Origin of the sequence: Microvirga aerilata, assembly GCF_016743775.1 — a bacterium.
Classification (GTDB): Bacteria; Pseudomonadota; Alphaproteobacteria; order Rhizobiales; family Beijerinckiaceae; genus Microvirga; species Microvirga aerilata.
Window position 1 is genome coordinate 112,043 of record NZ_JAEQMY010000008.1, and the last position, 48,135, is coordinate 160,177.

The following is a 48,135-nucleotide window of genomic DNA, read 5'->3' on the forward strand; positions in this document are numbered from 1 at the left end:
ATTGGGACCGTGGGCGCGACCGGCAGGAGCGCGAATGGCGCAGTGAGGAGCGCGACTGGCGCGACGAGGATCGTGACTGGGATCGCGGCTCCCGCAGGCGCGACCGCGACCGGGTCTGGCGTGAGCGGGATCGCGACTGCTATTACGTCCGCCGCGAGGCCAGGGACCGTTTCGGCGACATCGTCATTCGGCGCTACCGCGTCTGCGAGGAATAACGGCCTGAGCAGTAAGGCCTGACCTCACTGCTCCAGTCTCCATGAATTCTGTTTACTGAGGCGGCGGAGAAGCGGGTGCCGGCGCTCCCGGTCGGGCGGCCCCGCCAGACTGCGCCTGCAAGCGGTCGAACATGCGCAAGGCAGCATCGACACAGGCCTGCGTCGATTCCCGGTCGCCGCAAACCGCGCGAAGCTGCGTGTCGCCGCTGCGCAGGAAGAAGCGGGCGCCGCGTCCGGAGCGATCATCGTCGTCGTCGCGGTCGTCGTCGTCGCGCATTCTGGAGCCGCGCCTTCCGTCTCCGTCGCGGTCTCGATCCCGGTCCCACTCGTCGCGGCTTTCGCGCCAGCCTCCGCGATCGAAATCATCACGATCTCGCGATGAACCCTGGCTCCATGCCGATGTCGACAGGAGGGCAAGCCCGGCAGCCAAGAGAAGAGCTTTTCGCATGTGAATCTCCGCTCGGAGTTGTAAGGGGGAACAGCGCATGGCCTTCCCCGCAGATATCCCGATGCTGTGGGACGGAAGCTACCGTGGTGAACAGGTGGCCGGGCTCTTGGTTCCGTAGAGACGCCACAAAGCCCCGAGCCCAAGAAAACCCGTCGACGCCGCTGCCACTACGACTATCGTCGTAGCATCCGCATGATGCTCGAAAGTAAAAGCGGTGTTGGACGATAGGATATACGCGCTTCCATTTGGGGCCACTTGCACCCCCTACCAAAATGACGCACCATCGATGGAGGAATAACGCGTCCGAACGAAGAAGACGCGATCCTCCACAATAATCAGGGGGTCAGGGAGGAAGCTATGAAGAAGGATAACAGTCCGGATGCGAAGACCTCGGAGAGGTCCAAGCATTCGCGCCGCCGTTTTCTGCAAGTGGCCGGCCTTGGCGCTGCCGCAACGGTTGCAGCGCCTCAGGTATCGAGAGCCCAAACGGCGACCTGGAAGTTCCAGTCCACCTGGCCGAACCGGGACATCTTCCACGAGTTCTGCAACGACTTCGCCAAACGCGTGAACGACATGTCGGGCGGGCGTCTGAAGATCGACGTGCTTGCCTCCGGCGCAGTGGTGCCCGCCTTCCAGCTGCAGGATGCGGTGCATGCCGGCATCCTCGACGGCGGCCACGGCGTCGCGGCCTATTGGTACGGCAAGAACAAGGCCTTCGCGCTTTTCGGCACGGGTCCGTCCTTCGGCTGGAACGCCAACTCGTTCCTCGGCTGGATGAACTACGGCGGAGGCTACGATCTCTACAACGAGCTGCAGCAGCAGATCCTGAAGCTCAACATCGTCGGCTTCCTGTCCGGCCCTATGCCGGCACAGCCGCTCGGCTGGTTCAAGAGCGAGGTCACGTCGGCGGATGCCTTCAAGGGCCTGAAGTATCGCACCGTCGGGCTTGCGGCGGACCTGAACCGTCAGCTCGGCGCGGCGGTGACCATCCTGGCGGGCGGCGAGATCGTGCCTGCTCTCGAGCGCGGCGTCATCGACGGCGCGGAGTTCAACAACCCGTCGTCGGACCTCGTGCTCGGCTTCCCCGACGTGTCGAAGAACCTCATGCTCCAGAGCTACCATCAGTCGGGCGAAACCTTCGAGCTCATCTTCAACAAGGCGAAGTACGATGGTTTGCCGGCCGAGCTGAAGGCGATCATCAAGTATGCCGCCGAGGCTGAATCGGCCGACATGTCCTGGAAGGCTCTCGATCGCTACTCGAAGGATCTCGAGGCCATCAAGGGCCGCGGCGTCACCGTGAGGAAGACGCCCGATTCCGTGCTGAAAGCGCAGCTCGACGCCTGGAACAAGGTCATCGAGGAGTTCTCGAAGGATCCCTTCTTCAAGAAGGTGATCGACAGCCAGAAGGCCTGGGTTCAGCGCACCTATGCCTACGAGCGCCTCAACGAGCCTTCCCGCGACATGGCCTACGACCACTTCTTCAAAACCGCCTGAGGAATGGCGCGCAGGCCCATCTCAACCTGAGAAGCTTCTTCGAACGGAGGGCGGCACTCTTGTGCCGCCCTCATCCCACGTCCCGAGCGCTCCTGCGAAAAGGCATCGTGCATGCGTTTCGTCTATCTCATAGACCGGATCAACACCTTCATCGGCAAGACGGTGAGCTGGGCCATTCTCGCTCTGACTTTTGCGGTCTGCTACGAGGTGTTTTCACGCTATGTGCTGCGGGCGCCGACCGAATGGGCGTTCGACGCAAGCTACATGCTCTACGGCTTGCTCTTCATGGTGGCAGGCCCCTATGCGCTGGCCCGCAACAGCCATGTGCGGGGCGACTTTCTCTACCGCACCTGGCGGCCCCGCAGGCAGGCGGGACTGGATCTTCTTCTCTACTTCCTCTTCTTCTTTCCCGGCATCCTCGCCCTCGTCTATGCGGGCATCCCGTTCTCCCAGATGTCCTATCTGATGAACGAGCATTCCATGAACTCGCCGAACGGTCCGCCGATCTACCCGTTCAAGGCGCTCATTCCGGCCGTGGGAATCCTGATGGCGATCCAAGGTGTCGCGGAGGTCATCCGCTGCATCCACTGCCTGCGCACGGGCGAGTGGCCGCAACGGCTTCATGACGTGGAAGAAACCGAAAAGCTCATCCTCGAACAAGCCGAACAACAAGGCCTTACGAAAGGGGTTATCTGATGCTGGCATCATGGGGGTTGGGGAACCCTGAGCTGGGCGTGGTAATGCTCGGCCTGTTCGTCGTGTTCATCATGTTCGGATTTCCGATCGCCTTCACGCTGATGGCCTTAGGGTTCGGCTTCGGCTACTTCGCCATGGGCGACATCGTGTTCGCGCTCGTCGTGCAGCGCGCCTACTCGGTGATGACCAACGACACGCTCGTCGCCATCCCGCTCTTCGTCTTCATGGGCTACATCATCGAGCGGGCGAACATTCTCGACCGGCTGTTCTACTCGATCCAGATCGCCATCGGCGGCCTGCCTGGTTCGCTTGCCGTCGCGACGCTCCTGACCTGCGCTCTGTTCGCCACGGCCACGGGCATCGTCGGCGCCGTGGTGACGCTCATGGGTCTGCTGGCCTTCCCGGCCATGCTGAAGGCCGGATACGACGTGCGCCTCTCGGCGGGCGTGGTCTGCGCCGGCGGCTGCCTGGGCATTCTCATCCCGCCGAGCGTCATGCTCATCCTCTACGGCGCAACCGCGGGCGTGTCCGTGCCGAAGCTTTATGCCGGCGCCCTCTTCCCGGGGCTGATGCTGGCGGGACTTTACATGTCCTACGTCATCATTCGCTGCGCGATCAATCCGAGCTTGGCGCCCAGGCTGCCGGAGGAGGAGCGCAAGGTTCCGGTCTCCAAGATCTTCCTGTCGCTGGCCACCTCGTTCTTCCCGCTGGCGCTTCTCATCCTTTCCGTGCTCGGCGCGATCTTTTTCGGCATCGCGACGCCCACCGAGGCTGCGGCGGTCGGTGCGCTCGGCAGCATCCTGCTTGCGCTGGCCTACCGGTCGCTCTCGTTCGGAAAGCTGCGGGAGTCGGTGATCCTCACCGCGCGCACATCGGCCATGGTGTGCTGGCTGTTCGTGGGCTCCTTCATCTTCTCGTCGATCTTCGCCTTCCTCGGCGGTCACCAGCCGATCGAGAACTTCGTCACTGCCCTCAACCTGTCGCCGTTCTGGTTCCTGATCCTGACGCAGGTGATCATCTTCGTGCTCGGCTGGCCGTTGGAATGGACCGAGATCGTCGTGATCTTCGTGCCGATCTTCCTGCCGCTCCTCGACAACTTCGGCATCGATCCGATCTTCTTCGGCATCCTGATCGCGCTCAACATCCAGACGTCGTTCCTGTCGCCGCCGGTGGCCATGGCGCCCTTCTACCTGAAGGGCATCGCGCCGCCGCATGTGAGCATCAACGACATCTTCGCCGGCGTGATGCCGTTCCTGTTCCTGGTGGTCGTCGCCATGGTCATGTTCTACATCTTCCCGGGGATCGGGCTTTGGCTGCCGCGCTATCTCTACGGCTGAGATTGAAGCGCGAAGCCCGGCCATAAGCTGCGCCGTCGAGATGCGGCCCGGCGCCGGAACCGCACCCTGTCCTTCACGTTGGCCTCCTGTTCACGCCGAACAGGAGGCTGCCATGAAATGCCAGTTCTGCCACCAGGATGTCGACAATCCTTGCCATAACGCCGAGGAGATGCAGCAGCGGGCCGCAAGCCATGTGGATCGCTGCGAGCATGCGCTCAAGGATCATCAGGGCGTGAGAGCCGGCGCGCACCGCAGCGACATTCAGAGCGGCGGATGATCCCATGGCCGGCAAAGGCGACGAGCGCCCCGAAGGCTTGGCCGAGCAGAGCCTGAACACCAGCATCGTGCATCCGGCTGAGGGCAACGCGGTTCACCGCAACCCTTCGTCCGGCGACAGGACCCTGACCGGAAACGATCAGCGCAAAGGTCTTGAACGAACCGAACCCGCCGATCCGCAATCGGACGACGGCACCAAACCATAGGAGTGTGGCGATGGCCCGCAAAGCCCGCATGAGACCGTCTTGGAAGAAAGCCAACCGTCGCAAGCAGAAGGCCTCAGGGTCTCGCAAGGAGCGCGTGACGCAGCGCAGCTGAGCCTGCAAACCCCTCGCCGACGGCCCGCATTCGCGGGCCGTTTTGCTTTTGCACGGAACTTGAGATTTTGCATCCACGTTGGCCCTGCAGACGAAACCCGAACCGGAGACCAATCTGATGATCTGCGCATTCTGCCAACAGGACGTGACCGAGCCCTGCCATTCCATCCAGGAAATGCAGCAGCGGGCAGAGACCCACATCGATCGCTGCGAGGATGCTTTCGAAAGGCAGGGCGGCGGAAACCGCCCGCAGCGTGCGCCCTCGACCGACATTCAAAGCGGCGGTCGCAAGAACTAGGCTCGAGCGGAGCCCGATGCTCCCTCCGACCGAGGCCTGCCGCAACGGCCGGCGCAGGGCCTCGTGAGCAACCAGACCACCTGACCTCAACGGCAAAGAGCGGGCAAGGCCCGCTCTTCATGCATGCAAACAAGGCTGCGATTTCACGCGAAGCAAAACAACGTGCAAGCAACGTCAAGTCAATAGACGGTATAGTTATAACGTTTAAAAGGAGAATACCTTCAAATAGCGATTGTGCTTCGGCGCACATCGGTCATTCTGCGACCGGCTAAAACAAAACCGTAAAGCCAACCGCGAATGCATTCTGGAGGACCTTTTCATGACAGCATCTTCACTGAGTTTCCGACTTGCTGTTCTATTCGTCATCGCCGGAATGGCGATGGGGATCGGCATGGCCGCATCCCAGAACCACGCCATCATGCCGGCCCACGCGCACCTGAACCTGCTCGGCTGGGTGTCGCTGTTCCTTTTCGGCATCTACTACGAGCGCCGCCCGAGCCTCGATCAGAGCAGGCTCGCGGTCGCCCAGGTGGTTCTGTGGTCCGTTGGAACCGTGGTTCTGACGATCGCCGTTGCGGCCATTCATCTGGGCTACACGGCAGCCGATCCGATCGCGGCGCTGTCATCGTTTGTCATTCTGGCCGCCATGCTGATGTTCGCATATTTCGTCTTCCGCCCGGCCCGCTACATCGCTCCGGCTCCGGCCGTTCACATGACGCCGGCCGAGTAAACAGCATGCTTCGGGACGCCATCGGCCGTCCCGAAGCGCATCGTCTGGGCATCAAAGCGCAGAACAGCCTCCAGATGAAGGCAGGAGCGCATCAACAAACAGCAGGCTCATCGGCAGATTTCCTTCACAGCCCTGGAAAATAGTCTTCTTCTCCGACGATCTTTTCGCCGAAACTCAAAGGCGATTTCTTAACTCAGCTGCGGCAAGATCTTTGCTTGTGGAGACAACAGGCAAACCGCAAGCACACGCCAAAGGCTTGCTTCACCTTCTGTGGTCTCGGCTGGGGAATTGATCATGAAGGCAAGTCAAACGGAGGTTGTTCGCAGCCTCTCAATCGTCGGCCATGACGATAACGGTCCTGCCAGGACCGGAGAGCGGTGGGTGCCCTCGCCAAAGGCACGGCGACCGGCTGCGCCGTCGAAAGCCGCAAGCCTGAAAGCCGACGGCTTCGGGTTGAAGGCCGCGTGCGGCCTTGGGGATCCGGGAGGCCAGGTCATCCCCTTGGGCAAGCCGGCGATGCTGCAGAATGGCCCGCAGGCTGTTCCGTGCTCCTTCGATGACGTTCGTCTCGGCTTTGCGGCTCCCGACGATCGGCTGACCTCGCTGAACATTCCGGCGGAGGCGGCGTTCGGGCAAAAGGACCTCTCCCTGTCCTTCGACATCGAGTTCGACCCCGAGCAGCCCGACAGAATGACCATCAGCCTCCTGGAAGCCGACGAGGACCGCTTCATTCACACCGTCCGGCAATCCATTCCCTTTCCCGCAAGGCTCCTTGCCGAGCTCCTCGGCAGGCGCACGGCGACGGCCGAGGAAGCAAGCGCATGGCGGGCCCTGGACGGCGAGGAACAGGATCGCTGAACCGGCAGCCGACGCGGCGCTTCTCCACCGGCGATCCCTTGCTCAGCTCGGCTTGTCGGGCTGGTCCGTGGGAAGGGCCAGGTGTTCGCTCAAGATGCGGACGATCTTCGCCACGTCGCTTCGCGGAAGCGCAAAGGCCGTCGGCCCGAAAGCCGGATGATCGAACGCAAGGGTCGATCCGTCGATATGCGCAACCTGGATGTGCCACATCGGGTCGACGATGGTCTCGACGCTCTTCCCTTCGAGCGGTTCGGCCGGCGTGCCTGCGATCATGCGGCGCCGTGCCTGTCCGAGCAGAGCGATGACCTTGGTGAGCTGATCAAGGTTCAAGGCCACGGGAGACGATGGCTCTCCCACGGGGCCGATCTCGACGGTCACGCTCTTCCGGTCATCGGCAACCCGAACGCCGACACGTGCTTCAGCCATGGCATACGCCTCCTTGTTCGCGGCTCTTGCGGCCCAACGGCTTTGGCTCAACGTACCAACGTCCGGACCCCCCTGCCCGTGCTAAAAAGGGGCACTTGAACCCTCACGATTGGACCCCAGCGCCCGAAGCCGCCACGATCCTTCGCGGTGATGCGCCAGTGCCGGGCATGACGATGCAGCCCGCCATGAACAACGCGCATCGTTGATGCCTCTTTGGGATTACTGACGAATGGCATCGCCCCCGGCCCGCTTCGACGGGGGGATCTTGTTGCTCACCGGCAGGGCGAAGAGATATATTTTCCCTTCATAGACGTCACCATGATCCGGGGGGACCATGCCGATCAGCAAAGCAATGTCCGACGAGGATCGCAAAAGCCGCCCGCGTCGCGAGGGGATGATCAGCGAGGACGATCTGAAGATCCTGTGGGTCGCGCGCACGCTCACCAACATCGAGTTTCGATACTGCGAGGATATGCTCGAACTGGAGCGCAGCCCCATCGAGATCGAGCAGAAGAATTACATAAAAGGGCAGATGCAGTCCAAATATCGCGAACGGCGCCAGCCCTATCTGGAGCTTCTGAAAAAGCTCAAGCACCAATAGCCCTGCGGGCGTGCCAACCCTTGAAAGTCACGCGGCCCTTTTTTGGCGAGGCGCGCATCGGGGCCGCTGCATTTTAATGGAAAGTTAGGACGGAGACCAGAATACTGGCTCCATAGGCCAGGAACAGAAGCATCGGCACCAACATCGCGGCCGAAGCGAGCAGGAATGCCGACAGGCTGAGGCTTCGCATGCTGGGCTCCTTTTCGTGTGGAGCCTGAGCCTACTTGCAACCTGGGCCGTAAAGTGGCGCAACCTGGGCAAACAAAAGAGGCCCCGTAAAAGGGACCTCAGTTTCTCGGAGGGAGCAACCAACGCTGTCAGCCACGCATCAGTCTCCATCTCCCGATGCGGAAGGTCAATTCACGTATCCTTACCGATCGTGACGGGCTTGAGCGGCGCCGAAGGATGATCCGGTCGCACCTCCGGCAGCGCTCTGCGCCCCCCGTGCTAACCGGCCGTCCAACCGCCGTCGACCATGAGCGCGGAGCCGGTGACAAGGGCCGAGGCATCGCAGGCGAGATACAGCACGGCTCCCATGAGATCTTCGAGGCGTCCGGTACGCCCGATCCTGATCTTCGACAGCACCGCCTCACGCACGCCCGGCGCTTTGAGCGTATCCTCGGTCATGGCCGTTTCGATGAAAGTCGGGCAGATCGTGTTCACGCGGATGTTGTGCGGCCCGAATTCGATCGCCATGACTTTCGTCATGCCCTCGACGGCGAACTTGCTCGCGCAGTAGACGGAGCGTCCGGCCGCACCGACATGCCCCATCTGCGACGACATGTTGATGATCGATCCACGCTGGCCCGCTTCGATCAGCCGTCGAGCCACCGCTTGCGCCAGGAAGAACGAGGCGCGCACATTGAGCCCCATGATGGTGTCGAAATCGTCCTCCGATACGCTGAGCGTCGGTTTGGGGCGATTCACGCCCGCGTTGTTGACCAGGATGTCGTAGGCCGGGCGCTCTGCGATCAGGGAGGCGACCATGCCCGTCCGGGTCACGTCCAATGCCACGTGATCGGCCGACAGGCCCTTGCCCGAGAGTTCCTCGGCTGCTTGTGCGACCTCATCGGAGGAGCGCGCCACCAGGGTTACATGAGCCCCGGCCTCGGCCAGAGCCGTTGCGGCCCCCAGGCCGATCCCGCGCCCCGCGCCGGTCACGAGGGCTCGCCTTCCTTGAAGCGAGAACGACGGCATTCTTGGCAGGTCCATCACCTATCTACCTTTGCTCATGAGCCCGCGCCGTCCGGCACCGGCATGCTCGAGGTCCGCACCCGACAAGATGCTGTTTCCCAATCGGGCAACTTCAAACGATCCGCGCTGCTTCGACCGGCGCGAACGCAGGTCGACGGATGCCTCTTCCTGAAACGTTCACCCGCGATGAGCGGAGGCTCGATCCCGTGGGGAGCCGGTCGACGATATCAGGAAACCTTCAGGGTGCCAGAAGGGTGAGCGCGAGCCGCCCGCATCACAGCCGCGCTGCCGCCGCATGGGCGATCTGGGCTCCGACCTCGTAATAGGCCTCCTTCGCCGCCCGATACCGAACGGGCTCGGGCTCGCTCATGGGCAGAGGCAGGTCGGCCTCGGAGATTTCCCGCAGGACCAGCCGCGCCAGCATTCTGCCGAAGACGGTTCCGGGCGCGATGCCCCGGCCATTATAGCCGCTGAAGGAAACGACGTTTCGGCCCAGCCTGTGAAACTTCGGCAGGCTGTTATGGGTCATGCCGATGCTGCCATACCATTCGAACTCGAATTCCACGCCGGCAAGCTGCGGGAAAAGCTTCTTCAACGCGCGCCGCGCCCAGCTGGGATGAATGGACCGCCCCAGCCCACGAAGCGCGCCGACGCTGCCGACGATCAAGCGTCCCTGCCGGTCGAAGCGGAAGGAGCTCAGGATCTCCTTCGTATCCCAGACGCCCTGGCGCTCGGGCAGGATCGTGTCGCGCAGGTTGTCGCTCAAGGGCTTCGTGGCGAGATTGAAATAGGGAAGATGCACGAGCTCGGCACGGACCTGGGGCCACATATGTGCCGTATAGGCGTTGGTGGCCACGATGATCCATTGGGCCTGGACGGAGCCGCCGGCGGTGCGCACCCTCCAGCCGGCAGGGGTCTCCTGCGCATCCACCACAGGACTTGACGTAAAGATCCGGGCTCCGGCCCCGATCGCCGCAGCCGCAAGCCCGCGGGCATAGGCAAGCGGCTGAATGGTCCCGGCGCGAAGATCGAGAAGCGAGCCCGCATAGGCCTTGGTTCCGACCTTGCGGGCCGTCTCCTCGGCGCCGAGCAGATGCACCGGCGCGCCGCGGGCCTGCCATTGCCGCGCCCTCTCCTGCAGCTCGGCCAAGCCCTTCGGGCCGACCGCGCAATGCAGCGTGCCGTTCCGTTCGCTCTCGCAGGCGATGGCATGCTTCTCCACAAGCTGGAACACGAGGCTCGGCGCCTCCCCAAGCGCGTGGAGCAGGCGCTTGCCGTAGACGTCGCCGAGCTCCCCCTGCAGGTCGTCCGGCATCACCCACATGCCGGCATTGACCAGGCCGACATTGCGCCCGGACCCGCCAAAGCCGATGGCGACACCCTCCAGCACGGCCACGGAGGCTCCGGCCTCGGCCAGGTGGAGCGCCGCCGACAATCCGGTGAAGCCCGCGCCAATCACCACCACATCGGCGGTCAGGTCGCCCGCCAGGCTGGATGTCGGGACCGCCGGAGGCGCCGAGCGCTCCCATAGGCCATGGCTTCGTGGATCGTCCTGCATGCCGCATAACCTTTGATCGAGCAGAAGGATTGCTCTGTTCAGCCATCATTCCTTCCTGTAATCAGATTCCAGGAAGCTGCCCCACGGGCAAACCAATTTTCCTTATGAGATCATCGCCAAAGGTAATGAAATGGGTACGGCGCGTCGTTTCCTGCCGTCCATGTCGCTGCTGCGGGCCTTCGAGGCGGCGGCACGGCATCAAAGCTTCACGGCCGCTGCCGCGGAGCTGAACCTGACACAGGGAGCGGTGAGCCGGCAGATACGGGTGCTGGAGGAGCTTCTCGGCTCCGATCTCTTTCTCAGGGAGCGCCAGACCGTTCGCCTCACCGCAGCCGGCGAGACCTATGCCCGCGAGATCAGGGAAGCGCTCAAACGGATTTCCAGCGCCACCCTGAGCTTTCGCGCGAACCCACGGGGCGGCACCCTCAATCTGGCCATTCTGCCGACCTTCGGAACCCGGTGGCTCGCGCCTCGCCTTCCCCGTTTCCTGAGCCATAACCCCGGCATCACGATCAACCTGACCACGCGCCTCGCGCCCTTCGACTTCAACCTCGAACAGGCCGACGCCGCGATCCATTTCGGCGGCCCCGACTGGCCGGGCGCCGAGCTCGAACTGCTCATGAGCGAAACGGTCGTGCCCGCCTGCAGCCGCCTGCTCCAGGAGCAATACGGGTTCGAGAAACCGGGCGATCTGCTGAAAGCGCCTCTCCTGCACCTCGTTTCGCGGCCCGATGCCTGGGAGCGCTGGTTCGAGGTCAACGGCGCCCTGCCGGAGCCTCTTCAGGGCATGCTGTTCGACCAGTTTGCAACAGCCGCCCAAGCAGCCATCTCAGGCCTCGGCATCGCCCTCCTGCCGGAATTCCTCATCCAGGACGAGCTGCGGCGCGGCGATCTCGTGAGGGCTCTCGACCTGCCGATGCAAAGCACGGAACAATACTATCTGGCATGGCCCTCGAACCGTTCATCGTACTGGCCGCTGACGGTCTTCCGACACTGGATCGTTCAGGAGATGCAGGCGTTCGCCCCAAGCACCCGCGACGCGCCCGAGCGTCCATGACGGCACGGACTCCGGTGGGTGTTCTTGCGCTGCAGCGGCAGGCCGGCACACAAGCCACGCTTGGGCAGCAACGCAGCGGCGTGCGTTTCCGGTGTTCAGATGCAACTGGTTTTTGGGTATGTTCCGACCCTGCTCATGGTCGAGCCGAGTGCTTCGAACCTTTGGCGCTCCCTAGGGGACTCGAACCCCTGTTTTCGCCGTGAGAGGGCGACGTCCTAGACCGCTAGACGAAGGGAGCTAGCAAGGTGGAGGCCGCTCGTATAACCAGCCTTCTGAATCCCTTCAAGCCCTTTTGCTGAAAAAAGCGAACGGCCCCGGTTTTAAATGAGGATGCGGTGAACGACGCGACGAGACAGGAATGGATCCTGGAAGACGGCATGGCGGCCGAGCGGCTGGACCGCGTGCTGGCGAAACTTCAAAGCGACCTGTCGCGGAGCAGGCTTCAGGCGCTCATCCGCGACGGCCAGGTGGCCGTCGACGGGGTGCCGGCGCTCGACCCGAACCGCAAGGTCGGCGGCGGCGCGCATGTGGCCCTCATGGTCCCGCCTCCGGTTCCGGCGGAGCCGGAGGGCGAGGCGATTGCGCTCACCATCGTGTACGAGGACGACGACGTCATCGTGATCGACAAGCCCGCCGGCCTCGTGGTCCATCCGGCGGCCGGCCACGAATCCGGCACCCTGGTGAACGCGCTCATCGCCCATTGCGGGGAGAGCCTGTCGGGCATCGGCGGCGTGAAGCGCCCTGGCATCGTGCACCGTCTCGACAAGGACACGTCGGGCCTGCTGGTGGTGGCCAAGAACGACCTCGCCCATCAGGCCCTGTCGGCGCAGTTCGCCGACCATGGGCGCACCGGCCCGCTGGAGCGGGCTTATCTGGCGTTCGTCTGGGGTGTGCCCGACCGAAAGCGCGGAACGGTCGAGGCGGCGCTCGCCCGCAGCACCCACAACCGCGAGAAGATCGTGGTCGTCTCCGACGAGCGCGGCCGCTATGCCATCACCCATTACGAGGTTCTCGAAAACCTGCCCGCCGCCGCCCCCATGGCGAGCCTGGTCCGGTGCGAGCTGGAAACAGGACGCACCCACCAGATCCGGGTTCACATGGCCCATCTCGGGCACCCCCTCTTAGGCGACCCGGCCTATGGTTCGGGCTTCAAGACCAAGGCGAATCGCCTCTCGGAGCAATCGAGAACTGCGCTGGGCGCGCTGAACCGGCAGGCCCTGCATGCGGCGATCCTGGGCTTCGAGCACCCGCGGAGCGGAGAATTCCTGCGCTTCGAGAGCCCCCTGCCCTCCGACATGGAGGCGCTTCTTCAGGCCCTGCGCGCCGCGATTTAGCGTCAATCCGTCGCAAAATTCAGCCACGCTGGCACCCTTGCGCCCGCCAAGCGTTCACCACGTCTTGAAGCCCGACGCCTCTATTCGGACAAGGTTGAACCGAGTATACAGAGAAGCACGGCGGCCGGCCATCGAGGGGGCCGTCACAGGCTTGCCTCGTGGAATGAGGGAGCCAAAGGAGGATAGGATATGGCTACAGCGCTTCCAGTGCTTGCCAATGAAGGAGGCCTTTCGCGCTATCTCGACGAGATCCGTCGCTTCCCCATGCTCGAGCCCCATGAGGAATACATGCTCGCCAAACGCTGGCGCGAGCATGGAGATCGCGAAGCCGCTCACAAGCTTGTCACATCCCACCTGCGCCTGGTCGCCAAGATCGCCATGGGCTATCGCGGCTACGGCCTGCCGATCGGCGAGGTGGTGTCGGAAGGCAATGTCGGCCTGATGCAGGCCGTCAAGCGCTTCGAGCCCGACAAGGGCTTCCGCCTCGCCACCTATGCCATGTGGTGGATCAAGGCGGCGATCCAGGAATACATCCTGCGGTCCTGGTCCCTCGTGAAGATGGGCACCACCGCAAACCAGAAGAAGCTGTTCTTCAACCTGCGCAAGGCCAAGGGCCGGATCTCCGCGTTCGAGGAAGGCGATCTTCGCCCGGATCAGGTGAAGCAGATCGCCACCCAGCTCGGCGTGACCGAACAGGACGTGGTGGACATGAACCGCCGGCTCGGCGGCGATGCCTCCCTCAACGCGCCCCTGCGCGACGAGGGCGAGGGCGGCGGCGAGTGGCAGGACTGGCTCGTCGATGCCGGCCAGAGCCAGGAGCAGATGCTGGTCGAGGAGGAGGAAGGCCAGAACCGGCTGACCGCCCTGCGCAACGCCCTCTCCGTGCTCAACCCGCGCGAGCGCCGGATCTTCGAGGCGCGCCGCCTCTCGGACGACCCGATCACCCTGGAGGAGCTCTCCTCCGAGTTCGGCGTCTCCCGCGAGCGCGTCCGCCAGATCGAGGTGCGGGCCTTCGAGAAGATCCAGGAGGCGGTCAAGAAGAACCTGACCCAGATCGAGGCCTCCTCGGCCGACGCCTGAGCCCGGCCGAAGTCCCATGAAAAAAGCCGCGCATCAGGCGCGGCTTTTTTTGTTGCCCGATGCCGGCCGACCCTATTGCCACTGGCTGAAGGCGTCGTTCAGGATCTGCTCGCCGGAGCCGCCCTTCTCGAAGCTCAAGATGGCGCGCTGGCCCGACGCCATCCTGACCGGCAGGTCGATCCAGTTGCGGCGCACGAACAGCTGGGTGTTGCGCGCAATATCGACCTGCAGGTTGGACAGGCCGATCAGGAAGAGGTTTTCGCGCACCGGCACCGGCAGCCCGGCAACCGGGGTGCCGCGGGCGGCCTCCTCGCTCTTGAACTGCAGGAGCCCCACATCCCGGATCACGCGGCTGATGTCGCCCTCGCGGGTCGTGAAGGTGAGCTCGACCGTATGGGAGGCCGGAAGCGTCGTGTCGAGGTTGCGCCGCAGCAGGAGGCGCATCGTCAGCCCGGCATCGGGGATCTCGACCTGGGCGCTGACGGCCCGCTCCAGGGGCTGCCCCTGGCCCGGATTGACGTCCTCGAGGCGCCAGGTCACGCGTCCGACCTGGGCCTTCGGGGCCTGGGGATTCGTGGGATCCTCCTCGTAGAAGACCGCGCGCTGGGCGACGCCAACCTCCTGACGGGGAGGCTGCGGCTGGCCCGCAGCCGCAGCCGGCGGCGCCTGGCCGCCGACCCGCTCGTTAATCTTGCTCTCGTCCGCGGGAGCCTGCGCCGGCGCCTCGGCCACGGGGGTCTCCGGCGGCAGATCCTCGGGCCTGTCCCGCCACAGGAAGGCGAAGGCCGCGATCGCCGCGATCACAAGGGCGAGGATCGAACCGAAGATGACGGTGCGCGTGCGCCCCCTGCTCTGCATGGCCGGATGGGGGCGGCTGTCGATCTTGGGCCTGGCAACGGCAGGTTCCGCAGGGGCGGCCCCTGCCTGATCGTCCCCTGGGCCGACCTGAGGAGCCGGAGCCCGCAGGCCATGGGCCGGAGCGGCGCTCCGAAGCCCGTCGGAAGAGCCGTGAGCCGGCCGGTCGCCGGTCAGCTCGCCCGAGAAGGCATCGGGATCGAAGCCGGCCGGAGGCGCCGCGTAATCGGCCTCGACCCTGTCGATGGCCTGGTCGAGGGACCGGCTCTCCTGCTGGATCTCCGCCTCCGACAGGGGCGGATTGAGGGAGCGCAGCTGGGAGATCAGGGCCGTTCGTGCGCGCTCGTAAACGGAGCGCCGCAGGTCGGGCGTCTGGTCGGGCAAGCCTTCGACGGCTCTTGCGATGAGGGGGTAATAATCTGCCATTTCTGTTGGGAATGACCCGGTGAGGCTCCGCCGTCAACCCTCAAAGGGGTTCTTCATGAGGATTGTATCGTCACGCTCCGGCGAGGTGGAGAGCACGGCCACCGGCGCTCCGATCAGCTCCTCGATCCGGCGCACGTATTTGATTGCCTGCGCCGGCAGGTCCGCCCAGGAGCGGGCGCCTGCGGTCGACCCGCTCCAGCCTTCGAAATCCTCATAGATCGGCTCGACGCGCGCCTGCGCGCCCTGGCTGGCCGGGAAGTAGTCGATGGTCTCGCCGTCGAGCCTGTAACCGACGCCGATCCGGATCGTCTCGAAGCCGTCGAGGATGTCGAGCTTGGTGAGGGCGATGCCGTCGATGCCGGAGGTGCGCACCGTCTGGCGCACCAGCGTGGCGTCGAACCAGCCGCAGCGGCGCTTGCGGCCCGTGACCACGCCGAACTCCTTGCCCTTCTGGCCGATCAGCTCGCCGGTCTCGTCGAAGAGCTCCGTCGGGAACGGCCCCTCGCCCACGCGGGTGGTGTAGGCCTTGGCGATGCCGAGCACGTAGCCCACGGCGCCAGGGCCCAGCCCGGAGCCGGTCGCCGCCTGCCCCGCCACCGTGTTGGAGGAGGTGACGAACGGATAGGTGCCGTGGTCCACATCGAGCAGCGCGCCTTGCGCACCCTCGAACAGGATGCGCCGGCCGGCCCGGCGCTGCTCGTCGAGCAGGCGCCACACGGCGTCCATGTAGGGCAGGACCTTGGGGGCGACCGAGGCCAGCTCCTCGTAGATCGCCTCGGGCTTGAACTCGTCGAGGCCGAAGCCGCGGCGAAGCGCATTGTGATGGGTCAGCAGCCGGTCGATCTTCTCGGGCAGCGAGCCGAGATCGGCGAGGTCCATGAGGCGGATGGCGCGGCGGCCCGCCTTGTCCTCGTAGGCCGGGCCGATGCCGCGCTTGGTGGTGCCGATCTTCGTGCCGGCGCTGCCGCTTTCGCGCAGGGCGTCGAGCTCCCGGTGGATGGAGAGAATCAGCGTGGCGTTCTCGGCCACGCGCAGGTTCTCGCGGGTGATCGACACCCCCTGCTCCCCTAAGCGCTCCACCTCGGAGGCCAGCGCATGCGGGTCGAGCACGACGCCGTTGCCGATGACGGAGAGCTTGTTCGGGCGCACGACGCCGGAGGGCAGGAGCGACAGCTTGTAGACCTTGTCGCCGATCACGAGGGTATGGCCGGCATTGTGCCCGCCCTGGAACCGCACGACCACGTCCGCCTGCTCGGACAGCCAGTCGACGATCTTGCCCTTGCCTTCGTCGCCCCACTGGGCGCCCACGACAACCACGTTCGCCATCGCTTAAAGCCTCACATAAAAAAACCCCGGCGCAAGGCCAGGGTTGGGTAAAAACCTTGCAAACCCTCATGGTGGATCATGCGCCACAGGTCAAGATCGAATGAGCCTTGTCCCATGCATCCTATGCAATCCGAAAGGCGGGAATGTGTTGTCCTGGCCCCGGCGCAAGGGGAGAACGGCCGGGGCCTTCGGGCCCGGAGCTTCGGGCTCAGGCCTTGAGGCTGATCGAGGGCGGCGCGGCCCGTTGGCCTGTGGTGACCGGCAGGAGCCGGGCACGCCTGGTGTCATCGCCGCGCAGGCGGGGATCCGGAACCAGGATGGTCGCAGGAGATGGCGGCGCGCCCAGCTCTTGTTCTGCGCCGTTAGCGGCTATGGATCCCCTTCCCTCGCTGACGCTCGCCGGGGATGACAGCGGAGCGTTGACCGTGTGGCGCTCCGCTCAGTGTCATTCCCGGCCGGAGCGCAGCGCAGCGGAAGGGAATCCATAGCACCATGCTTGGGAGTGGATCCCCTTCCCGACCTTTCGGCCGCCTGGGATGACAGCCCCTGTGCCATCCAGGACGGCAAGGCCGATCCAGGATCGTTAAACGAGGAGAGCGCGGGTTCCCCCTCCCCCTTGTGGGAAGGGCCAGGGTGCCGGCGCCTCACCGTCATAGGCTGTCGCTCACACCCCCTCCTCCCCACAAGGGGGGAGGAGGGCTCCAGCGGCCCTAGGCGCAGCGCCCTTCTCTTCCGTCGCCGACCGGTTCCGAAAGCGAACGACGCCACAGAAATCGGGTGTCGCGCTGCTCCGGGAGCGCTACGATGGTGCACAAGAAGGATCACCGCCATGCTCGATACCTTGCGCGACATCACCATCGAACCCGACGCCATCGCGGTGCCGGACGAGCCCCATTCCGACTACGAGCGGGTGCGCCGGATTATCGCCTTCATCTCGCAGCGCTGGCGCGAGCAGCCCTCGCTCGAGGCGATCGCCGACCATGTGGGCCTGTCCACCACCCATGTGCACCACCTCTTCCGGCGCTGGGCGGGGCTGTCGCCTAAGGCCTTCCTGCAGGCGATCACGCTGGACAACGCCAAGGCCCTGCTGGCCTCTTCAGCCAGCGTGCTCGATGCCACCTACGAGGTCGGCCTCTCGGGGCCCGCCCGCCTGCACGATCTCTTCGTCACCCACGAGGCCATGACGCCGGGGGACTACAAGGCGGGCGGCGCAGGGCTCACCATGCGCTTCGGCTTCCACCCCTCGCCCTTCGGCGAGGCAATCCTGGTCGCCACCGACCGGGGCCTTGCCGGCCTCGGCTTCGTGGACGACGGCGACCGGCAGGCGGCACTGGCCGACATGACCCGCCGCTGGCCCAAGGCCGAATATGTGGAGGACGAGGCCGCCACGGCGCCGCTCGCCCGGCGCGTGTTCAACCCGGCCCAGTGGCAGGAGGAGCAGCCGCTCCGGGTGGTGCTCATCGGCACGGATTTCGAGGTGCGGGTCTGGCAGACCCTGCTGCGCATCCCCCGCGACCGCGCCACCACCTATTCCGACATCGCCCGCCACATCGGCAATCCCGCAGCCTGCCGGGCCGTGGGCGCGGCGGTGGGCAAGAACCCGGTCTCCTTCGTGGTCCCCTGCCACCGAGTGCTCGGCCGCTCCGGAGCGCTCACCGGCTACCATTGGGGGCTGACGCGCAAGCAGGCGATTTTGGGGTGGGAGGCGGGGCAGGGCTTGGAGGCGGAAAAGGCTTAAGATTCTATTCAATTCAGTCCTTGGAATCGTAACTATTCAATGTAGAGGAGATGGCGCACAAGGCTGCCCACCTAACCTAAGAGCATTGAATAAACAGTCCGTCGTAGTATTGTTGCTTCCCATGGCGACTGCTCACATGATCCATGGCTATCTTGGTGCGGGAAAGACAACCTTCGCTCGCCGGCTTGAGCGTGACCTTCCAGCAATCCGGTTCACTCACGATGAGTGGATGGTCCGTCTCTATGGGTCAGACCCTCCCATTGAGTACTTCCCTGAATTCTACCGGCGCGTCTCAGAGCAGATCGAGGCAGTCTGGCCGCGTTGCCTTGAACTCGGAATGGATGCGGTTTTGGATTTCGGCTTTTGGTCACGTCGTCAGCGCGACAAGACCCGGGAACTAGTCGCCGAAATTGGGGCGCAGGTGCGTCTTTATAATCTTGCCTGCCCTGACGATCGGGCATGGGAGCGTATTGAGAGACGCAATACGGACCTCAATGGGGGCCTATTCATCGCCAGGAATACGTTTGAGGTTCTTAAAGCACGCTTCGAACCGCTTGAGAACGATGAGGTCCGTGTAGAGGTTTGCCTATGATTGGCCATACAAGAGGATCACACAACAGTATTGATGGGCAAACGAACCGCTTGAGAAGCCACAAGCACCGTCATGGCCAAACTTGTTCCGGCCATCCCGGTGCTTAAGCACTGGGATAAGCAAGACGTGACATCCCGGATTGCCTCGACAATGACGAGAGAGGAGCAGTCCGGACTTGGCTCTTTCCCTTATTGCAGGAATGCAACAGCCCCCGATTCCGGCCTGTTCCGGCAAAACAACCCCTCACCTTCGTCTTGCACCCCCGAAAACCCCTTCTTATATCGTGGCCAGCACAGGGCACGGCTCGGGTAGAGGCGGTCCTGTCCTACTAAATCAGTCATTCAACGTATCAGCCATGGGCCGAGCTGCTTTTAGGGCTCGGCGGTCTGCTTGAAAGTGAGGGATCCCGCCATGGGTAAGGTCATCGGTATCGACCTCGGCACCACCAACTCCTGCGTCGCAGTCATGGAAGGCTCGACGCCCAAGGTCATCGAGAATTCAGAGGGCACCCGGACGACGCCGTCCATCGTGGCCTTCACGGACGAAGGCGAGCGCCTCGTCGGCCAGCCGGCCAAGCGCCAGGCGGTCACGAACCCGGAGCGCACGTTCTTCGCCATCAAGCGCCTGATCGGCCGCACCTTCGACGACCCCATGACCAAGAAGGACATGGGCCTCGTCCCCTACCATATCGTGAAGGGCGGCAATAACGACGCCTGGGTCGAGGCGGACGGCAAGCAGATGTCGCCCTCGCAGATCTCCGCCTTCACCCTTCAGAAGATGAAGGAGACGGCCGAGTCCTATCTCGGGCAGCCGGTGACGCAGGCCGTCATCACGGTTCCGGCCTACTTCAACGACGCCCAGCGTCAGGCCACCAAGGATGCGGGCAAGATCGCCGGCCTCGAGGTGCTGCGCATCATCAACGAGCCGACCGCTGCCGCCCTCGCCTACGGCCTGGACAAGAAGCAGACCGGCATGATCGCGGTCTATGACCTCGGCGGCGGCACCTTCGACGTGTCCGTGCTCGAGATCGGCGACGGCGTGTTCGAGGTGAAGTCCACCAACGGCGACACCTTCCTGGGCGGCGAGGACTTCGACAACCGGATCGTCGAGTATCTGGCGGCCGAGTTCAAGAAGGAGCAGGGCATCGACCTGACCAAGGACAAGCTCGCCCTCCAGCGCCTGAAGGAAGCAGCCGAGAAGGCCAAGATCGAGCTCTCCTCCGCGGCACAGACCGAGATCAACCTGCCCTACATCACGGCGGATGCCTCCGGTCCGAAGCACCTCGCCCTCAAGCTCTCGCGCGCCAAGTACGAGCAGCTGGTGGACGACCTGGTGCAGAAGACCATCGAGCCCTGCCGCAAGGCGCTGAAGGACGCCGGCATCTCGCCGGGCGACATCGACGAGGTGGTTCTGGTCGGCGGCATGACCCGCATGCCCAAGATCCAGGAAGTGGTGAAGCAGTTCTTCGGCAAGGAGCCCCACAAGGGCGTCAACCCGGATGAGGTCGTGGCCATCGGTGCTGCGATCCAGGCCGGCGTTCTCCAGGGCGACGTGAAGGACGTGCTGCTTCTCGACGTGACCCCGCTGTCGCTGGGCATCGAGACGCTGGGCGGCGTGTTCACCCGCCTGATCGACCGCAACACCACGATCCCGACCAAGAAGAGCCAGGTGTTCTCCACTGCGGAAGACAACCAGAACGCGGTCACCATCCGGGTCTTCCAGGGCGAGCGCGAAATGGCGGCGGACAACAAGCTGCTCGGCCAGTTCGACCTCGTGGGCATTCCCCCGGCCCCGCGCGGCGTGCCGCAGATCGAGGTGACCTTCGACATCGACGCGAACGGCATCGTGAACGTCACGGCGAAGGACAAGGCGACGGCCAAGGAGCACCAGATCCGCATCCAGGCCTCGGGCGGTCTGTCGGACGCCGACATCGAGAAGATGGTGAAGGACGCCGAGGCTCACGCCGAGGAAGACAAGAAGCGCCGCGAGCTCGTCGAGGCCCGCAACCAGGGCGAGAGCCTGATCCACGCCACCGAGAAGTCTGTTGCCGAGCATGGCGACAAGGTCTCGGAGGCCGACAAGCAGGGCATCACGACCGCCATCGACGCGCTGCGTCAGGCGCTCGCGGCCGAGGACGTCGAGGTCATCAAGGCCCGCACCACGGACCTGATGCAAGCTTCCATGAAGCTCGGCGAAGCCATGTACGCGGCGGCTCAGGCCGGCGGTGAAGGCGGCGAGCAGCCGGAAGGCGGCGACGAAGCCCAGAAGGACGACGTCATCGACGCCGACTTCCAGGAAGTCGACGAAGGCGACAAGAAAAAGCGCGCCTGAACCATGAGCGCTCTTTAGAGAATTCGGCACCCGGTTTCATGACCGGGTGCCGTTTTCGTGAAATGAGCTTGAAACACCAATGACCGATCAACCGACCGCCTTTCGCGATGCTCCGGCAAGGACTTTCGGAGTCCTTCCCTGTGCAGCGCATGCGTGGCGGACGATGACCATGATGACGGAGCGTTCGATCGCTCCGAGGGGCGCCTGACATGTCCAAGCGCGATTACTACGAGGTTCTCGGCGTCGCCAAGACCGCCACGGAAGCGGAGATGAAGTCCGCCTTCCGTAAGCTTGCGATGCAGTATCACCCGGACCGCAATCCGGGGGATCAGGAGGCCGAGGTCAAGTTCAAGGAAATCAACGAGGCCTACCAGACCCTCTCCGACGGCCAGAAGCGCGCGGCCTACGACCGCTACGGGCACGCGGCCTTCGCCAATGGCGGGCCCGGGGGCGGAGCGGGCTTCAACGGCGACTTCTCCGACTTCATGTCGGACATCTTCGAGAACTTCTTCGGCGATGCCACCGGACGGGGCGGTGCGGGACGGGGCCGAGGCGGCGGTGGGCGCGAGCGCGGCGCGGACATGCGCTACAACCTCGAGATCTCCCTCGACGAGGCCTTCCACGGCAAGACGGCCGAGCTGAAGATTCCCACCTCCATCACCTGCGAGGTCTGCTCGGGATCGGGCGCGAAGCCGGGCTCCAAGCCCAAGGCCTGCCCCACCTGCGGCGGCGCGGGCCGGGTGCGGGCGACGCAAGGGTTCTTCTCCATCGAACGCACCTGCCCCAACTGCCACGGGCGCGGCGAGGTGATCGACGATCCGTGCGGCAATTGCGGCGGCGCGGGCCGCGTCACCCGCGAGCGCACGCTCTCGGTGAACATTCCGGCGGGCGTCGAGGACGGCACGCGCATTCGCCTGGCCGGCGAAGGCGAGGCGGGCATGCGCGGCGGGCCTGCGGGCGATCTCTACATCTTCCTCTCGCTCAAAGCCCACCCGTTCTTCCAGCGCGACGGGGCGGACCTGTTCTGCCGCGTGCCGATCTCCATGGTGACGGCAGCGCTCGGCGGCGAGTTCAGCGTGCCGACCTTGAGCGGCACGGAAGCGCTCGTGAAGGTGCCCGAGGGCACGCAGACCGGCAAGCAGTTCCGCCTGAAGGGCAAGGGCATGCCGGTGCTGCGCTCCCGCGACGTGGGCGACCTCTACATTCAGGTTGTTGTGGAAACCCCGCAGAAGCTCACCAAGCGCCAGCGCGAGCTCCTGATGGAGTTCGACCAGGAGTGCTCCAAGGAGAACCATCCGGAAAGCTCGGGATTTTTCTCGCGATTCCGCGAGTTTCTCGACGGTCTGGGTGGATCAACTTAACTTGACGGTCGTTTAACCGGCGCACCGTGCGGACCCGGAGGGCCGCGTCAGCGAAAAGTGGATCCGGCTTTCCGCTCTAGACGATGCGCCGGTTAAGTGAGAAGCATCCGGTCGATCCCGAAAGTGGCCTCCCCTTTTGGGATCGGTGCTCTAGGGTTCTAAACAGCCAACGTGATCCGCACGATCGAGGGGACAGCTTAGTGCTTCAGTCGTTTCAACGGCCTACGGCCCGGAAATTCCCCGTCGGCAAGGATCGCTTCAAGGATGAAGCCCGCTTCCTGCGCTCCTGGCTCGAACGGCCGCTCATGGTCGGAGCGGTCACGCCCTCCGGCAAGGTGCTGGCCAGAACCATGGCGTCCTACGTGGACCCGCGCATCCCCGGCCCCGTGATCGAGCTCGGTCCCGGCACGGGCCCGGTGACCGACGCCCTGATCCGGCGCGGCGTGGCCCAGGAGCGGCTGGTGCTCATCGAGTACAGCCCCGAATTCTGCCAGCTCCTGAAGCGCCGCTTTCCCAAGGCGACGATCATCCAGGGCGATGCCTACGACCTGCAGGAAACGCTCTCCGACATCCTGAAGGAGCCTGCCGCCGCCATCGTGTCGAGCCTGCCGCTCTTCACCAAGCCGATGGACCAGCGCCTGGCTCTCCTGGAGACCGCGCAAGGCATGTCGCATCCCGGCGCGCCCTTCATCCAGTTCACCTATGCGGTGGTGCCGCCGATACCGGCGCGCTCGAAGGACTACAAGGCCCGCGCCTCCAACCGCATCTGGCGCAACCTGCCCCCGGCCCGCGTCTGGGTCTACAACAAGGCCAACACCCCATGAGCGCAGCGATGTCCCTTTCGACGAATCCCGTTTCCGAAGGCGACATCCGCGACAGGCTCATCATCGGTCTCGATGTTCCGTCCGTCGAGGAGGCCCGTGCGCTCGTCGGACGCATCGGCGAGGCCGGCACCTTCTACAAGATCGGCTACCAGCTGGCTTACGCGGGCGGCTTCGAGCTGGCCCGCGAGCTGATCGACCAGGGCAAGAAGGTCTTCCTCGACCTCAAGCTCCACGACATCGGCAACACGGTGGAGGAAGGCGCGCGCTCGGTGGCACGGCTCGGCGCCACGTTCCTCACCGTTCACGCCTATCCGCAGACCATGCGCGCGGCTGTCGCCGGCAAAGCGGGATCTTCCTTGAAGATCCTTGCCGTGACGGTGCTCACCTCCTACGACGACAACGATCTCATCGAGGCGGGCTACGCCCCCACCACAGCCGCCGACCTCGTCGCGCGCCGCGCCGGACAGGCGCGCGATCTCGGCGTCGACGGCATCGTCTGCGCTGCGACGGAGGCGGAGCGCGTGCGCGGCATCGTCGGCCCGGACCGCCTCATCGTGACGCCCGGCATCCGCCCGGCAGGGTCCGATGCGGGCGACCAGAAGCGCATCGTCACCCCATCCGAGGGCATCCGGCTCGGCGCCAACCACCTCGTGGTGGCCCGGCCCATCGTGAGGGCCGCGGACCCCAAGGCCGCTGCGGAAGCGATCGTACGGGAAATCTCCCAAACGCCGGCTTGACGCTGGGGCTCCTCTGGCGTTCGCTGCGTCACGCCAAATCATAGAGGAGCGCCCCATGCCCAAAGGCTATGTCATCGCCCGCGTGACCGTCACCAATCCCGAGGCCTACGCGGAATACGCCAAGGGCGCGACCGAGGCGATCCGCCAGTATGGCGGCCGCCCGCTGGTGCGCGGCGGCGCCTATGAGGCGCTCGAGGGCGAGGCGCGGGCCCGCAACGTGGTGATCGAGTTCGACTCGGTGGAGCAGGCGAGAACCTATTATCACTCCCCCGAATACCAGGCGGCCAAGGCCAAGCGCGACGGAGCCTGCGTGGCCGAGTTCGTGCTCGTGGAAGGAGCCTGAGGCCATGGCAAAAGGATATTGGATCGGCCGCGTCGACGTCTCGAACCCCGACGCCTACAAGAACTACATCACGGCAAACGCCGTCCCGTTCGCCAAGTTCGGTGCCCGCTTCCTGGTGCGCGGCGGCGCGTACCGGGTGGCGGAAGGCGAGGCGCGGGACCGCAACGTGGTAATCGAGTTCGCGACCTACGAGGCGGCGCTGGCCTGCTGGGACTCGCCCGAATACCAGGCAGCGAAGGCCGAGCGCGACGGGCACGCGGTGGCCGACATCATCATCATCGAAGGCTACGAGGGCCCGCAGCCGGGTTGAGAACAGGCGTCATCCTCGGGCAGTACGCAGGATCGGAAAGGGGATCCACACACTCGGCATGTGGATTCCCTTCCCCTCCGCTGCGCTGCGGCCGGGAATGACACCGAAGGTGGCGCCCCTGTCATCCCCGGCGGTCCGCAGGACCGGGAAGGGGATCCAATCACACGCCGAGCACAATGAATCCCTTCCGTTGACGCGTCCTTCCGGGAATGCCGCTGCAGCGTGATCGGCACGGCGCTTCTCAGCCGCACCTCAAGCCGCTATACCCTGACCAACGCAACAGGAGAGCGGGCATGAGCGAGATGCGACTCGTCGTGGTGGGTGCGGCCGGACGCATGGGGCGCATGCTCATCAAGGCCGTGGCCGAGACCGGGGGCTGCCGTCTCGTCGGCGCCATCGGGCGGGAGGGCTCCACCGCGCTCGGGCAGGATGCCGGGGTTCTGGCCGGAACGGGTCCGCTGGGCGTGTCTGTCACGGACGATCCCCTGCCGGTCTTCGCCCAGGCCGATGGCGTGCTCGACTTCACATCCCCTGCCGCAACCGTCTCGTTCGCGGCGCTCGCGGCGCAAGCCCGCATCGTCCATGTGGTCGGCACCACCGGCCTGCAGGAGGCTGATTTCACTAAGCTCGAGGCGGCCGCGCGCCATGCCCGCATCGTCCAGTCCGGCAACATGTCGCTCGGCGTCAACCTGCTCGCCGGCCTCGTGCGCAAGGCGGCGGCGACGTTGGGCGAGGACTTCGACATCGAGGTTCTTGAAATGCACCACCGCATGAAGGTGGATGCGCCCTCGGGCACCGCCCTGCTCCTCGGCGAGGCGGCGGCGGAGGGCCGAAAGATATCGCTCAAGGAGCGTTCCGTACGCAGCCGCGACGGGCATACCGGCGCACGCCATCCTGGCGATATCGGCTTTGCGACCTTGCGCGGCGGCACGGTGGTGGGCGAGCATTCGGTGATCTTCGCCGGCGCCGGCGAGCGCCTGGAGCTGTCGCACCGGGCCGAGGACCGAGGCCTCTTCGCCCGCGGCGCGGTGAAAGCCGCCCTGTGGGGCTTCGACAAGAAGCCGGGTTATTACACCATGGCCAATGTTCTTGGCCTCGATCGGCTCTAAAACACGCCAACGACACCCTTTTACCGGAGACGCCCAGACATGAACCGCCTTCTCGTCCTTGCACGCCACGGCCAGAGCGAATGGAACCTCAAGAACCTCTTCACGGGCTGGAGGGATCCGGGGCTCACCGATCTGGGCATCGAGGAGGCGCGCAACGCCGGTCGCCGTCTCAAGGAAATGGGCGTCGAGTTCGACATCGCCTTCACGTCGGATCTTTCGCGGGCGCAGCGCACCTGCAAGCTGATCCTGGAGGAGATCGGCCAGCCGGATCTCAGGACTATCGCCAACCAGGCCCTGAACGAGCGCGATTACGGCGATCTCGCGGGCCTGAACAAGGATGACGCCCGCGCCCGCTGGGGCGAGGAGCAGGTGCATGTGTGGCGCCGCTCCTACGACGTGCCCCCTCCCGGCGGCGAAAGCCTGAAGGACACGGTGGCCCGGGTGCTGCCCTACTACATCCGCGAGATCCTGCCCCGCGTCATGCGCGGCGAGCGCGTGCTGGTGGCAGCCCACGGCAATTCGCTGCGCGCCCTCGTGATGGTGCTCGACGGCCTGACCTCGGACACGATCCCGAGCCTCGAGCTCGCGACCGGCATCCCGCTGGTCTACACGCTCAACGAGGACACGACGGTGGCCGACAAGAAGGTGCTGGAGGCGTAAGGAAATACCTCTCTCATCCCAGGGCCGCGCAGCGGAGCCCGGGATCCATAACCACTGAGGGTGCAGAAAGAGACGCGACGCTAATCGCTCTATCTTGAGACATCGTGGCCATGGATCCCCGCGGCGGGGATGACAGGGGAATGCGTTAATAGCCATGTCGTCCATCACCCTCAGCCCCGGCCTCGTCTACTACCCCGACTATTTGGATCGCCCGGCGCAGGAGCGGCTGCTCCAGTCCCTGCGCGAGATCACCAAGGCCGCGCCTCTCTTCACGCCGCGCATGCCGCGCACGGGAAAACCATTTTCCGTGCGCATGACGGGGTGCGGGCGGCTGGGCTGGGTGTCGGACAAGGCTGGCTACCGCTACCAGCCCACGCACCCGGAAACCGGCGCGCCCTGGCCGGCCATGCCGGATCAGGTGCTGCGCGCCTGGGAGAGCTTGGGCGCATACCCGTATCCGCCCGATGCCTGCCTGGTGAACTTCTACGAACCCGCAGCCCGCATGGGGATGCACCAGGACAAGGACGAGGAGGCGTTCGACGCGCCCGTGGTCTCCCTGTCCCTGGGCGACACGGCGCTCTTTCGCTATGGCGGGCTGGAGCGCACGGACCCCACCCGCTCGGTCAGGCTCCGCTCCGGTGACGCGATCGTGTTCGGCGGCCCGGCGCGGCTGATCTATCATGGCGTCGACCGGCTCATGCCGGGAAGCTCGGATCTGCTGCCGCAGGGCGGGCGCCTCAATCTCACCTTGCGCAAGGTAACGACGCCGCTTTAAGCCTAAAGCCACAAGATTACCTGGAGGGGCATCCATGAAAGGTTTCGCAGCCGCTGCCTTAAGCTTCATCCTGTCCTTTGCCGCCTACGCGGCCGAGCCGGTGTTTCCGCCCGCCTCGCGCATCGGGATCGTGCCGCCGAAGGACATGACGGTCTCGAAACGCTTCAGCGGCTTCGAGAGCGAGGAGAAGGCGGCCGCCATCAACCTGGTGGAGATGCCGGCCGAAGCCTATGACCCCCTGGTCAAAGGCTTCACGAAGGATGCCCTGAAACGCCAGGGCCTGAACGAGACCTCGCGGGAAAACCTGAAGCTCGGCGAGAAGTCAGGCGTGCTCATCGGCGGCACCATGACCGGGCCCGTGCAGGGCCGCAAATGGGTGATGGCCGTCAAGGACCGGGACATTACCGCCCTGGTCATCGCGCAGGTGCGCGGCGGGCAGGACGGCTACACGGAAGCGCAGATCCGCGATGCCCTGAAGAGCGTCTCCCTGCGGGCTCCGGTGGCGATCGAGGAGCAGATCTCAGCCCTGCCCTTTCGGCTCGGCGAGAAGGCGGGCTTTCGTCCGGTGCGGGTGATGTCGGGCAACTCGGTGCTGTTCACCGACGGGCCGCTGGATACGATCAAGGGGGTGGAGCAGCCCATCATCATCATGGCCGCGTCCCTCAATGTGCCGCCGCCGGGCGCTGAGCAGCGCAACCAGTTCGCCCGCGCGGCCCTCAACTCCAACCAGATCCTCAAGGACATCAAGATCGAGCGCTCAGAGACCTTCCGCTTCAGGGGCCAGGACTGGCACGAGATCGTCGCCAAGGCGACGGAAGCGGACTCGGGCCAGCCGGTCATCGTGATGCAGACGATCCGGTTCGACAACGACCGCTATGTGCGGATGGTCGGCCTCACCCGGGTCGAGCAGCGGGATCAGAACCTGCGCCGCTTCCGGTCCGTGATCGACGGGGTGGAGATGAATCCTTAGAGCATCAGGCCCAAAAGTGGATTTGCACTTTTGGGGTTCCATTCGATGCTCATCCTTGAACGAGCGCATTGTGCGGACCGGGAGGCCGCACAATGCGCTAGTCTCGGGCGGGAAACGCCGGCAGGGACCAGCCGCGCAGGATCGCGAGAGCGCGCAGGGCGAATGCCGCCGTAAAGCCTGTGGCTGCGGCGATGAAGGGATCGGCGCCCAAGGCCTGCCCGGCCACCATGACCCCCGCCCCCAGGGCCGCCGCCGTGACATAGATCTCCTGCCGCAGGACGAGGGGCGTGGTGCCTGCGAAGATATCGCGAATGATGCCGCCGAAGGTGGCCGTGATGGTGCCGAGCGCGATGGCAGAGAGCGCCGGCACGCCGGCATTCAGCGCCTTGGCCGTTCCCGAGATGGCGAAGAGGGCAAGGCCCAGGGCATCGGCCCAGAGGAGAAGGCGGCCCTGTCGCCCGCCTTCGATCACCGCCACGCGCCTGGGGCCCAGCGCAAAGACCAGTTCCGCCACGATGAGGCAGACCAGCACGTCGCTCGGATCGCCGACCCAGAACACGGGCCGCGCGCCGATGAGCAGGTCCCGCACCGTGCCGCCGCCGACGCCGGTGAGCGTGGCGAGCAGGGCAAAGCCGAACGGGTCCATGCCCTTGCGGGCCGCCATCAGGGCGCCTGACAGCGCGAAGACGGCGACGCCGATGATCTCGAAGGAGATGTTTTGCAGGAAAGTCACGTCTGGCCTTCGTAAGCCGGCGACACCACGGGTTTTCCTCCCCGCCCATCTCGGGCCTGCCCAGGATGGGCTTTCTCTCGCACAAGTCGGGAACACCCGGCTTGTGGCGGGGAGAGATTGAGGGCGGGTGTCGTGCGACCGGGTGAGAGTTCGGACAGGTCAGGCATTGTAGCGACGCTGCGCATCTCTCACCAGAGGCCGAATTCGACTTTACGCCCCACCTCTGCCCCTCCCCGCAAAGGGGAGGGAAAGACGTGGAGCTAGGATCTTACGAAGCAGCCGACGAGTTGTCCGCCGTCTCGGCGCCGTTGGCGGCGGCCTTCGGGCCGCCCTTGGACACGCCCACCATGGCCGGGCGCAACACGCGCTCGCCGATCACGTAGCCGGACTGGACCACCTGCAGGACCGTGCCGTTCGGCACCTCGGCGTTGGGGATCTCGAACATGGCCTGATGCACGTTCGGGTCGAACTTCTGGCCCTGGGGTTCGAGCTTCTTCACTCCGTGACGCTCAAGGGTCTTGAGCAGGTCGCGCTCGGTGAGGTCGATCCCGTCGATCAGGCCCTTGAAGGCGCCCTCGGCGGTGTTGCGGGCATCCTCGGGCACGCTCTCGATGGCGCGGCGGACGTTGTCGGCCACGTTGAGCATGTCGCGGGCGAAGTTCGCCACCGCGTAGGTGCGGGCGTCCGCCACCTCGCGCTCCGTGCGGCGGCGCAGGTTTTCCATGTCGGCCATGAGGCGCAGGAGCTTGTCCTTCAGGTCGGCCTTTTCGGCCTCGAGAACGGCAATCGGATCGGCCTCGGGCGCGAAACCGGCTTGGTTGCCGGCCTCAACGGCGGCCTCGGCCTGCGGGGTCGTGTTCTGGTTGTCCGTGTCGTTCGGATTCATGATCGATCAACTAAAGGTGGGAACAGAAGGGTTCGGGGCACATATCAGGTCGTTGGCGTCACAAATCAAGCGCTACGGCGCTGGTGGGCTTGCGTATCCTCCCCCTTGAACACGTCGAGAAGGGCGCGGCGGACGGTGGATTGGCGTCCCGCATGGGTGACCTTCGTGCCGGTGAGGTCGGTCACGTAGAACACGTCCACGGCCTTTTCGCCGAAGGTGACGATATGGGCGGAGGCAATGTTGAGGTTGAGCTTTCCCAGAGCCGTGGTGAGATCGTAGAGCAGGCCCGGCCGGTCGAGCCCGGACACCTCGATCACGGTCTGGCGGCTCGACAGGGAATTGTCGATGGTCACCTCCGGCGGCACGTGGAACGCCTTCGAGCGCTCCTTGGCCGGACGCTTGCCGTCCACCAGATCGGCGATCCTCACCTCCCCCTTGAGCGCGCGTTCGATGGCCTTGGCGACCCGCTCGGCCCGGCGCAGTTCGTCCTCGTCCCGGTCGAAGGCGCGGGAGAGCACGATGGTGTCGAGCGCCATGCCGTCCGTGGTGGTGAAGATCTGCGCGTCCACGATGTTGCCGCCCGCCGCCGCGCAGGCGCCGGTCACGATGGCGAGCAGCCGCGGATGATCCGGCGACAGGACGGTGAGCTCGGTGACCCCGCGGAACTGGTCCGTCTCGTAGGCCGTGGTGACCGTGCGCCCGGCCTTGTCGGATTCCTGCAGGAACCGGGCCTGCTTGGCGCGCCGGGTCTCGTCGGTCTTGAGCCAATAGGCCGGCATGTGGCGGGCCGCATAGGCCTCGAACTCGGCCTCGGACCAGTCGGGCAGCTCGGCGCGCAGCTGCTCCTGCGCCAGGCGCACCCGCTCCGAGCGGGCCAGATCCACCGCGCCGCCGCCAAGGATCACCTCGGTTTCCTGATAGAGATTGCGCAGGAGCTGGCCCTTCCAGCCGGTCCAGGTACCGGGGCCGACCGCCCTGATGTCGGCCACCGTGAGCACCAGCAGGAGCTTCAAACGCTCCATGGTCTGCACCACCTCGGCAAAGCTCTTGATGGTGGCGGGGTCCGACAGATCGCGGCTCTGGGCCGTGTTCGACATCAGGAGGTGATGCTGGATCAGCCAGGCCACCGTGTCGGTCTCCGCATCGGTGAGGCCGAAGCGCGGCCCGAGCTTGCGGGCGATGACGGCGCCGGCCTCCGAGTGATCCTCCGGCCGGCCCTTGGCGATATCGTGCAGGAAGACGGCCACGTAGAGGGCGCGGCGGTTGCGGATGGAGGGGAAGATCCTGTTGACCAGGGGATGCTCATGGCCGAACTGGCCCGTCTCGATTTCGGTGAGCACGCCCACCGAGCGGATGAGGTGCTCGTCCACCGTGTAATGGTGGTACATGTTGAACTGCATCATCGCGACGATGCGGCCGAAATCCGGCACGAAGCGCCCGAGCACGCCGGCCTCGTTCATGTGCCGCAGCACGATCTCGGGCGCGTTCCTGGACGTGATGATGTCGAGAAACAGCCCGTTGGCTTCGGGGTCGTTGCGCAGGCTCTGGCCGATCAGCTTGAGCGAACGGGTGGCGAGCCGCGTGGCGTCCGGATGGATGGCGAGGTTGTGCCGGTCGGCGAGCCAGAACAGGCGGATCAGGTTCACCGGATCGCGCTCGAAGGCCTCCTCGCAGGCGACGTTGATGCGGTTGTTGTCGATGGTGAAGTCCTCCCCCACCAGGGCCCCGCCGCGCCGGCGCCGGAAGCGGCCGAACATGCGGTCGAGCATGGGGCGGCGCTTCGTCTGGCGGGCCTCGAGCTCGGAGCAGACGATGGCGGTGAGGTCGCCCACATCCTTGGCGATCAGGAAGTAGGCCTTCATGAAGCGCTCGACCGACGACAATCCGCCCCGGGCGGCAAAGCCCAGGCGCTCGGCGAGCGCGCGCTGCAGATCGAAGGTGAGGCGCTCCTCGGCGCGGCCCGTTTCGAAGTGCAGATGGCAGCGCACGCGCCACAGGAACTCCTCGCAGCGCGCAAAGAGATCCAGCTCCTCCCTGGTGAAGAGGCCTGCCTTCACCAGCTCCTCGGGCTCCCGCACCCGGTAGACGTATTTGGCGATCCAGAAGAGCGTGTTGAGGTCGCGCAGGCCCCCCTTGCCGTCCTTGACGTTCGGCTCGACGAGATAGCGGGACGCGCCCGCCTTGGCGACGCGGGCGTCGCGCTCTTTCAGCTTGGCGTCGACGAACTCGGGCGCCGAGGTGGCGACGATCTCCAGATCGAAGCGCTTCGTCAGGTTGTCGAAGAGCTCCCGGTCTCCGAACAGGAAGCGGGCTTCGAGGAGGGAGGTGCGGATCGTCATGTCCGCCTTGGACTCGCGCAGGCAATCCTCCACGGAGCGGGTCGCGTGCCCGACCTTCAGCTTCAGGTCCCACAGCACGTAGAGCATCGCCTCGACCACGCTCTCGCTCCAGGCGGTCTGCTTGTAGGGCAACAGGAAGAGCAGGTCGACATCCGAGCCCGGCGCCAGGGCGCCACGCCCGTAGCCGCCGGTCGCCACCACCGCAAGCCGCTCGCCCGAGGACGGGTTGTCCGCCGGGTAAAGATGCAGGACCACGGCATCGTGGACGATGCGCACCAGCCGGTCCATCGCCTCGCAGAGATCGCGGGCGCAGGCGAGGCCGTTCTGGCTTTCCCGAAGCCTGCCTTCAGCCTCGCTCCTGCCTTGGTCGAGATAGGCCTTCAGCTGGGGCACGAGCCGGGCCCGCAGCTCCGCCGGGTCCCCGATGGGCTGGGACCCAAGGCTTTGAAGGAGGCTCTCAGGGGTATGTAGGGGCATGGAACAACCGTAGTTGACGTTCCGTCTGGCTTATCACCTGACAATGCCTTCGCCCAAGGGCGAGGTGGCATTATCCGCCAAAACGGATATCATGTTCTTTATAAGAGATAGCGTTTGACATAAGAAACGATCAGTTCCATATAAAGGACACGCGCCGATTTGAGCATGCAGCTTGCGGGCGCGAAACAAGTGCAGCTAAAGCGCCGGGCGCCTCGACGAAGCTCCCATGCGCGACGACATGGGATTGAAGACAATGAGCCTGACCCGCCGCCTTCTCCTCGCCGCCTCCCTCGCCACGGGCCTTGCCTCCCTCGCCACTGCCGCCACGGCGCAGCCGAAGGAGATCCGCATCGATTTCGCCACCTACAACCCGGTCAGCCTCGTCCTGAAGGACAAGGGCTTCCTTGAGAAGGAACTGGAGAAGGACGGCATCAAGGTCCGCTGGGTGCAGTCGCTCGGCTCCAACAAGGCGCTCGAATTCCTCAATGCCGGCTCGATCGACTTCGGCTCCACCGCCGGCGCCGCCGCCCTGATCGGCAAGATCAACGGCAATCCGATCAAGTCGATCTACGTTTATTCCCGTCCCGAATGGACCGCCCTCGTCACCCGCAAGGACACGGGCATCAGTAAGGTCGAGGACCTGAAGGGCAAGCGCGTGGCCGTGACCCGCGGCACCGACCCGCACATCTTCCTCGTGCGCGCCCTGCAGGACGCCAAGCTCACCGAGAAGGACGTGAAGCTCGTTCTGCTCCAGCATCCGGACGGCCGCACCGCGCTCGAACGCGGCGACGTGGATGCCTGGGCCGGCCTCGATCCGCTCATGGCCGCCGCCGAGGTGGAAAGCGGCGCAGCCCTGTTCCATCGCAACGCCGCCGCCAACACCTGGGGCGTTCTGAACGTTTCGGAGGCCTTCGCCAAGGACAACCCGGCCCTCGTGGGGCGCGTGCTCAAGGCCTATGAGGAAGCCCGCAAGTACTCGCTCGCCAACAAGGACGAGCTGAAGAAGACGCTCGTCACCTACACCAAGCTGTCCGACGCGGTGATTGAGCGTCAGCTCGAGCGCACGGAGCTGACCCATTCGGCCATCGGCCAGCCTCAGGTCGACACGATCCTCGCCGCGGGCCAGGCCCTGCAGCAGGCCGGCGTGATCGCCCCTGAAACGGATGTGCGCGCGGCCGTCGACTCGCTGATCGACCGGCGCTTCGCCACCGCATCCAAGTAATGACTTCATCGCGGGAGAGCGCCGTGACAGGCAACGCCACAAGCTCTGCCTGGTCCTCCCATGAGGGTGCCGCCGCTCTCGCGGCCCCTGCCCTTGCCGAGAAGCGACGCGCCTTCGACTGGCGCATCCTTCTCGGCCTTTTCTTGCCTGTGGTCATTGCGCTTCTCTGGGAAGCGGCCGTCGCGTTCGGCCTTGCGCAAGGCCGCCTCGTCCCACCGCCGAGCCGGATCTTCGCGGCCCTCTGGGCGCTCGCCGAGACCGGCGAATTGTGGACCCATGCCTGGATGACGCTCTGGCGCGTTCTCGTCGGCTTCGTGATCGGCGCCGTGGCCGGCATCGTGCTGGGCGCGCTCTCCGGCTCCAACCGGACCATCAGGCAGGTGCTCGACCCGACCCTTCAGGCCCTGCGCGCGATTCCCTCCATCGCCTGGGTGCCTCTTTTTATCCTGTGGCTCGGCATCTTCGAGGCCTCGAAGGTCGCGCTCATCGCAGTCGGCGTGTTCTTCCCGGTCTATCTCGGCATCGCGGGCGCGATCCTCTCCGTCGACCGCAAGCTCGTCGAGGTCGGACATGTGTTCCGCCTCTCGCGCGTCCAGCTTGCAAGACGCATCCTGCTGCCGGCCGTTCTGCCCGAAGCCGTGATCGCGCTGCGCTCGGGGCTGGGCCTGGGCTTCATGTTCGTGGTGGCCGCCGAGTTCATGGGCGCGTCCGAGGGCCTCGGGTACCTGCTCGTCGACGGGCAGCAGATGGGCAAGCCGGATCAGATCCTCGCCGCCATCATCGCCTTCGCCCTGCTCGGCAAGAGCGCCGACAGCCTGCTCGTGGCCGCCACCAGGCCGCTCGTGCGCTGGCAGGACACCGTGCGGGAGAGGTTGTGATAGTTGTCACCCAATCTCCACTGTCATTCCGGGGCCGCGCAGCGGAGCCCGGAATCCATAAACTCGACGTAGAAATTCCAAGTTCTACCGTAACGGCTGCGTCTTATCCTGCACCGTCAGCGGTTATGGATTCCGGTCTCGGCCTATGGCCGCCCCGGAATGACAGTGCGGGTGTTGCTCGGCAGACGAGTCATGGAGAGAGGAGAATTGGATGCTGAGCCTCGAACATCTCTCCAAAACCTATGCGGACGGCACGCGCGCACTCTCCGACATCAACCTCTCCGTTCGCGAGGCCGAAATCGTCGCGCTGATCGGCGGCTCGGGCTGCGGCAAGACCACGCTGCTGCGCCTCATCGCCGGCCTCGACCGGGCGAGCGCCGGACAGATCCGCCTCGACAACGAGGTGCTGTCGGGGCCGCATCCGGCGGTGGGCATCGTGTTCCAGGAGCCGCGCCTGCTGCCTTGGCTCTCCGTGTCGGACAACATTGCGTTTGGCCTCAACGGCGTGAGCGCTGCCGAGAAGAAGGCGCGCGTTGAGCATGCGCTCGACAAGATCGGCCTCGCCGAACATGCCGGGCGCTGGCCGCGCGATCTTTCGGGTGGACAGCAGCAGCGTGTGTCGATTGCGCGCGCGTTCGTGACCAACCCGAAGGTGCTGCTGCTCGACGAGCCTTTTTCGGCCCTCGATGCCTTCACCCGCGCAAGCCTGCACGAACATCTCCTCGGGCTGTGGGAGGAGACGCGCCCCACCGTGGTGCTCGTCACCCACGACGTGCAGGAGGCGGTGACGCTGGCCGACCGCGCCGTCGTCATGCAGCCCAAGCCCGGACGGATCTTTGACGAACTGCCCCTGACCCTGTCGCGCCCCCGCGACAAAACCGGGCTTCCCTTCGAGACTTCCGTGCGCCGCGTCTTGACGGCCCTGGACCATTCCCTCAAAGCACCGCAGCAACAGCCCCAGCGCGAACGCGACCGTCAGGCCGCCGCGCTGTGGTGGTAACCAGCTCAAGGAACATCATCATGGATGCGACCGCCCTCCGCGCCCTCCAGGCGCCGATCAAGGACCAATACCGCAGCGACCCAAACACAGCCGTGATCACCCTGAAGGCGCAAGGCACCCTCGACGACCAGCACATCGCCTGCAAGGTCGAGACGGGCCGCGCGCTGGCCGTCGCAGGGCTTCACCCGGCCTCCGGCGGCACGGGAGCGGAGCTGTGCTCGGGCGACATGCTGCTCGAAGCGCTCGTGGCCTGCGCGGGCGTGACCCTGAAGGCGGTGGCCACCGCGCTCGAGATCGATCTGCGCCACGGCGCCGTCAAGGCGGAAGGCGACCTGGATTTCCGCGGCACGCTCGGCGTCGACAAGACGGCACCCGTGGGCTTCAAGAACATCCGCCTCTCCTTCGAGGTCGACACCGACGCGCCGCAGGAGAAGATCGACCAGCTGCTCAAGCTCACCGAGCGCTACTGCGTGGTGTTCCAGACCCTCAACATCAAGCCTGATTTGAGCACCACGCTGACGCGGACTTGAAGACCGACCTTCCGCCGGACGCATGCGAGAACGTCACGTCATGGCCGGGCTTGTCCCGGCCATCCCGACCGGAAAAGCGCCATGCCTTTCAGAAACGAGATCACCGGCACAAGGCCGGTGATGATGGGGCGGGATGCTGCGGATGAGGTTGAGGATGCTGAATGATGTCAGTTCCCGGCCACCAGGGTTCGCGGCGCGCCGCTGATCGCGACTGCCGCGCCGCCCCGGATTTCCTGCACGGTCAGGGCACGGTCGTTGGTGCCGTCCGGGTTGAAGCGGAAGACGCCGTCGGCGCCGGCGAAGCCTGCCGGGGTCGTGAGCATGCCGTCGTTGAAGGCCTGCGCCCCTTGCATCCGGGCAAGCGCCGCAGCGAGCGTCACCGCGTCATAGGACAAGGTGGCGAGGCGGACAGGCTCCGTGTTGTAGCGGGCCCGGTAGCGCTCGGCAAAGGCCTCGAAGCCGCGGTTGTCGGGTGCTGCGAACCAGCCGCCCTGCAGGGCCGGCAGGGCAAGGACGCGGGGCTCGTTCCACAATCCTGTGCCGAGAGGCTTGACCTGTTGCGCGTTGAAGCCGGCCGTCTGGAGCGCCTGGGCGATGGCGGGCAGGCCGTCGCCGCCCTCAGGCATGAACAGGGTATCGGCCTGGGGCGCGGTGCCGCCGATGGCATGAGCCATGCGCTGCACAGCCGCCTGCGGCTGGCCGGCGGGATAACGTTCGAGCGCCACAATGCGCATGCCCTGCCGCGCCGCCGCAAGCTGAAGCCGCGCCTCGGCCACGCGGCCATAGGTTGTTTCCGGGATCAGGGCCGCAACGGAGCGGCGCCCTTGGGCGGCCGCAAAGGAGACGATGCGGTCGACCTCCTGCTGGACGAGGAAGCTCAGGAGATAGACGCCGCGGGTGGCGACGCTCGCATCGGTCGAGAAGCCGATCACGGGCTTGCCCATGGGCCGCGCCGCCTGTCCGGCCGCTTGGACCGAGCCGGCGAAGAGCGGGCCGATGATCAGGTCGGCTCCCTCCGCCAGAGCCTGGCTCGTTGCGCTCTGCGCCCCTTCGGGGGTGCCGCGGTCGTCCTTCACCAGAACGGTGATGTCCGCCCCTTGGAACTCGCCGAGCGCCAGTTCCGCCGCGTTGCGCATGCTCTGCGCCACCACGGCCCCCTGCCCCGGGCTCGTCAGGGGCAGGATCAGCGCGACCTTGACGGGGCCGTTGCCGATGGCGGTGCCGGGCATCGAGGTCCCGGACGGAGCGCCCTGCATCGGGGTGCCAGCAGGCGCAACACCGGCCGCGTAGGCAGGTTCGACGGGTGCCTGAGCGGCCTGAGGCCTGCTCGCCTTGCGCGGCGGCGCCTTGCTGCCGGAGCCGACGCAGCCGGACACCAGCAGCGCGCCGGCCAGAACGGCCGCCAACGCAGCCCGGCATTTCAGCCCCGTTGCCGCAAAACACCCCACGCGCGCCATCTCCCACCCCCTTGGAAACAGCTTTCATTCGATGGGGAGGAAGCGTGGCAGAAAAAGGTAAACATTGTTTCCATGGCGGGAGGCCGGTGCGATCGCCGGCTTTCGCAGGCCCGCCCCTTCATGCGACAGTAACAAACGATGAATCAGAGAATCGACAACCGCACCAAGCGGCGCGACCCCGCGGCGAAAACCAGCACCTTCACGGCCTTCGGCCTCGCCGCCGAGGCGAAGCCCCTGTCGCCCGGCCTCTACGTGGTCGCAACCCCCATCGGCAACCTGCAGGACGTGTCCTTCCGGGGACTGAGCGTGCTTGCGGCGGCCGACGCGATCCTGGCCGAGGATACGCGGGTGACGAAGACGCTGCTGGCCCATTACGGCATCACCACGCCGCTGGTCGCCTATCACGAGCACTCGAACGACGCGGTGCGCGAGCGCATGGTCCACCGCATCCGGGAGGGGCAGGCGCTCGCTCTCGTGTCGGATGCGGGCACGCCTCTCGTGTCGGATCCCGGCTACAAGCTCGTGCAGGCGGCGATCGAGGAAGGGCTTCCGATCACCCCGATTCCCGGCCCCTCGGCGGTGCTCACGGCGCTCGTCGCCTCGGGCCTGCCCACCGACCGTTTCTTTTTCGAGGGCTTCCTGCCGCCGAAAAGCGCGGCGCGCCGGGCGCGTCTTGCGGAGATCGGCGCGATCCCCGGCACGCTCATGCTGTTCGAGGGCCCGCACCGCCTGCCCGAGATGCTGGCGGACGCGGCAGCGGTCCTCGGCGAACGGCAGGCCGTGGTGGCGCGTGAACTCACCAAGATGTTCGAGACGATCCGGCGCGGCACCCTGCCCGACCTGGCGCAGCAATTCGCCGAGGAAGGCCCGCCGAAGGGCGAGATCGTGGTGCTGATCGGGGAGGCCACCAAGGCCATGCATGCAGCAGAAGCCGACGCGGCCCTCGACGGCAGGCTGGAGGCGGCCCTCAAGAACCATTCGATCAAGGACGCCGCGGCGCTCGTGGCGGCGGAGCTCGACATGCCCAAGCGCGAGATCTATGCCCGCGCATTGGCGCTTGCAAAGAAGGGCGAATGAAGAGCGCGCTCGAACGCCGTCGCGTCACGTTCCTGCGCGGCTATCGCGCCGAATGGATCGCGCTTCTGTTTCTGCTGGCAAAAGGCTACCGCCCGCTCGCGTGGCGCTATTCCGCCTCCGGCGGCGAGATCGACCTGATCGTCATGCGCGGCAGCACCATCGCGTTCGTCGAGGTGAAGGCGCGCGGCGCAATAGAGGACGCGCTGTCCGCCATCACGGCAAGAAAGCGTCAGCGCTTCTCGCGGGCCGTGCGAGCCTGGCTCTCGCGCAATGCGTGGGCCGAGGGAAAAACATGGCGCGCGGATGCGGTGTTCATCGCGCCCAGGCGATGGCCGCAGCACATCGTGTCGGCGTTCGAGCTGGAGATGCGGTGAGAGACAGCTCCACCGCTGTACGATTCAAGCCGCCATCCTGTGCCTGTCCGCCACCGCCTCGCGGATGTGCCGCGCCAGTTCCTGCACCACGTGGCTGCCGCCGTCGCGCGGCAGGTAGAGATTGACCATGAAGGGCGGCAGGGCTGGCAGGCCGGATTCAGGCCCCAGCACCTCCAGGCCGTTCGGGACCGTGGAGGCCATCCAGGCCATGACGGCGATGTCGGCCGCGACCGTCGCCACCTGGGCCGAGGTGTTCGTGACCTCGGACACGGAGCGCCACTCGATCCCGGCCTTCTGCAGCACGTCGCGGATCGGCGTGCGGAAGGCGCAGTCGGAACAGCCGATGGACACGGGCAGCGGGCGCTGGCGCGCCGCATCGCCGCCGCGGGCACCCACCCAGACCAGGCGGTCCATGACCAGGTTCTCGCCGTCGGGATCGCAGGCCATCTCGGTGGCCAGCACCACATCGACCTTGCCGGCCTGCAGCTTCGCGCGCAGCGCTGCGCTGGAGCCGCTGTTGAGAGAGATCTGCACGCGCGGATAGCGCCGCGCGAAATCCTTCAGGAAGGTGGGAAGGTAGGTGGTGATGATGTCGCTCGGGATGCCGAGCCGCACCTCGCCTTCGAATTCGGGCGTGGTCATCTCGGTCCAGATCTCATCGTTGAGGGCAAGCAGCCGCTTCGCCCGCCCGAACAGGCGCTCGCCCGCGCCGGTCAGCTTCATGCCGCGTCGTTCCCGGGTGATGAGCTCCTCGCCGAGCGTCTCCTCCAGGCGCTTGATCTGCTGGCTGACCGCCGCTTGCGTCAGGTTGAGAACGCCGGTGGCGGCCGTCATGCCGCCCGCGTCCACCACCGCCACGAAGGCTCTTAGCAGGCTGACATCGAGATTCCGGGCCATCGCCCACCTCAATAAGATTTCATTATTTCCAATATAATGAACATTCGTTTCTCTTATGCAAGAGGCAAGAGCATCATCCTCTTATCGAACTTGAGGAGACGGCCATGTCAGCTCTTTCCATCGTCCACGAATGCACCTCGGCCCTGATCGCCCGCAAGCCTTCACGCCTAGGGGGTCTCATGGCCGCGTTGATGCGTGAAATCGAGATCCGCCGCGCCCTGCGCGAGGTCAGCACCCTCGACGAGGCCATGCTGCACGACATCGGCATCAGCCCCGGCGGTATCGAGGAAGCGGTGCGGTGCGGTCGGGGCTAAGCCTCGTCCTTCGGCGCGAACACCGTGACGGCGGCGGGCTGGATCGAGAAATGCGCGGGCGTCTGGGTGACGATCTCGCCATCGGCGTTCACGGGCTTCGGCTTGCGGGTGCGGATGTCGAACTCCTTGGCCCGCACCGCCCGCACCTCGTTCCAGGCCCCATGGCGCCCATGACGGAACGACCGCGCCATGAGCGCAAGCTTCCAGGCCCGGTCGAGCTCGAGGCTGTAAAGGTCGAGATGGTGATCGTCGATGGTGGCATCCTTCTCGACCGCGTTGCCGCCGCCGTAGAAGCGTCCGTTGCCCACCGCGATCTGAAGCGTCCTCACGCGGGCCGCTTCGTTCTCGCTGTAGATCGTCGCCCTAAAGGGCCGAGCCTGCGCCAGCACCTTCAGGGCCACCAGAGCATAGCCGAGGCGGCCGTACCGGCGCTTGATGTCCCGGGTGAGCTGCTGCGCCAGCTCTGCCGAAAGGCCGATGCTCGCCACGTTGAAGAAGGGCTCGCCGTTGACGATGCCGAGATCGATCTTGCGGGTATGGCCGCCCGCGATCACCTGAGCCGCGCCGTCGAGGTCGAAGGGGATGTCGAGGGTCCTGGCCAGATCGTTGGCCGTGCCGAACGGCAGGATGCCCAGCGGCAACCCGGCCTCGATCACCCCGAAGGCCGCCGCGTTGAGCGTGCCGTCGCCGCCGCCGACGATGGCGCATTCCACATCCTTGGCGTGCTGGACGATCAGCGGCGACAGGTCCTCCCGGCGGCCGCATTCCACATGGATGGGCTCGATGCCGTGAGCTTCCAGACGCTCGAGAGCGAGGTCACGCTGGGTGGCGCCGCTGCGGCTCTTGGCATTGACGATCAGAAGGGCGCGGCGGGGCATACTCTATCACATGGAAAAGCTTGAGGGGTTAGGCAAGGGGCATGCGGCAAGCGTGGCCCTTGATAACCCTGCTGTCCGTTTTTCGTTCACTCCCTGCCGGGGAGAGTTGCCATCACGTGTTTTCAGGCCAATAACCCCCCTTCCCTAGGAGACCTGATCCATGACCCTCACCGTTGCGATCCAGATGGATCACATCAAAAGCATCAAGATCGCAGGCGATACGGGCTTTGCACTGCTGCTCGAAGCCCAGCGGCGGGGTCACCGGGTCCTGCACTACACGCCCGACCGCCTGAGCCTGCGGGACGGCGCGGTGGTCGCCATGGCGGAGACCATCGAGGTGCGCGACCGGGAGGGCGACCACTTCACGCTGGGCACGCCCGAGCGGGTCGATCTGTCCGGCGTGGATGCGGTGCTGATGCGCCAGGACCCGCCCTTCGATCTGGCCTACATCACGGCAACGCATTTTCTGGAGCGCATCCATCCGAAGACCCTGGTGGTCAACGATCCGGCGCATGTGCGCAACGCCCCGGAAAAGATCTTCGTCACCCACTTTCCGCACCTCATGCCACCGACCCTGATTTCCCGCGACAGGCAGGAGATCGAGGAGTTCCGGCGCGAGCATGGCGACGTGGTGATGAAGCCGCTCTACGGCCATGGCGGCGCGAGCGTCTTCAAGGTCGGTCGGGAGGACCCGAATTTCGGCTCGCTCTACGATCTCTTCGCCAACCTGTTCCGCGAGCCCTGGGTGATCCAGCGCTTCCTGCCGAAGATCACGGAAGGCGACAAGCGCATCATCCTCATCGACGGCGAGGCGGCAGGCGCCATCAACCGCGTTCCGGCCGCCAACGACATCCGCTCCAACATGGTGCGCGGCGGGGCTGCAAAGCCCACGGACCTGACGCCCCGCGAACGCGAGATCTGCGAGACCATCGGGCCGGACCTGAAGCGCATGGGCCTGATCCTGGTGGGCATCGACGTGATCGACGGCAACCTCACCGAGATCAACGTGACCGCCCCCACGGGCATCCGCGCCATCAAGCGCCTCGGCGGACCGGATCTGGCCGTGAACGTGTGGGACGTGATTGAGAGCAAGGTGGGGCGGTAAGAGTCAGGCTATCCCGAACGGCGCAAGCCGGTCCGGGATCGCGAGCAGGATGGAGCGCCTGAACCTCCACTGTGATCCCCGCGCAGGCGGGGATCCATAACCACGACGTCCATCGTCCAAGGCGCAGCGAATGCCGCTTTGTTTATCCTGCACTGTCAGCGGTTATGGATTCCGGGCTCTGCTACGCAGCCCCGGAATGACAGTGGTTTCTCAAGCTGCTAGTTCCGCAATGACCGCATTGAGCACCGGGAAGCCCTTCGGCGTCACCGCAAGGCGCGAACCATCCACCTGGATCAAGCCCTCCTCCTCAAGGATGCGCAGCCGCCGCTGATTGAGCGTCTTGCCCGTGAACGCCTCGAAGCGGCGCGGGTCGACGCCCTCCTTCAGGCGCAGTCCCATGAGCAGGAACTCGTCGCCCTCGGCCTCGGAGGTCAAAACCTCCTCGTCGATGACACCGTGGCCCTCGCGCTCCACGAGCTCCAGCCACGTCTCCGGGTGCTTCTCCGTGGATGTCGCCAACCGCGCGTTGCCGGTGACGAGGCGGCCATGGGCGCCGGGGCCGATGCCGGCATATTCGCCGTAGCGCCAGTAAAGCAGGTTGTGGCGGGATTCCGCGCCGGGCCTGGCGTGGTTCGAGATCTCGTAGGCCGGAAGCCCGTGCTTCTCGCAGGTCTCCTGCGTGATGTCGTAGAGGGCGCGGCCCGTCTCCTCGTCCGGCACGGTAATCTTGCCAGCATCGTAGAGGCGCTGGAACCAGGTGCCGGGCTCGATGGTGAGCTGGTAGAGCGACAGGTGCTCCACCGCGTGGCTGATCGCCTGCTCCAGTTCGGCCGCCCAAGCCTCGGGCGTATGACCGGGACGGGCGTAGATCAGGTCGAAGGAATACCGGTCGAAGATGGAGGCTGCGATCTTCACGGCGGACAGCGCCTCCTCGACGGAGTGCATGCGGCCCAAGCGGCGCAAGTCGGGGTCGTTGAGGGCTTGCACGCCGAGCGAGACCCGGTTGATGCCGGCCCCGCGATAGCCGCGAAAGCGCTCCGCCTCGACGCTGGTGGGGTTGGCCTCGAGCGTCACCTCGGCTCCCGGATCCATGGCCCAGGCGCCACCGATGGCGTCGAGGATCGCCCCCACCGTTTCGGGCTTCATGAGCGAAGGCGTGCCGCCGCCGAAGAAGATGCTCGTGACCGTGCGTCCCGGAATGCGCGCGGCCGTGTGGGCGATCTCGCGCTTGAAGGCTGCCAGAAACCGCTCCTGGTCCACCGGCTGGTGGCGGACATGGCTGTTGAAGTCGCAATAGGGGCACTTGGAGGCGCAGAAGGGCCAATGGACATAAACGCCAAAGCCCACGTCGCGCGTCGGATGATCGATCATGGGCCGTATATGGCAGGTCTTCACCCCAACGTCACGGGTGCCGGTGTCGCGTGGACCCAGCCGGGGCGATGGCCGGGCTACCCGGCCAGTCCCCTCGCCCGCAGCACGTCCCCGATTTCGGTCAGGATCATGGGATCGTCGATGGTGGCGGGCGTCGACCACTCGTCCCCGTCGGCGATCTTCTTCATGGTGCCGCGCAGGATCTTGCCCGAGCGGGTCTTGGGCAGCCGCGACACGGTGATTGCCAGCTTGAAGGCGGCCACGGGCCCGATCTTCTCGCGCACCAGGGCCACGAGCTCGGCCTCGATCTCCTCGGGCGAGCGGTCGATGCCGGATTTCAGCACCACGAAGCCGCAGGGCACCTCCCCTTTCAGGGCGTCCTTCATGCCGATCACGGCGCATTCGGCCACCGCCGGATGGGAGGCCAGCACCTCCTCCATGCCGCCGGTGGAGAGGCGATGGCCCGCGACATTGATGATGTCGTCCGTGCGGCCCATCACCCAGATATAGCCGTCCTGGTCGAGATAGCCCGCATCCGAGGTGTTGTAGTAGCCGGGATAGACGGAGAGATAGGAATCCCGAAACCGCTCGTCCGCATTCCAGAGGGTCGGAAGAGCCCCCGGAGGAAGCGGCAGCTTGATGACGATGGAGCCCATCTTGTTCGGCCCGACGGATTTTCCGGCCTCGTCCAGCACGTCGAGGGTATAGCCCGGCATCGGCACCGTGGGCGATCCGTGCTTGACCGGCAGGGCCCCCAAGCCCAGCGGATTGCCCGCCACGGGCCAGCCGGTTTCCGTCTGCCACCAATGGTCGATGACCGGCGTCCCCAGGATGTCCTCCGCCCATTTGACCGTGTCGGGATCGGCCCGCTCGCCCGCAAGGAAAAGGGCACGGAACGCCGAGAGGTCGTATTTCTTCAGAAGATCCGCCCCGGGGTCCTCCTTCTTGATCGCCCGGAAGGCGGTGGGCGCAGTAAAGAGCGTCACGATCCCATGGTCGGCGATCACCCGCCAATAGGCGCCCGCATCGGGGGTGCCCACCGGCTTGCCCTCGTAGAGAATGGCCGTGCAGCCATGCAGAAGCGGCCCGTAGACGATGTAGGAATGGCCCACCACCCAGCCCACATCGGAGGCGGCCCAGAAGACCTCGCCGGGCTTCACGCCGAAGAAGTGGCCCATGGACCATTTGAGCGCGACCATGTGGCCGCCATTGTCGCGCACCACGCCCTTCGGGATCCCAGTGGTGCCGGAGGTGTAGAGCACATAGAGCGGATCGGTGGCCTCCACCGGCACGCAGTCGGCCTTCCGGCCCTCGGCTCTCGCCTGGGCGACGGCGCCGGCCCAATCCAGGTCGCGGCCGTCCACGAGGGAGGCGTCCAGCTGCGGGCGTTGGAAGACGAGGCAGGATTCTGGCTTGGCCTTGGAGAGCGAGATCGCCTCGTCCAGCAGGGGCTTGTAGGGGATGACCCGGGCGCCCTCGATGCCGCAGGAGGCGGACAGGATGGCTTTCGGCTTGGCATCGTCGATGCGGGTGGCGAGCTCCTTGGCGGCGAAGCCGCCGAAGACCACGGAGTGAATGGCCCCGATGCGGGCGCAGGCCAGCATGGCGAAGGTGGTTTCCGGGATCATCGGCATGTAGATGACGACCCGGTCGCCCTTCGTGACGCCCATGTCCTGCAGCACGGCGGCGAGCGTCGCCACCTCGGCCTGCAGCTCGGCGTAGGTGATCGCGCGCTTCGTGCCGGTGACGGGGCTGTCGTAGATGATCGCCGCCTGATCGCCGCGGGTGGCCACATGCCGGTCGACGGCGTTGTAGCAGGTGTTGCATTGCGCACCCACGAACCAGCGGCCGTAGATGCCGGCCTGGCTGTCGAACACCTTGTCGGCGGGCCTGATCCAATCGATCTCTCGCGCCGCCTCCGCCCAGAACCCCTCCGGATCGGATTTCCAGCCGGCATAGACCTCATGATAGCGGCTTTGGGCAGATAGCATGGCGGACCCCGTTGCGTTCACTGCATGAGACTTGAAGCGTCTGCTGTGGTAGCAGGCGATCAAGCCGTGGTCAGCGGCGACTTTCGGCGAGTTTTTCGTGATTCTCGATCCTCTCTTCTATGCCGCCGCCGTTCCGGCCGTCACGCTCATGGGCCTTGCCAAGGGCGGCTTCTCGGGTCTCGGCATGCTCTCCCTGCCCCTGATGGCGCTCGTGGTCTCGCCGGTGCAGGCGGCCGCCATCACCCTGCCGATCCTGATCGTGCAGGACGTGGTGTCGGTCTGGGCCTACCGGTACACCTGGGACCGCCGGAACGTCGGGCTTCTGCTCATCGGCGCCATCTTGGGCATCCTGGCCGGCTACCTGCTGGCGGCCCAGGTGTCCGATGCCGCGATCAAGCTCGCCGTCGGGGTGATCTCCATCGCCTTCGCCGTGCGCCGGATGGTGCTGGAGTGGGGCGGCAGGGAACCGAAGCCGACCGCCGCCGACGTGCCGCGCGGGATCTTCTGGGGCTGGGTGACGGGATTTACCAGCATGATCGCCCATGCGGGCGGGCCGCCCTTCCAGATCTATGTGATGCCCCAGCGGCTGCCGCGGGACGTGTTCGTCGGCACGGGCGCCATCCTGTTTGCCCTCGTCAACTGGATCAAGGTGCCGCCCTATCTGGCGCTGGGGCAGTTCACCGCCGAGAACATGGCCACCGCCGGCGCCCTGTTCCCTGTGGCCATCGCCTCCACCTGGGCGGGCGTCCTGCTCGTGCGGCGGGTGTCGGGTCAGCATTTCTACACCGCCGTCTATGGTCTGCTGATTCTCGTCGGCGGCAAGCTGGTCTATGACGGTGCCGGCGCGCTCCTGTGAGGCCATCAGCAAAAAGCCGCCGCTTCGGGAAGAAAGCGACGGCCTTACCGGGTGGGGATTTTGAGGAAGCGCGCGGCTAATGCACCGCCGATTCGGAGCTTCTCAGCCTGGAAATCTCATCCTTGAGCTGAAGCTTCCTTCGCTTGAGTTCTGCCAGCCTCATGTCATCTGACGACGGCCTGTTGAGGGTATCCTGAATTTCGCGCTCGAGAGCCCGATGCTTGCGTTCAAGTTCCGTCAGGTGATTCTGCAGCGGCATGTCAGTTCCTCCTATGGTGATATACTGACCCGGATATTGTGGCAGACAGAGTGTGGCGAGTCGAAGGCGAAATTCGAAGAATCGCGAGTTGAAGATGCTCAGGCGATCTTGCCCTGGGCCAGCCCCCAGAGCATACTTCGGCCCTCTTGGCCCGGCGGCTGTAAGCCGGCTTGGCATCCAGCGCATCGTGCGGAGAAGTGGACCCGGTTCTCCGCGCCCAACGATGCGCCGCTTAAGGGATTGAGCATCGGATCAATCCCAAAGGTGGAGTTCGCTTTTGGGTCCGATGCTTTGGATATTTTCAATGACCGAATTGGCTGAGTTGGAAGCGGAATTGGCCCGTCTCAAGCAGGAGCACCGCGACCTGGACATGGCGATCGACGCCCTGGAGAGCATGGTCGCCGGCGACCAGCTTCAGGTCCAGCGCCTGAAGAAGCGCAAGCTTCACCTGAAGGACCACATCATTCGGCTGGAAGACCAGCTCACCCCCGACATCATCGCCTAAGAACTTCGGACGGAACCAGGAATGGCCTTGCCTGGAGGGGGGGCCTTCGCTATTCCGGCTTGCATGTTAAGGCCTTGAAGCCGGAGCCACGCCATGGCGGGAATCCCCATTGCCATCATCATGGGCAGTCAGTCGGACTGGGCCACCATGCGCCATGCCGCCGAGACGCTCGAGGCGCTCAGCATCGCCTTCGATGCCCGCATCGTGTCCGCCCACCGCACCCCGGACCGGCTCGTAACCTTCGCCAAGGGCGCGAAGGCGGAGGGCTTTCAGGTGATCATCGCAGGCGCAGGCGGCGCGGCCCACCTTCCCGGCATGACGGCCGCCATGACCCCCCTGCCGGTTTTCGGGGTTCCGGTGGAATCCAAGGCCCTCTCGGGCCAGGATAGCCTGCTCTCCATCGTGCAGATGCCGGCCGGCATCCCGGTCGGGACGCTCGCCATCGGCCGGGCCGGAGCCGTGAACGCGGCCCTGCTCGCCGCCGCCGTGCTCGCCCTCCATGATCCGGCCTTGAGCGACCGCCTCGACGCCTGGCGCCGGCGCCAGAGCGAGAGCGTGGCCGAGCGCCCCTCCGACGAAAGCTGACCTCCCATGATCCGTCCTGGCTGCACTCTCGGGATCCTCGGCGGCGGGCAGCTCGGCCGCATGATAGCCATGGCGGCAGCCCAGCTGGGCCTGAGAACGCATATCTACGCGCCAGACGACAACAG

51 protein-coding genes, 1 tRNA gene and 1 pseudogene (1 of these 53 running past the window's edge) are annotated in these 48,135 nt (G+C 65.5%); 37 read left to right on the forward strand and 16 right to left on the reverse strand.

Translation table 11 applies throughout. The annotated features are described in order from the left end of the window. On the forward strand, positions 1-215 hold the 3' portion of the coding sequence (locus JKG68_RS07850) for a hypothetical protein (RefSeq protein ID WP_202057761.1). Its footprint begins 103 nt before the window's first position; the window shows 215 of its 318 coding nt (coding positions 104-318); its start codon lies off the left edge, out of view; it ends in the stop codon at positions 213-215. Positions 216-267: 52 nt separating this feature from the next. Here the strand turns inward: JKG68_RS07850 and JKG68_RS07855 are convergent, their stop codons facing one another. Beyond that, the gene (locus JKG68_RS07855; RefSeq protein ID WP_202057763.1) at positions 268-663 is read right to left on the reverse strand and encodes a hypothetical protein; all 396 of its coding nucleotides are present in this window, start codon (positions 661-663) and stop codon (positions 268-270) included. 357 nt (positions 664-1,020) lie between these two features. Here JKG68_RS07855 and JKG68_RS07860 point away from each other — a divergent pair, with 357 nt between their 5' ends. The 8 genes from JKG68_RS07860 (at position 1,021) to JKG68_RS07895 (ending at position 6,669) form a co-directional block, all read left to right on the forward strand. Beyond that, a complete protein-coding gene (locus JKG68_RS07860) occupies positions 1,021-2,157 on the forward strand; it encodes a TRAP transporter substrate-binding protein (RefSeq protein ID WP_202057766.1) in 1,137 nt (378 codons plus the stop codon). A gap of 111 nt (positions 2,158-2,268) precedes the next feature. Beyond that, positions 2,269-2,853 (forward strand): TRAP transporter small permease subunit, encoded by a 585-nt coding sequence (locus JKG68_RS07865; protein ID WP_202057776.1) that lies wholly within the window; start codon positions 2,269-2,271, stop codon positions 2,851-2,853. After that, on the forward strand, positions 2,853-4,190 hold the full coding sequence (locus JKG68_RS07870; protein WP_202057778.1) for a TRAP transporter large permease: 1,338 nt from the start codon (positions 2,853-2,855) through the stop codon (positions 4,188-4,190). Before JKG68_RS07865 ends, JKG68_RS07870 begins: the two co-directional genes overlap by 1 nt. A gap of 112 nt (positions 4,191-4,302) precedes the next feature. Continuing rightward, the gene (locus JKG68_RS07875; protein ID WP_202057780.1) at positions 4,303-4,467 is read left to right on the forward strand and encodes a hypothetical protein; all 165 of its coding nucleotides are present in this window, start codon (positions 4,303-4,305) and stop codon (positions 4,465-4,467) included. Positions 4,468-4,471: 4 nt separating this feature from the next. Beyond that, entirely contained in the window at positions 4,472-4,672 is a 201-nt protein-coding gene (locus JKG68_RS07880) for a hypothetical protein (protein ID WP_202057781.1), read from the forward strand. A 190-nt stretch (positions 4,673-4,862) separates the two neighbouring features. Further along, complete coding sequence (locus JKG68_RS07885) at positions 4,863-5,081, forward strand: hypothetical protein (protein ID WP_202057782.1); 219 nt, start codon at positions 4,863-4,865, stop codon at positions 5,079-5,081. 319 nt (positions 5,082-5,400) lie between these two features. After that, a complete protein-coding gene (locus JKG68_RS07890) occupies positions 5,401-5,811 on the forward strand; it encodes a hypothetical protein (protein WP_202057783.1) in 411 nt (136 codons plus the stop codon). Between the two features lie 294 nt (positions 5,812-6,105). Further along, complete coding sequence (locus JKG68_RS07895) at positions 6,106-6,669, forward strand: hypothetical protein (protein WP_202057784.1); 564 nt, start codon at positions 6,106-6,108, stop codon at positions 6,667-6,669. Positions 6,670-6,711: 42 nt separating this feature from the next. On the opposite strand, the gene JKG68_RS07900 is transcribed toward JKG68_RS07895, so the two are convergent. Then, on the reverse strand, positions 6,712-7,095 hold the full coding sequence (locus JKG68_RS07900; protein WP_202057786.1) for a hypothetical protein: 384 nt from the start codon (positions 7,093-7,095) through the stop codon (positions 6,712-6,714). A 334-nt stretch (positions 7,096-7,429) separates the two neighbouring features. Between JKG68_RS07900 and JKG68_RS07905 the strand changes: the two genes are divergently transcribed. Next, on the forward strand, positions 7,430-7,696 hold the full coding sequence (locus tag JKG68_RS07905) for a hypothetical protein (protein ID WP_202057789.1): 267 nt from the start codon (positions 7,430-7,432) through the stop codon (positions 7,694-7,696). Positions 7,697-8,143: 447 nt separating this feature from the next. Here the strand turns inward: JKG68_RS07905 and JKG68_RS07910 are convergent, their stop codons facing one another. Next, on the reverse strand, positions 8,144-8,908 hold the full coding sequence (locus JKG68_RS07910) for an SDR family NAD(P)-dependent oxidoreductase (RefSeq protein ID WP_202057792.1): 765 nt from the start codon (positions 8,906-8,908) through the stop codon (positions 8,144-8,146). Between the two features lie 256 nt (positions 8,909-9,164). After that, complete coding sequence (locus JKG68_RS07915; protein ID WP_202057795.1) at positions 9,165-10,448, reverse strand: NAD(P)/FAD-dependent oxidoreductase; 1,284 nt, start codon at positions 10,446-10,448, stop codon at positions 9,165-9,167. Positions 10,449-10,578: 130 nt separating this feature from the next. Between JKG68_RS07915 and JKG68_RS07920 the strand changes: the two genes are divergently transcribed. Next, positions 10,579-11,505 carry a LysR family transcriptional regulator gene (locus tag JKG68_RS07920; protein WP_202057797.1) on the forward strand — a complete coding sequence of 309 codons (927 nt, stop codon included), beginning with the start codon at positions 10,579-10,581 and terminating at the stop codon, positions 11,503-11,505. A gap of 162 nt (positions 11,506-11,667) precedes the next feature. Here the strand turns inward: JKG68_RS07920 and JKG68_RS07925 are convergent. Then, positions 11,668-11,743, reverse strand: a tRNA-Glu gene (locus JKG68_RS07925). A 139-nt stretch (positions 11,744-11,882) separates the two neighbouring features. On the opposite strand from JKG68_RS07925, the gene JKG68_RS07930 reads away from it, so the two are divergent. Both JKG68_RS07930 and rpoH read left to right on the forward strand, forming a co-directional pair. Beyond that, positions 11,883-12,839, forward strand: coding sequence for an RluA family pseudouridine synthase (locus JKG68_RS07930; protein ID WP_202057886.1), 957 nt, complete (start codon positions 11,883-11,885; stop codon positions 12,837-12,839). A 189-nt stretch (positions 12,840-13,028) separates the two neighbouring features. Continuing rightward, positions 13,029-13,919 carry an RNA polymerase sigma factor RpoH gene (gene rpoH / locus JKG68_RS07935; RefSeq protein WP_202057799.1) on the forward strand — a complete coding sequence of 297 codons (891 nt, stop codon included), beginning with the start codon at positions 13,029-13,031 and terminating at the stop codon, positions 13,917-13,919. Between the two features lie 72 nt (positions 13,920-13,991). On the opposite strand, the gene JKG68_RS07940 is transcribed toward rpoH, so the two are convergent. Then, on the reverse strand, positions 13,992-15,200 hold the full coding sequence (locus JKG68_RS07940) for a histidine kinase (protein ID WP_202057801.1): 1,209 nt from the start codon (positions 15,198-15,200) through the stop codon (positions 13,992-13,994). 33 nt (positions 15,201-15,233) lie between these two features. Further along, a complete protein-coding gene (locus JKG68_RS07945; RefSeq protein WP_202057804.1) occupies positions 15,234-16,526 on the reverse strand; it encodes an adenylosuccinate synthase in 1,293 nt (430 codons plus the stop codon). An 829-nt stretch (positions 16,527-17,355) separates the two neighbouring features. Between JKG68_RS07945 and JKG68_RS07950 the strand changes: the two genes are divergently transcribed. The 12 genes from JKG68_RS07950 (at position 17,356) to JKG68_RS08005 (ending at position 28,276) form a co-directional block, all read left to right on the forward strand. Then, positions 17,356-18,264 (forward strand): methylated-DNA--[protein]-cysteine S-methyltransferase, encoded by a 909-nt coding sequence (locus JKG68_RS07950; protein ID WP_202057805.1) that lies wholly within the window; start codon positions 17,356-17,358, stop codon positions 18,262-18,264. A 136-nt stretch (positions 18,265-18,400) separates the two neighbouring features. Then, positions 18,401-18,856 carry a P-loop nucleotide/nucleoside kinase family protein gene (locus JKG68_RS07955; protein WP_202057806.1) on the forward strand — a complete coding sequence of 152 codons (456 nt, stop codon included), beginning with the start codon at positions 18,401-18,403 and terminating at the stop codon, positions 18,854-18,856. 411 nt (positions 18,857-19,267) lie between these two features. Continuing rightward, on the forward strand, positions 19,268-21,187 hold the full coding sequence (dnaK, locus tag JKG68_RS07960) for a molecular chaperone DnaK (protein WP_202057810.1): 1,920 nt from the start codon (positions 19,268-19,270) through the stop codon (positions 21,185-21,187). A gap of 209 nt (positions 21,188-21,396) precedes the next feature. Then, a complete protein-coding gene (gene dnaJ / locus JKG68_RS07965) occupies positions 21,397-22,548 on the forward strand; it encodes a molecular chaperone DnaJ (RefSeq protein ID WP_202057812.1) in 1,152 nt (383 codons plus the stop codon). Between the two features lie 200 nt (positions 22,549-22,748). Then, positions 22,749-23,372, forward strand: coding sequence for a class I SAM-dependent methyltransferase (locus JKG68_RS07970; RefSeq protein WP_312890747.1), 624 nt, complete (start codon positions 22,749-22,751; stop codon positions 23,370-23,372). 8 nt (positions 23,373-23,380) lie between these two features. After that, the gene (gene pyrF, locus JKG68_RS07975) at positions 23,381-24,109 is read left to right on the forward strand and encodes an orotidine-5'-phosphate decarboxylase (protein WP_246515199.1); all 729 of its coding nucleotides are present in this window, start codon (positions 23,381-23,383) and stop codon (positions 24,107-24,109) included. A gap of 55 nt (positions 24,110-24,164) precedes the next feature. Further along, positions 24,165-24,452 (forward strand): DUF1330 domain-containing protein, encoded by a 288-nt coding sequence (locus JKG68_RS07980; protein ID WP_202057820.1) that lies wholly within the window; start codon positions 24,165-24,167, stop codon positions 24,450-24,452. Between the two features lie 4 nt (positions 24,453-24,456). After that, positions 24,457-24,762: a DUF1330 domain-containing protein gene (locus JKG68_RS07985; protein ID WP_202057822.1), complete on the forward strand. Its 306-nt coding sequence runs from the start codon at positions 24,457-24,459 to the stop codon at positions 24,760-24,762. A gap of 302 nt (positions 24,763-25,064) precedes the next feature. Continuing rightward, the gene (dapB, locus tag JKG68_RS07990; RefSeq protein WP_202057888.1) at positions 25,065-25,871 is read left to right on the forward strand and encodes a 4-hydroxy-tetrahydrodipicolinate reductase; all 807 of its coding nucleotides are present in this window, start codon (positions 25,065-25,067) and stop codon (positions 25,869-25,871) included. 39 nt (positions 25,872-25,910) lie between these two features. Continuing rightward, on the forward strand, positions 25,911-26,531 hold the full coding sequence (locus JKG68_RS07995) for a 2,3-bisphosphoglycerate-dependent phosphoglycerate mutase (protein WP_202057824.1): 621 nt from the start codon (positions 25,911-25,913) through the stop codon (positions 26,529-26,531). 154 nt (positions 26,532-26,685) lie between these two features. Continuing rightward, positions 26,686-27,306, forward strand: coding sequence for an alpha-ketoglutarate-dependent dioxygenase AlkB family protein (locus JKG68_RS08000; protein ID WP_202057827.1), 621 nt, complete (start codon positions 26,686-26,688; stop codon positions 27,304-27,306). A 34-nt stretch (positions 27,307-27,340) separates the two neighbouring features. Continuing rightward, on the forward strand, positions 27,341-28,276 hold the full coding sequence (locus tag JKG68_RS08005) for a hypothetical protein (RefSeq protein WP_202057830.1): 936 nt from the start codon (positions 27,341-27,343) through the stop codon (positions 28,274-28,276). A gap of 97 nt (positions 28,277-28,373) precedes the next feature. Here JKG68_RS08005 and JKG68_RS08010 read toward each other — a convergent pair whose 3' ends face one another. The 3 genes from JKG68_RS08010 to JKG68_RS08020 all read right to left on the reverse strand — a co-directional run bounded on the left by JKG68_RS08010 (position 28,374) and on the right by JKG68_RS08020 (position 32,711). Continuing rightward, positions 28,374-29,009 (reverse strand): trimeric intracellular cation channel family protein, encoded by a 636-nt coding sequence (locus JKG68_RS08010; protein ID WP_312890750.1) that lies wholly within the window; start codon positions 29,007-29,009, stop codon positions 28,374-28,376. A gap of 268 nt (positions 29,010-29,277) precedes the next feature. Then, entirely contained in the window at positions 29,278-29,895 is a 618-nt protein-coding gene (gene grpE, locus JKG68_RS08015; RefSeq protein ID WP_202057832.1) for a nucleotide exchange factor GrpE, read from the reverse strand. Between the two features lie 65 nt (positions 29,896-29,960). After that, on the reverse strand, positions 29,961-32,711 hold the full coding sequence (locus JKG68_RS08020; protein ID WP_202057839.1) for a [protein-PII] uridylyltransferase: 2,751 nt from the start codon (positions 32,709-32,711) through the stop codon (positions 29,961-29,963). A gap of 253 nt (positions 32,712-32,964) precedes the next feature. On the opposite strand from JKG68_RS08020, the gene JKG68_RS08025 reads away from it, so the two are divergent. From JKG68_RS08025 to JKG68_RS08040, 4 genes are all read left to right on the forward strand, one after another. Further along, positions 32,965-33,933, forward strand: coding sequence for an aliphatic sulfonate ABC transporter substrate-binding protein (locus tag JKG68_RS08025; RefSeq protein ID WP_202057896.1), 969 nt, complete (start codon positions 32,965-32,967; stop codon positions 33,931-33,933). A 23-nt stretch (positions 33,934-33,956) separates the two neighbouring features. Next, the gene (locus JKG68_RS08030) at positions 33,957-34,811 is read left to right on the forward strand and encodes an ABC transporter permease (RefSeq protein ID WP_202057841.1); all 855 of its coding nucleotides are present in this window, start codon (positions 33,957-33,959) and stop codon (positions 34,809-34,811) included. 211 nt (positions 34,812-35,022) lie between these two features. Next, positions 35,023-35,811: an ABC transporter ATP-binding protein gene (locus JKG68_RS08035; protein WP_202057843.1), complete on the forward strand. Its 789-nt coding sequence runs from the start codon at positions 35,023-35,025 to the stop codon at positions 35,809-35,811. 20 nt (positions 35,812-35,831) lie between these two features. Continuing rightward, complete coding sequence (locus tag JKG68_RS08040) at positions 35,832-36,341, forward strand: OsmC family protein (RefSeq protein WP_202057845.1); 510 nt, start codon at positions 35,832-35,834, stop codon at positions 36,339-36,341. A gap of 167 nt (positions 36,342-36,508) precedes the next feature. Here JKG68_RS08040 and JKG68_RS08045 read toward each other — a convergent pair whose 3' ends face one another. Further along, positions 36,509-37,798 carry a penicillin-binding protein activator gene (locus JKG68_RS08045; protein WP_202057847.1) on the reverse strand — a complete coding sequence of 430 codons (1,290 nt, stop codon included), beginning with the start codon at positions 37,796-37,798 and terminating at the stop codon, positions 36,509-36,511. Positions 37,799-37,936: 138 nt separating this feature from the next. Here JKG68_RS08045 and rsmI point away from each other — a divergent pair, with 138 nt between their 5' ends. Both rsmI and JKG68_RS08055 read left to right on the forward strand, forming a co-directional pair. Further along, positions 37,937-38,875, forward strand: coding sequence for a 16S rRNA (cytidine(1402)-2'-O)-methyltransferase (gene rsmI, locus JKG68_RS08050; protein ID WP_202057850.1), 939 nt, complete (start codon positions 37,937-37,939; stop codon positions 38,873-38,875). Further along, the gene (locus JKG68_RS08055; protein ID WP_202057856.1) at positions 38,872-39,249 is read left to right on the forward strand and encodes a YraN family protein; all 378 of its coding nucleotides are present in this window, start codon (positions 38,872-38,874) and stop codon (positions 39,247-39,249) included. Before rsmI ends, JKG68_RS08055 begins: the two co-directional genes overlap by 4 nt. A 24-nt stretch (positions 39,250-39,273) precedes the next feature. Here JKG68_RS08055 and JKG68_RS08060 read toward each other — a convergent pair whose 3' ends face one another. Then, positions 39,274-40,146: a LysR family transcriptional regulator gene (locus tag JKG68_RS08060; RefSeq protein ID WP_202057858.1), complete on the reverse strand. Its 873-nt coding sequence runs from the start codon at positions 40,144-40,146 to the stop codon at positions 39,274-39,276. Positions 40,147-40,250: 104 nt separating this feature from the next. Between JKG68_RS08060 and JKG68_RS08065 the strand changes: the two genes are divergently transcribed. After that, positions 40,251-40,460: a DUF1127 domain-containing protein gene (locus JKG68_RS08065; protein WP_202057861.1), complete on the forward strand. Its 210-nt coding sequence runs from the start codon at positions 40,251-40,253 to the stop codon at positions 40,458-40,460. Here the strand turns inward: JKG68_RS08065 and JKG68_RS08070 are convergent. Next, complete coding sequence (locus tag JKG68_RS08070) at positions 40,457-41,338, reverse strand: lipid kinase (protein WP_202057864.1); 882 nt, start codon at positions 41,336-41,338, stop codon at positions 40,457-40,459. The two genes, JKG68_RS08065 and JKG68_RS08070, sit on opposite strands and share 4 nt — an antisense overlap. Positions 41,339-41,498: 160 nt before the next feature. Between JKG68_RS08070 and gshB the strand changes: the two genes are divergently transcribed. Further along, positions 41,499-42,443: a glutathione synthase gene (gshB, locus tag JKG68_RS08075; RefSeq protein WP_202057866.1), complete on the forward strand. Its 945-nt coding sequence runs from the start codon at positions 41,499-41,501 to the stop codon at positions 42,441-42,443. Positions 42,444-42,653: 210 nt separating this feature from the next. On the opposite strand, the gene hemW is transcribed toward gshB, so the two are convergent. Both hemW and JKG68_RS08085 read right to left on the reverse strand, forming a co-directional pair. Then, positions 42,654-43,814, reverse strand: a complete 1,161-nt coding sequence (hemW, locus tag JKG68_RS08080) for a radical SAM family heme chaperone HemW (protein WP_202057868.1) — start codon at positions 43,812-43,814, stop codon at positions 42,654-42,656. Positions 43,815-43,891: 77 nt separating this feature from the next. Beyond that, positions 43,892-45,805, reverse strand: a complete 1,914-nt coding sequence (locus JKG68_RS08085; RefSeq protein WP_202057869.1) for a propionyl-CoA synthetase — start codon at positions 45,803-45,805, stop codon at positions 43,892-43,894. Positions 45,806-45,902: 97 nt separating this feature from the next. Between JKG68_RS08085 and JKG68_RS08090 the strand changes: the two genes are divergently transcribed. Next, entirely contained in the window at positions 45,903-46,661 is a 759-nt protein-coding gene (locus JKG68_RS08090; protein WP_202057870.1) for a sulfite exporter TauE/SafE family protein, read from the forward strand. A 76-nt stretch (positions 46,662-46,737) separates the two neighbouring features. Here the strand turns inward: JKG68_RS08090 and JKG68_RS08095 are convergent, their stop codons facing one another. Beyond that, positions 46,738-46,920 (reverse strand): YdcH family protein, encoded by a 183-nt coding sequence (locus tag JKG68_RS08095; RefSeq protein WP_202057871.1) that lies wholly within the window; start codon positions 46,918-46,920, stop codon positions 46,738-46,740. Positions 46,921-47,206: 286 nt separating this feature from the next. Between JKG68_RS08095 and JKG68_RS08100 the strand changes: the two genes are divergently transcribed. The 3 genes and pseudogenes from JKG68_RS08100 to JKG68_RS33305 form a co-directional block, all read left to right on the forward strand. Beyond that, the gene (locus JKG68_RS08100; RefSeq protein ID WP_312890751.1) at positions 47,207-47,425 is read left to right on the forward strand and encodes a YdcH family protein; all 219 of its coding nucleotides are present in this window, start codon (positions 47,207-47,209) and stop codon (positions 47,423-47,425) included. A 93-nt stretch (positions 47,426-47,518) separates the two neighbouring features. Then, positions 47,519-48,010, forward strand: coding sequence for a 5-(carboxyamino)imidazole ribonucleotide mutase (gene purE / locus JKG68_RS08105; protein ID WP_202057874.1), 492 nt, complete (start codon positions 47,519-47,521; stop codon positions 48,008-48,010). 6 nt (positions 48,011-48,016) lie between these two features. After that, positions 48,017-48,135: pseudogene (locus JKG68_RS33305) on the forward strand (5-(carboxyamino)imidazole ribonucleotide synthase); the annotation flags it as partial.

Coding starts and splice junctions, on each gene's coding strand:
- JKG68_RS07855 (WP_202057763.1), bottom strand. CDS start 663: ATGCGAAAAGCTCTTCTCTTGGCTGCCGGGCTTGCCCTCCTGTCGACA.
- JKG68_RS07860 (WP_202057766.1), top strand. CDS start 1,021: ATGAAGAAGGATAACAGTCCGGATGCGAAGACCTCGGAGAGGTCCAAG.
- JKG68_RS07865 (WP_202057776.1), top strand. CDS start 2,269: ATGCGTTTCGTCTATCTCATAGACCGGATCAACACCTTCATCGGCAAG.
- JKG68_RS07870 (WP_202057778.1), top strand. CDS start 2,853: ATGCTGGCATCATGGGGGTTGGGGAACCCTGAGCTGGGCGTGGTAATG.
- JKG68_RS07875 (WP_202057780.1), top strand. CDS start 4,303: ATGAAATGCCAGTTCTGCCACCAGGATGTCGACAATCCTTGCCATAAC.
- JKG68_RS07880 (WP_202057781.1), top strand. CDS start 4,472: ATGGCCGGCAAAGGCGACGAGCGCCCCGAAGGCTTGGCCGAGCAGAGC.
- JKG68_RS07890 (WP_202057783.1), top strand. CDS start 5,401: ATGACAGCATCTTCACTGAGTTTCCGACTTGCTGTTCTATTCGTCATC.
- JKG68_RS07895 (WP_202057784.1), top strand. CDS start 6,106: ATGAAGGCAAGTCAAACGGAGGTTGTTCGCAGCCTCTCAATCGTCGGC.
- JKG68_RS07900 (WP_202057786.1), bottom strand. CDS start 7,095: ATGGCTGAAGCACGTGTCGGCGTTCGGGTTGCCGATGACCGGAAGAGC.
- JKG68_RS07905 (WP_202057789.1), top strand. CDS start 7,430: ATGCCGATCAGCAAAGCAATGTCCGACGAGGATCGCAAAAGCCGCCCG.
- JKG68_RS07910 (WP_202057792.1), bottom strand. CDS start 8,908: ATGGACCTGCCAAGAATGCCGTCGTTCTCGCTTCAAGGAAGGCGAGCC.
- JKG68_RS07915 (WP_202057795.1), bottom strand. CDS start 10,448: ATGCAGGACGATCCACGAAGCCATGGCCTATGGGAGCGCTCGGCGCCT.
- JKG68_RS07920 (WP_202057797.1), top strand. CDS start 10,579: ATGGGTACGGCGCGTCGTTTCCTGCCGTCCATGTCGCTGCTGCGGGCC.
- JKG68_RS07930 (WP_202057886.1), top strand. CDS start 11,883: ATGGCGGCCGAGCGGCTGGACCGCGTGCTGGCGAAACTTCAAAGCGAC.
- rpoH (WP_202057799.1), top strand. CDS start 13,029: ATGGCTACAGCGCTTCCAGTGCTTGCCAATGAAGGAGGCCTTTCGCGC.
- JKG68_RS07940 (WP_202057801.1), bottom strand. CDS start 15,200: ATGGCAGATTATTACCCCCTCATCGCAAGAGCCGTCGAAGGCTTGCCC.
- JKG68_RS07945 (WP_202057804.1), bottom strand. CDS start 16,526: ATGGCGAACGTGGTTGTCGTGGGCGCCCAGTGGGGCGACGAAGGCAAG.
- JKG68_RS07950 (WP_202057805.1), top strand. CDS start 17,356: ATGCTCGATACCTTGCGCGACATCACCATCGAACCCGACGCCATCGCG.
- JKG68_RS07955 (WP_202057806.1), top strand. CDS start 18,401: ATGATCCATGGCTATCTTGGTGCGGGAAAGACAACCTTCGCTCGCCGG.
- dnaK (WP_202057810.1), top strand. CDS start 19,268: ATGGGTAAGGTCATCGGTATCGACCTCGGCACCACCAACTCCTGCGTC.
- dnaJ (WP_202057812.1), top strand. CDS start 21,397: ATGTCCAAGCGCGATTACTACGAGGTTCTCGGCGTCGCCAAGACCGCC.
- pyrF (WP_246515199.1), top strand. CDS start 23,381: ATGTCCCTTTCGACGAATCCCGTTTCCGAAGGCGACATCCGCGACAGG.
- JKG68_RS07980 (WP_202057820.1), top strand. CDS start 24,165: ATGCCCAAAGGCTATGTCATCGCCCGCGTGACCGTCACCAATCCCGAG.
- JKG68_RS07985 (WP_202057822.1), top strand. CDS start 24,457: ATGGCAAAAGGATATTGGATCGGCCGCGTCGACGTCTCGAACCCCGAC.
- dapB (WP_202057888.1), top strand. CDS start 25,065: ATGCGACTCGTCGTGGTGGGTGCGGCCGGACGCATGGGGCGCATGCTC.
- JKG68_RS07995 (WP_202057824.1), top strand. CDS start 25,911: ATGAACCGCCTTCTCGTCCTTGCACGCCACGGCCAGAGCGAATGGAAC.
- JKG68_RS08000 (WP_202057827.1), top strand. CDS start 26,686: ATGTCGTCCATCACCCTCAGCCCCGGCCTCGTCTACTACCCCGACTAT.
- JKG68_RS08005 (WP_202057830.1), top strand. CDS start 27,341: ATGAAAGGTTTCGCAGCCGCTGCCTTAAGCTTCATCCTGTCCTTTGCC.
- grpE (WP_202057832.1), bottom strand. CDS start 29,895: ATGAATCCGAACGACACGGACAACCAGAACACGACCCCGCAGGCCGAG.
- JKG68_RS08020 (WP_202057839.1), bottom strand. CDS start 32,711: ATGCCCCTACATACCCCTGAGAGCCTCCTTCAAAGCCTTGGGTCCCAG.
- JKG68_RS08025 (WP_202057896.1), top strand. CDS start 32,965: ATGAGCCTGACCCGCCGCCTTCTCCTCGCCGCCTCCCTCGCCACGGGC.
- JKG68_RS08035 (WP_202057843.1), top strand. CDS start 35,023: ATGCTGAGCCTCGAACATCTCTCCAAAACCTATGCGGACGGCACGCGC.
- JKG68_RS08040 (WP_202057845.1), top strand. CDS start 35,832: ATGGATGCGACCGCCCTCCGCGCCCTCCAGGCGCCGATCAAGGACCAA.
- JKG68_RS08045 (WP_202057847.1), bottom strand. CDS start 37,798: ATGGCGCGCGTGGGGTGTTTTGCGGCAACGGGGCTGAAATGCCGGGCT.
- rsmI (WP_202057850.1), top strand. CDS start 37,937: ATGAATCAGAGAATCGACAACCGCACCAAGCGGCGCGACCCCGCGGCG.
- JKG68_RS08055 (WP_202057856.1), top strand. CDS start 38,872: ATGAAGAGCGCGCTCGAACGCCGTCGCGTCACGTTCCTGCGCGGCTAT.
- JKG68_RS08060 (WP_202057858.1), bottom strand. CDS start 40,146: ATGGCCCGGAATCTCGATGTCAGCCTGCTAAGAGCCTTCGTGGCGGTG.
- JKG68_RS08065 (WP_202057861.1), top strand. CDS start 40,251: ATGTCAGCTCTTTCCATCGTCCACGAATGCACCTCGGCCCTGATCGCC.
- JKG68_RS08070 (WP_202057864.1), bottom strand. CDS start 41,338: ATGCCCCGCCGCGCCCTTCTGATCGTCAATGCCAAGAGCCGCAGCGGC.
- gshB (WP_202057866.1), top strand. CDS start 41,499: ATGACCCTCACCGTTGCGATCCAGATGGATCACATCAAAAGCATCAAG.
- hemW (WP_202057868.1), bottom strand. CDS start 43,814: ATGATCGATCATCCGACGCGCGACGTGGGCTTTGGCGTTTATGTCCAT.
- JKG68_RS08085 (WP_202057869.1), bottom strand. CDS start 45,805: ATGCTATCTGCCCAAAGCCGCTATCATGAGGTCTATGCCGGCTGGAAA.
- JKG68_RS08095 (WP_202057871.1), bottom strand. CDS start 46,920: ATGCCGCTGCAGAATCACCTGACGGAACTTGAACGCAAGCATCGGGCT.
- JKG68_RS08100 (WP_312890751.1), top strand. CDS start 47,207: ATGCTTTGGATATTTTCAATGACCGAATTGGCTGAGTTGGAAGCGGAA.
- purE (WP_202057874.1), top strand. CDS start 47,519: ATGGCGGGAATCCCCATTGCCATCATCATGGGCAGTCAGTCGGACTGG.